Origin of the sequence: Pseudonocardia sp., from assembly GCF_029263155.1 — a bacterium.
In the GTDB taxonomy this organism is placed as follows: Bacteria; Actinomycetota; Actinomycetes; order Mycobacteriales; family Pseudonocardiaceae; genus Pseudonocardia.
Genome location: NZ_JAJCYB010000122.1, coordinates 1 through 55865 on the forward strand (window position 1 = coordinate 1; position 55865 = coordinate 55865).

Below are 55865 nucleotides of genomic sequence, written 5' to 3' on the forward strand. Positions count from 1 at the left end.
ACGACCCGAACGCCCCGTCCCCGGTCACCTGGACCCCCGGCCTGGCGGCGGTCGGCGCGCTGGCGGGGGGCGTCGTGGTGCTGATGGCCCGCCGCCAGCGCAACCCGCCCGTGAGCCCGCCGACCAGGTAGGCCGGGCCCGGCCACCGGTGCGGTGACTCAGGCGGCCACCCGCTGCGCGCCCAGGCCCAGCCGCGCCACCAGCTCGGAGGTGGCCGTGGAGCGGTTGAGCGTGTAGAAGTGCAGCCCGCGCACCCCCTCCTCCAGCAGGCGCGCGCACAGCTCCGTGGTGACGTCCATGCCCGCCGCCCGGAACGCGGCGGGGTCGTCGGCGAAGCGCTCCAGGCGCGCCGCCAGCGCGGGAGGTGTCGGGGCGCCGGAGAGTTCCGGCCCGCGCACCAGGGTGCGCACCGTCGTCAGCGGCATGATCCCGGGCATCAGCGGGACGTCGCAGCCCACGGCCGCGAGCCGGTCGCGCAGCCGCAGGAAGCCCTCCGGCTCGAGGAACAGCTGGGTGATCGCGAAGTCGGCGCCCGCCCGGACCTTCGCCACGAGCCGCGCCACGTCGGCGTCGATGTCGGGCGAGCGCGGGTGGCCGTAGGGGAACGCGGCGACGCCGACGCAGAAGTCCCCCAGCCGCCGGGTGAGCGTGACCAGCTCGTCGGCGTAGTTCAGGCCGTCGGGGTGGGCGATCCAGTCGCCGAGCGGGTCACCGGGAGGGTCGCCGCGCACGGCGAGGACGTTGCGGATGCCCGCCGCCGCGTACGCGCCGATCACCTGTCGCAACTCGGACACCGAGTGCGACACGGCCGTGAGATGGGCCATCGGCACGAGCGTGGTGTCGGTGGCGATCCGGGCCGTGGTGCGGATGGTGCGGTCCCGGCTCGACCCGCCCGCGCCGTAGGTGACGGAGACGAACGCCGGGTCCAGTGGCTCCAGTCGGCGGATCGCCCGCCAGAGCTCGGCCTCGCCCGGCTCGTCCTTCGGGGGGAAGAACTCGACCGAGAACACCGGCCGGTCGCCCTCGATGCGGTCCGTGATCTTCATCGGATGATCTCCATGGGGTCGCTGCGCACGCGGTAGAGGGTACGGGCGTCTCGGTCGACGCGCCGGGTTGCGGTCTCCCGGTTACCCTCGGTCCGTGCCTCCCCGACCGTCACGTCCCCGGACGAGTACCCGGACATGTACGCGGCGGCAGCGGTGACCCGCGCCGACGCAGCCCCCGCGACCAGCCCCGACTCGGCCGCCGAGGACCGGCTGATCGAGTCCGTCGAGCGCGAGCTCGCCGCCTTCCTCGAGCAACGTGGCGTCGACACCGCGGCCATCGACCCCGCGTTCGCGCAGGCCACCACGGCGCTGACGGAGTTCGTGATGGGCGGCGGCAAGCGACTTCGACCCACGTTCGCCTGGTGGGGATGGCGCGGCGCCGGCGGGTCGCCCGACGACCCGCAGGCCCCGGCCGTGCTGCGGGCGATCAGCGCGCTCGAGCTGATCCAGGCCTGCGCGCTCGTCCACGACGACCTGATGGACGCCTCGGCCACCCGCCGCGGACGCCCGACGGTGCACGTCGAGTTCGCCCGCAGGCACGCCGAGGCGGGCTGGCGCGGCCGGCCCGCCCGGTTCGGCGCCGCCGCCGCGATCCTGCTCGGTGACCTCGCACTCGTCTGGGCCGACGACATGCTCCGCGGGTCGGGCCTGTCCGACGCCGCGCTGCGCCGGGCGGCCACACCGTGGCAGGCGATGCGCACCGAGGTGCTCGGCGGGCAGTACCTCGACGTACTGCACCAGGCCACCGGCGACGCGTCGCCGCGGGCCGCGCTGCAGGTCGACCGGTACAAGACCGCCGCCTACACCGTGGAGCGGCCGCTGCACCTGGGCGCCGCGATCGCCGACGCCGGACCGGAGCTGACGACCTGTTACCGCCGCTTCGGCGCGGACCTGGGCATCGCCTTCCAGCTGCGCGACGACCTGCTCGGCGTCTTCGGGGACCCGGCGGTCACCGGCAAGCCCGCCGGCGACGATCTGCGCGAGGGCAAGCGGACACTGCTGCTGGCGCTGGCGCTGGAGCGGGCGGACGAGCAGGGCCGGGAGTCCGCGACGCGGGCCATCGAGGCCGCGCTCGGCGATCCCGACCTCGACGCCGACGGGGTCGACCGGATCCGCGGCCTGCTCGCCGAGCTGGGCGCGGCGCAGGCCGTGGAACAGCGCATCGCGGCGCTGACCGGCTCCGCCCTCGACGCGCTCAGCGCCGCCGACCTCGACGAGCCCGCCGCGGACCGGCTCGCCGACCTCGCCGTCGCGGCCACGAGGCGGCGCAGTTGAGCGAGCCTGCGCGACAGGACCGTCCGCGGGACGGGCGGTGAGCCCGTGGACGGTGCCCGGGCGCACCGAGCACGTCGTGATCGTCGGCGCCGGGTTCTCCGGGCTCGCCGCGGCGCTGCACCTGCTGGGTGCGGGCCGCCGGGTGACCGTGCTGGAGCGCGGCGAGCACCCCGGCGGGCGGGCCGGGCGGCTGGACCTGGAGACCGAGCACGGCACCTACCGCCTCGACACCGGGCCGACGGTGCTCACGATGCCCTCGCTGCTCGACGAGGCGCTCGGGGCCGTCGGCGAGAAGCTCGCCGAACGCCTGGACCTCGTGGAGCTCGACCCCGCCTACCGCACCCACTTCGCCGACGGCTCCACCATCGACGTGCACACCGACGCCGCGGCGATGGAGCAGGAGGTCCGCTCGGTCTGCGGGCCGGACTCGGCCGCGGGCTACCGCCGGATGCGCGAGTGGCTGACCCGGCTGTACCGCACCGAGATCGACACGTTCATCGGAGCCAACTTCGACTCCCCGCTGGACCTGCTGGGCCGCGACCTCGCCCGGCTGGCCGCGCTGGGCGGGTTCGGCCGGCTCGGACCGGCGATCGAGCGGTTCCTGCCCGACGAGCGGCTGCGCCGCATCTTCTCCTTCCAGGCCCTGTACGCGGGTGTGCCCCCGCAGACGGCGCTGGGCGCCTACGGCGTGATCGCCTACATGGACACGATCGCCGGCGTGTACTTCCCCCGGGGCGGGATGCGCGCGGTGGGCCAGGCGCTGGCCGACGCGGCCGTCGCCGCCGGCGCGGAGATCCACTACGGCCGCACGGCCACCGGGCTGGAGCGCAGCGGCAGCCGGGTCACCGCGGTGCGCCACCGGCCCACCGACGACCCGACCGCCGCCGCCGAGCGCGTCACCTCCGACGCCGTCGTCCTCACCCCCGACCTGCCGGTCGTGCACGACCTGGTCGGTCGCGTGCCGCGCCGACCGGTGCCGCTGCGCTACTCCCCCAGCGCCGTCGTGCTGCACCTCGGGCTCGCACGCGCCCGCCCCGAGGCCGCCCACCACACGATCTCCTTCGGGGCGGCGTGGCGCGAGACCTTCCGCGAGATCATCGACGACGGCCGGCCGATGAGCGACCCGTCCCTGCTGATCACCCGCCCGACCGCGACCGACCCCGCGCTCGCCCCTGCCGGGCACGACCAGCTGTTCGTGCTCGCCCCCTGCCCCAACCTCGCGGCCGGACCGATCGACTGGGCGCGCGTCGGGCCGGCCTACCGCGACGAGGTCCTCGGTGTCCTGGAGGCCCGCGGGCATCCCGGGCTGACCGGCATCGCGGGCGACGTCACCGTGTCGCGCCTGGTCACCCCGGCCGACTGGGCCGCGCAGGGCATGGCCGCGGGCACCCCGTTCTCCGCCGCGCACACCTTCGCCCAGACCGGCCCGTTCCGTCCCCGCAACCGGGTGCGCGGGCTGGAGAACGCCGTGCTGGCCGGCTGCGGCACCACGCCGGGCGTCGGGATCCCCCCGGTACTGATCTCCGGCCGGCTCGCTGCGCAGCGGATCACCGGCGCCACGGCCGCGCGGGTCCCGACCGACCCCTGACACGGCCATGGAAACATGGTCGCCGCCATGACCGCCCAGCCCGCCTCTCCCGTCGACCCCGACCCGGAGCCGCAGGCGCCCGCCTCCGGCGGCACGCCGCCGCGACCCGCGTCCGGGGAGGCGCCGCCGCGGCGGTCCCGGCTCGGCGACCCACCGCGCGCCACCCTGCTGATCGGTGTCGCGGCGTCGGTGCTGATGCTGGTGGGCGGGTTCGGCGCGGGCGGCGTACTGGTGCGGGACCCGCTGCTCACGAACTCGCCGCTGGGCTTCTGGCGCTACGGCCACGGTCACGAGATGGCCACCGCCATGGTCTACCTCGGTGTGCTGCTGCTGATCTGGGCGTGGATCCGGCTCGGACGCGACGTCGTCGCACGCCGGGCGGGCGGGCGGGCGGTGCTCACCTGCGCCGCCGCGTGGATCGTGCCGATGCTGTTCACCCCGCCGCTGTTCACCCGCGACGTGTTCAGCTACCTCGCGCAGGGTGCCCTGCCGCTGGCCGGGCTCGACCCGTACGCGGTGGGACCCGAGGCGCTGCCCGGCACCGTCACCGACAACGTCCACCCGCTGTGGCTGGACACCCCCGCCCCGTACGGGCCGCTGTTCATCCTGCTCGCCAAGGCGGTCGCGGCGGTGGCGGGCGACAACGTCATCCTCGGGGTCGTCCTCATGCGGGTCGCGCTGCTGCCCGGCCTCGCCATGTTCGTCTGGGCGCTGCCCGAGCTCACCCGGCGCCTCGGCGGCCGGATCCCCGTCGCCCTCTGGATCGCGGTGGCCAACCCGGTGGTCGTGGTGCACCTGGTCGGCGGGATCCACAACGAGCTGCTGCTCATGGGCCTGCTCGCGACCGGCGCCGTGCTCGTGCTGCGCGGCAGGCACGCCGGCGGGATCGCCGTCGCGACCGCCGCGGTCGCGGTGAAGGCCAGCGCCGGACTCGCCCTGCCCTTCCTGGTGCTGGTGTGGGCAGGGCGGCTCAGCGGCCCGTGGCTCTCGCGCGTCGCCCGGGCGACCGGCGGCGGTCTCGTGGTCTTCGTCGCGGTCTTCGGGGTCATCACCCTGGTCGCGGGGGTCGGACTGGGCTGGGTGTCCTCGGTGGGCGCGGCGGGCGCGATCGTCCACTGGTACTCGGCCTCCACGGCACTCGGCCTGCTCGGGCACGCGGTCGTCGGGCTGCTGGTGACCGATCTCGCGCTCGAGCCGTTCCTCGTCGTCACCCGGGCGCTGGGCATGCTCGCCCTGCTCGTGGTCGCGGTCCACCAGTGGTGGCAGGCCCGACACGGCGGCCCGGACGCGGTCCGGCGGGCCGGCATCGTCCTGCTCGCCGGCGCGGTGCTGGGCCCGACGCTGCTGTCGTGGTACCCGAGCTGGGGCTTCGCCCTGCTCGCCGCGGCGGCCTGGACCACGAGCCGGCTGGGCGCCGTGGCGTTCGGCTCCGTGCTGCTGATGTTCCTCAGCTACCCCGACGGCGACACCGCCCACCGCGACCTGGTGCTGCTCGGTCTGGCCGCCGTCGTGGCGCTGTTCGCGGCACGGGCGCTGTGCCGCGCCCCCCGGAACCCGCCCGCGCGGTCGGCCGCCGCGTCCGTGGCGCGGTGAGCGCCGACATGGCCGTGCCCTCCGGTCCGGGGCAGGCCGAGCAGGGACCCGCCGGGCAGGGACCCACCGGGCAGGGGCCCACCGAGCGGGGACCCACCGGATCCGGCCGCCGCGGGGGCCCGCCGCGGGTGCCGCTGCTGGTCGGGCTCGCCGGCTCGGTCCTCATGGCCGTCGGCGGGTTCGGCGCGGCCGGGGTCCTGCTCCACGACCCGCTGCTCACCAACTCCCCGCTCGGCTTCTGGCGCTACGGCCACGGGCGCGACATCGCGCTCGCCACGATCTACGCCGGCCTGCTGTTGCTGGCGTACGGATGGATGCGCCTGGGCCGCGACGCGCTCGCCGGCCGGGTGGGCGGCCGCGCGGTGCTCGCCGCCGCCGCGGTGTGGACGCTGCCGATGCTGGTGGCGCCGCCGATGTACACGCGCGACCCCTTCTACTACCTGGCCCAGGGCGCGCTGCCGCTCGCCGGGATCGACCCCTACGGCGCGGGCCCGGGCTCCCTGGCCGGGCCGCTGGCGGACAACGTCGCCTCGGTCTGGCTCGACACCCCGGCCCCGTACGGGCCGCTGTTCATGATGATCGCCACGGGGATCACCTGGCTCACCGGCGACTACCTGATCGCCGGCGTGCTGGTGACGCGGCTGGTCCTGCTGCTCGGGCTGGCCCTGGTCGTGTGGGCGCTGCCGGAGCTCACCCGGCGGCTGGGCGGGCGTGTCCCGGTCGCCATGTGGATGGTCGTGGCGAACCCGGTCATGATCGTCCACGTCGTCGGCGGCGCGCACAACGACCTGCTCGTCGCGGGCCTGCTGACCGCCGGTGCCCTGCTCGTGCTGCGCGGGCAGCACGTCGGTGGCGTCGCGCTGGCCACGGCGGCGACCGCGATCAAGATCACTGCCGGCTTCGCGCTGCCGTTCCTGGTGCTCGTGTGGGCGGCCCACCTGACCGGCTCGCGGCCGAGCCGGATCGTGCGTGCGGGTGCGGCCGGACTCGGGGTGTTCGCGGTGGTGTTCGGGGCGTGCTCGTTCCCGGTCGGTGGCCCCCTCGGCTGGCTGCCCGGGCTCGGCGCCCCGGCCACCACCATCCACTGGTACTCGCCGCCGACCGGCGCCGGGCAGCTCGTGCACGCACTCGTGGGGCTGGTCGCGGACGTCCCCGTCGAACCGTTCATCGCCGCCACCCGGCTGCTCGGCGGCGCCGTCCTGCTGGTCGTCACCGGGTGGATGTGGTGGGCGGCCCGCGACGGTGGCCCGGACGCGATCCGCCGCGCCGGGATCGTGCTGCTCGCGGCGGCGTTCCTCGGGCCCACGCTGCAGTCCTGGTACCCGAGCTGGGGGATCGTGCTGGTCGCCGCGGCGGCGTGGAGCGCCCGCGGCATCGCGGTGTTCACCGTCGGATCGCTGTTCCTCATGGTCGTCACCTACCCGGACGGCACCACCGCCCAGCACAACGTCGTCCTGCTCGCCGTCGCCACCGCGTTGTGGGTGCTGGCCGCGGTGTCGCTGCGCCGGGTCGATCCGCTGGGGCTGCGCACCCGGCCCGTCCCGTCGCCCGAGCCGAGGGGGGCCCGTGCCGGTCAGCGGAGCGGCTGAGCTCGACGCGGCCGGCATCCGCGACCCCGGCCTGCGGGCGGCCTACGGTGTCTGCCGCGACCTCAACGCCGCCCACGGCCGCAGCTACTTCCTGGCGACGCGCCTGCTCCCGGTGGAGCGCCGCCCCGCGGTGCACGCCCTCTACGGCTTCGCCCGCTACGCCGACGACATCGTCGACGACCTCGCGGACACGACCCCGGTCCCGGAGCGCGCGGCCCGGCTCGACCGGCTCGCGGCCGACATGGCCGCCGCGCTCGACGGGCACCCGCCCACGCACCCGGTCCTGGCCGCGCTCGCCGACACCGCACACCGCCACGACATCGACCACCGCCACTTCGCCGACTTCATGGCCTCCATGCGGATGGACACCCACGTCACCGCCTACGCGACGTTCGACGACCTCGCGGTGTACGTGCACGGCTCGGCCGCCGTCATCGGGCTGCAGATGCTGCCGGTGCTCGGCACCGTGGTGCCGCGCGCGGAGGCGGAGCCGTCGGCGGCCGCGCTGGGGGTGGCGTTCCAGCTCACGAACTTCCTGCGCGACGTCGGCGAGGACCTCGACCGCGGCCGCGTCTACCTCCCCGCCGACGAGCTCGCCGCGTTCGGCGTGGACCGGGATCTGCTCGACCGGTGCCGGCGCACCCGCCTCCCCGATCCCCGGGTGCGGCGCGCGCTCGCGCACCTGGTGGCCAGGACCCGGGCGACCTACCGACGGGCCGAACCGGGCATCGAGCTGCTGGAACCGGTGTCGCGGGCCTGCGTGCGCTGCGCCTTCGCGCTCTACCAGGGGATCCTCGACGAGATCGAGGCAGCGGACTACGACGTCCTGCACCGCCGCGTGGCGGTGCCGACCCGGCGCCGGCTCGCGGTGGCGCTGCCCGGCATGGCCCGGGCCGTGGCGGTGCGGGCCGCCCGGCGGCGCCGCTAGACCCGCGTGTGCTCACCCGCCGCGGCTCGGGCCCGGCGGCGGGTGAGGGCCAGCACCACCAGCAGGGTCGTGGTGAACCAGACGAAGGTGGCCCCGACGAACTGCTGCCCGGCCGACCACCCCAGCTCCACGCCGTTGTCGCGGGGCAGCCCCCACGTGTGCGGCGCCGTCGTGTAGACGACGGCCATCGCGGCGGCCGCGAGCCACCACCCGGTGGACGCGCTCCGCCACGCGGTGGCCGCGACGACCAGCACCGCCGGGACGACCCACACCCAGTGGTGCGACCACGACGTCGGCGAGGCGAGCAGCGCGAGGGCCGCGGTGGTGACCAGGGCCAGCGGGGCGGGGGCGCGGCGGATCACCGGCACCAGCACGGCGAGCAGCGCGGCGGCCAGCACCAGCCACAGCACCGTGCGCAGCGGGCCGTCGACACCGGCCCGCACGAGCACCACGTAGAAGGTCTGGTTGGTGTAGAAGGGCGCGCCGCTCATGACGGACGTGGGGTTGTCGCGCCAGAACCGCAGCGACGCCTCCGGCAGGATCGCGAACGCGAGCAGCGTGGCCCCGACGCCGGTGGCCGCCGCCACCCCGGCGGCCTTGCGGTCCCCCCGCAGCAGGAAGAACAGCACGAACGCGGCCGGCGTCAGCTTGATCGCCGCGGCGATGCCGATGAGCATCCCCCGCGGCAGCCGGGTGCGCCGCGGCAGGCAGTCGGCGGCCACCAGCGCCATGAGCAGCAGGTTGATCTGGCCGTAGTCGATCGTCGAGTAGACCGGCTCCAGCAGGAACGCGAGCGGGAGGGCCGCCGAGGTGACCGAGACCGCACCCGCGGTGCCACCGGAGGGCCACAGCGCCCGCGCGGTGACGAACAGCGTGACGGCGATCGCCCCGGTGGACAGGGCCAGCAGCGCCGGCCACGCGACCATCCACGGGACGAGCGCGAAGGGCATCAGCAGCAGCGCCGCGAACGGCGGGTACAGGAACGGCAGGGAGATGTCGTTCTTGGTGAGCGGCAGCGTGCCGTAGAGGTCGCCACCACCGAGCAGCGCGTCGACCCCGAACCGGTAGACCTCGAGATCGATGTGCCACCCGCCGACGCGGTCGACGACCAGCCACAGCGCGACCACGAGCGCCGGGATCGTGACCGGCAGCACCAGGAGGGGGCGGCGCAGCACATCGAGCGCACGTGCCCCGAGGCCGCCGGACACGACGTCGGACAACCCGCTGCTCCTCTGGCTCCGGACCGGTGACGACAGCCGCGGCGGCGCGCCCGGGACCGCGGGCCGGGAGCCCGATGGGCCCCGGCGCGATGCTGCTGTCAGGATCGCCGCCATCCTAGCGGGCCGCGCGGGGGCGGCCCCGCTCGCGGCCGGCGCCGCCGGCGTGCCGCTCAGAACGCCATCGCCTGCGCGCGGCGCTTGACCTCGCGGTGGCGGCCGGCGCAGATGGAGGCCATCGGCGTGCCGGGCAGGGAGTCGTCCTCGGTGAACAGCCAGCGCAGGATCTCGGGGTCGGTGTAGCCGCCGTCGCGCAGCACGGTGATCGTGCCGGGCAGCCCCTTCACGACCTCGGCGCGCTCCGCACCGGTGACGAGGAAGTCGGCGGGCACCACGACCTCCCCACCGCGACGCAGCGAGAGGAGCTGCCCGTCACGCACCAGTTGGTGCACCCGGGACACGGGCTGGTTCAGCAGGGTTGCGACCTCGGCGACGGGTAGCGTGACCACGTCGTCGGCCAGAACGGACACCTCACTCACGCTGCGACACGATGCCATACTTCCGGTCGCCCGTCCGCCGCTTCCGCGCCCTCTCCGGGCATCCGGGCCGCCCCCGGTACCGTCACGGTCGTGAACGCCCCGCCCGCCGCGCTGCTCGACGCGCGCTACCGGCTCGGTCCGGTGATCGCGCGCGGCGGCATGTCCACGGTCTACCGGGGCACCGACACGCGGCTGGAGCGGCCCGTGGCGATCAAGGTGATGGACCCCCGGCTGGCCGGGGACCCGGCCTTCCGCACCCGGTTCGAACGCGAGGCCCGGTCGGCGGCGCGGATCGACCACCCGGCGGTCGTCGACGTCCACGACCAGGGCGACGACACCCACGGCGCCGAGCCCGTCCTGTTCCTGGTGATGGAGCTGGTCGAGGGCGGCACCCTGCGGGACGTGATCCGGCTGCGCGGCCAGCTGGGGGTGCCGGGCGCGATCGCCGTGCTGGAGCCGGTCCTCGCCGGGCTCGCCGAGGCCCACCGGCTCGGGCTGGTGCACCGCGACGTCAAGCCCGAGAACGTGCTGATCAGCTACACCGGCGATGTGAAGGTCGCCGACTTCGGGCTGGTCGTCGCCGCCGCCCAGGCCGGCGCCAGCCACGTCGGCACCATCATGGGCACGGTCGCCTACCTCTCCCCCGAGCAGGTGGCCACCGGCGCGGCCGATCCCCGCAGCGACGTCTACGCCGCGGGCGTCCTGCTCTACGAACTGCTCACCGGCACCCCGCCCTACGTGGGCGACACCGCGATCTCCGTGGCGTTCCGGCACGTCAACGACCGGGTACCGGCCCCCTCGCTGATCGCCGGGGACGTGCCCCCCGAGCTCGACGCGCTCGTGCTGCGCGCCACCGACCGCGATCCGGCCCGCCGCCCCGCCGACGCGGGCGCGCTGCTCGCCGAGCTCCGCCAGGTCGCCCACCACCTCGAGGTGCCGCGCGTCCCGGCGCCCGCTCCGCCACCACCGCCGGTGGAGCGGCAGGACACGATCCCGCACCCGCCGCCGATCCCCGGCCCGCGCGGCACCCGGGCGCTGCCCTCCCCGGCGGCGCCGCCGTCCCCGTCCGACGACGACGGTCCCGCCCCGCACGTCCGCGAGCGCCGTCGCAGCAGGCGGATGTTCGGCGCCGGGATCGCGGTGGTGCTCGTCCTCGCCCTGCTGGCGGCCACCGCCGCGTGGTGGCTGGGCACCGGTCGCTGGACCGAGGTACCACCGCTGGTGGGCGTGCAGCAGACGGCGGCCCAGCAGCTGCTCACCGAGGCCGACCTGGTGGTCGGCGGCGTCACCCGGGTCTTCGACGACGCCGCGCCCGCCGGGCAGGTCACCCGCACCGACCCGCCGGGGGGCCGCCTGCTGCGCGGCTCCTCGGTGTCGCTCACCGTCTCCACCGGCCGCCCCACCGTTCCCGCGATCGAGGCCGGGACCGCGATCGCCGACGCCGAGCAGCGGATCCGCGACGCGGGACTCAACCCGGTGCAGAGCACCGCCGCCCGCGAGTTCGACGACACCGTCCCCGAGGGCGCGGTCATCCGCACCGAGCCCGCGGCCGGGGAGGCGGTGGCGATCGGGGCGGCCGTCACCCTCGTGGTCAGCCGCGGGGTGGAGCCACCGCCCGAGCCGCAGGTCGCCACCGTGCCCCTGCTGCTGGGCCGGGAGCTGTCCGAGGCGCGCGAGCTGCTCGAGGGCGCCGGTCTCGGCGTCGAGGTGCGCTCCGCGCTGCCCTTCGGCGTGCGCGAGAACCCGCAGGTGATCGGCCAGAACCCGCAGCCCGGCACCATCGTCGACGCCGGAACGACGGTCGTCCTCGACACGCTGTAGGGCCCCGACCCGCAGGATCCGCGACCGGACGGGGTGGTCAGCCGCGCAGCATCTCCGCCACCAGGAACGCCAGCTCCAGCGACTGCTGGGTGTTCAGGCGCGGGTCGCACGCCGTCTCGTACCGGCCGCCCAGGTCGGCATCCGAGATCTCCTGCGCCCCGCCCAGGCACTCCGTGACGTCCTCGCCGGTGACCTCGACGTGGATGCCGCCCGGGTGGGTGCCCAGGCCGTGGTGCACCTCGAAGAAGCCCTGCACCTCGTCGACGATGCGGTCGAAGTGGCGGGTCTTGTAGCCGGAGGTGGACTCGACGGTGTTGCCGTGCATCGGGTCGCACTGCCAGATGACCTTGTGCCCGGAGGCCTCGACCTTCTCCACGATCGACGGCAGCACGTCGCGGACCTTGCCGTTGCCCATCCGGGAGATCAGCGTGAGCCGGCCCGGGGTGCCGCGCGGGTCGAGCCGCTCGACGTACTCCACGGCCTGCTCGGGCGTGGTGGTCGGGCCGATCTTGAGGCCGATCGGGTTGGACAGCAGCTCGGCGAAGGCGATGTGCGCGCCGTCGAGCTGTCGGGTGCGCTCCCCGATCCACAGGAAGTGCGCCGACAGGTCGTAGAGGCGGGCCTCCCCTCGGGTGTCGTCCAGGCGCAGCAGTGCGCGCTCGTAGTCGAGCAGCAGCGCCTCGTGCGAGGCGTAGAACTCCACGCTGTGCAGGTTGTGGTCCTCGACCCCGCAGGCGTCCATGAACCGGACGGCCCGCTCGATCTCCGCGGCGATCGCCTCGTACCGCTCCCCCGCCGCCGACGTGCGGACGAAGTCCTTGTTCCAGTCGTGCACCGTGGTCAGATCGGCCATGCCGGTGGCGGTCAGCGCGCGCACCAGGTTCATCGCCGCGCTCGCGTTGGCGTAGGCGCGCACCATGCGCGACGGGTCCGCCCGACGCGCCTCGGGATGCGCGACGATCGAGTGCACGATGTCGCCGCGGTAGGACGGCAGGCCCAGCGCGTCCACCGGCGAGCTGCGCGGCTTCGCGTACTGCCCGGCGATCCGGCCGACCTTCACCACCGGCGTGGAGGCGCCGTAGGTCAGCACGATCGCCATCTGCAGCAGCGTGCGGATCGTGGCGCGGATGTGGGGCTCGGTGTTGTCGACGAAGGTCTCCGCGCAGTCCCCGCCCTGGAGCAGGAACGCCTTGCCGTTCGCGACGTCGGCCAGCCGCTGCTGCAGCCGGTCGACCTCGGGGGGCAGGGTCACCGGCGGCACGCTCTCCAGGACCGTGCGGACGTGCGCGACCTCGGCGGCCTCGGGCCAGTCCGGTTGCTGCGCCGCGGGGCGCGCCAGCGCGTCGTCCAGGCGGCCGCGCAGGTCGGCGGGCAGCGGGGGGAGCTCGGGAAGCACTTCGACCGGGGCGTCGACGGTCCAGTTCACGCCGACCAGCCTAAGCCGTCGGCGCGGCGACGCGCCGACCGGGACGGATCCACCCGGACGCCGCGTTTGGCCACCGGATCGCGCCGGTCGGCCGTCACCCGAACGGCCCGATTCCACTGAGGACGGTTGCGGCTACCCCGTCCCATGACAACTCTGCTCTACATCCTGGGCGTCGTGCTCGTCGTCGCCGGCATCGTCGCCATCGTTCGCAAGCAGCTGCTCTGGGGCATCGTGCTCATCGTCGTGGGCCTCATCGTGGGGCCCGGGCTGGGGGTCGCCGGCATCGGCGCGTGACCGGCGGATGGCCGCCCGTCACGAGCGGGCGGCCACCGCCGACTCGATGGCCTCCCAGCGGCGCAGGTTGAGGCGGGCGTCGGCCAGGGCGTCGTGCGCGTCGGACGTGGGGGTGGGCAGCGGCGGACGGCCTGCCTCCTCCCAGCGCTGGCGCAGCTCGCGGGTGAACCGCGGCAACGCCCGGGGCAGCGCCGTCATCGAACCCCACAGCTGGCACAGCGCCACGTGGTCGTAGGCCGCGATCCAGGCCCACAGCTCCACCTCGCCGCCCGGGGCGGTGACGAACTCCAGCAGGTCGGCGCGCAGGCGGCTGCGCGAGCGCCACGCCGGGTCGGCGGGCGAGGGCAGCTTGGGCAGCACGTTGCGACGCACCCAGTCCCCCGCCCGCGATCCGTCGAACTCCGTGGACACCGCGTAGAACTCGCTGCCGTCCTCACCGACCACACCGATCGACACCAGATCGATGGTGGTGCCGTCCTCGATGAACTCGCAGTCGTAGAAGAAGCGCACGTGGCGAGGCTAGTCGCCGGCCCGACGCAGACCCAATCGGCGGCTGTTAACACCGGAGTCACCGGAGCCGATAACCGGTGCAGGGCCCCAGGTGCCAGACCCGCACGTGGCCCGTCGCGGACTTCGGGGGGCCGATGACCGTCCAGGCGTACGAGCCCGCACCGACGCGCGTCCGCGCCGTGCTGGGGCCCCCGGTCGCGGTCGGGATCGTCGTGTTCGCGCTGGGCACGGCCGCGGTCCTGCTCGCCCCGAGGGGCACCGAGGTGGCCGCGTGGTGGCCCGCGGCCGGGGTCGCGGTCGCCGCCGTCGCCCTGAACACCGGGCGCTCGCGGCTGCTGATCCTGCTCACGGTCGCGCTGGCCGGCTTCGCCGCGAACCTCGCGGGCGGTCGGGGACCGGTGACGGCGGCGGCGTTCGCCCTCGCCAACACGGCCGAGGCGGCCGTCGCGGGCGCGCTGCTCACCCGCTCGGGCCCGCCGGTGCTGCGTACGCTGCCCGATCTCGCCCGGTTGTTCGCGGCTGCCGCGGCAGGCGCCGTGCTGGCCGCCGGCATCGCCGCCGGGGCGGTCGGGCTGCAGTCCGGCGGCGTGCCGTGGACGGTGTGGTGGTCGGTCGCCGCCGGACACGGTGCCGCGGTCGTGGTGCTGGTGCCGCTGGTCATGATCGTGCCCGCCCGGCCGGCCACGGTGCGGGCCCCCGAGGCGTTCGCGCTGTGGGCCGGCGTGATCGTCACGACGGTCGCGGTCTTCACCCTCCCGCTGCCGCTGACGTTCGTCCCGGTGGCGGTGCTGGTCGGCACCGGCCTGCGGCTCGGCGTCCGCACCGCGGCGGCGCAGCTCGTCGTGGTCGGCGTGCTGGTCGCGGGGCTCAGCGCGCTCGGATCCGGCCCCTTCGCCCAGGCGGGCCGGCTGCTCGGGCCCGGCACCACCGGGGCACTCGTCGCCGGGTTCCTGGCCGCGTGCGCCCTGGTCGTGCTCGCGCTGGCCGTCTCCGCCTCCCTGCGGGAGCGCGCCACCCGCGCGCTCGCCGACCAGCGGCTGTTCGAGCGGGCCGTGCTCGCCGCGAGCCCGGACGTCATCTTCGTCATCGATGTCCGGACGCGGTCCACCCTGTGGCTGTCCCGGACCCTGACCGAGCTGCTCGGTCACCGGCCCGAGGACGTCGTCGCGCTCGGCGGCGACGTGGCCGACGCGCTGGTGCACCCCGAGGACGTCGACCGGATGCGCGCCGTCGACGCCGCGGCGTGCCTGGTGGGCGACGGCGAGGTCCGCAAGCTGCGCCTGCGGACCCGGCACGGCGACGGCGGCTACCGCTGGATCTCGCGGCGTGTCACGCCGTTCGCCCGCGACACCGACGGGACCGTCACCCAGCTGCTGGGTGTGGCGCGGGACGTGACCGAGAACGTGGCGCTGGAGGAGCGCCTGGCCGCCGCCGCCCTGCACGACCCGCTCACCGGGCTGCCCAACCGCCGGTTGCTCACCGATCGTCTCGCCATCGCGCTGCATCGCAGCGCCCGCGGCCACTCCCCCGTGGCCGTGCTGTTCTGCGACCTCGACGGCTTCAAGCACGTCAACGACACGGCGGGGCACGTGGCGGGGGATGCGGTGCTGCGCGCGACCGCGAAGCGGCTGCGCGCCGTCCTGCGCCCCCAGGACACCGTCGCGCGGGTGGGCGGCGACGAGTTCGTGTGCGTGCTCGACGCGGCCCGGCGTACGGCGCCACCCGATCTCGCCGCCGCCGAGGCCCGCAGGCAGGCGCGGACGGTCGCGTGGCGCATCGTCGCCGCGGTGGCCCAGCCGGTCGATGTCGACGGCACCACCGTGCGCGTGTCGGTGAGCGTGGGGATCACGCTCGCCCGCGCGGGCGACGACCCCGGGTCCGCGCTGCGCGACGCGGACCGCGCGATGTACCGGGCGAAGGGGCGGGGCAAGGGCCGCCACGAGGAGTTCGACGAGCAGGCCCCGTGGCCGGTCGGCACGGTGGCGGGATAGTCGCTCACGGCCGGAGGCCGGTGTCGCGGGCGACGCGGCTCAGCTGGCGCGACTGTCCGGGATCGTCGGGGGGGAGGCGGGCGGGGGCGGCATCACGGCCGGATCACCGCCCGCCTTCGCGGCCTTGGCCGCACGTTCCTTCACCGACGCCGCGTACATGTCGACGTAGGTCTGACCGGACAGCTCCATCAGCGCGTACATGATCTCGTCGGTCATCGACCGCTCGATGAACCGGTCGCCCTCCATCCCGGCGTAGCGGGTGAAGTCCAGCGGCTCCCCCACGACGATCCGCACCTTGCGGGGGCGCCACATCCGCGACCCGATCGGGTTGACCCGGTCGGTGCCGATCATCGCGACCGGCACCACCGGCACCCCGGCCTCCAGGGTCATCCGGGCCACCCCGGTCTTGCCCTTGTAGAGCCGCCCGTCGGGCGAGCGGGTGCCCTCCGGGTAGATGCCGAGCAGCTTGCCGTCACGCAGCACCCGCACGGCGGTGTCCATCGCGTCGCGGGCGGCGGATCCGCCGGAGCGGTCGATCGGGATCTGCCCGACCCCGGTGAAGAAGGCCTTCTTGAGCCGCCCGACCAGGCCGGGCTGGGTGAAGTACTCCGCCTTCGCCGGGAACGTGATCCGGCGCGGCACCACGAGCGGCAGGACGAAGGAGTCGACGACGGCGAGGTGGTTGCTGGCGAGGATCGCTCCACCGGTCTCGGGGATGTTGTCCAGTCCGGTGATCGTGGGGCGGCAGAACAGCCGCAGCAGCGGACCGAGCAGCACGAACTTGGACCACCAGTACAGCACCTTGGCGTGCCCCCTTCACCGCGACGAGGCCAGCCTACGGACGGGCGGCGCGGCACGACAACGGGCCGCGCCGTCCACCGGTTCCGCACGGCGGCGGGGCGTGTCAGGATGGTCCCGACCCGCCGCGCACGCTCCCCGGCGGCGGGTGACGCGGTGAGGAGGTGCGGTGGACCGGGATCCCGACGAGCGACCGCACTCCGGCGAGGGTGTCGACGGCTTCGAGGCGATCGTGTCCGGGCTCCGCGGCGAGGGCGGGCTGCCCGAGTGGCCCGACGACGGCGTCGTGCGCCCCTACGCCCCCGCCCCCGCCCCCGCCGACGACGACCACTTCGTGCCCCCGGAGCCGCCACCCCTGCCGCGCATCGGGCCGCCGGCCGCGGTGGGCCTCGGACTGCTCCTGCTCGGCTTCGTCCTGGTCGCCGCACCGGGATGGGTGGGCGTGTCGGCCTCCTACGGCCTCCCGCTGGGCCTGCTGACCCTCGCCGCCGGACTGGGCTGGCTGGTGCTGCGTCTCTGGCCGTCCCCGCCGGGACCGGGCGACCGCGACGACGGTGCGGTGCTCTGACTCAGGGAGCCACCGCCCCGGGCACGCCGACCGGCGGGGTCCACCGCGCCTCGGCCCGCTGCACCGTCAGCACCACGGCGGCCCCGACGACGCACAGCGCGATCCCGGTCAGCACGGCGAGGTTCCACCCGGCGACCAGTCCGGCGGGTGACCCGGCGAGCGCCGTCACGACCGTCACCCCGAACGCCGCGCCGATGTAGCGGCTGGCGTTGTTGATCCCGCTGCCGGCACCGGCGCTGGCCGGCGGCACGCTCGCCACGGCCTCGCGGGCCAGCGTGGCGTTCATCAGGCCCGTCCCGACCCCCGCGACCATCAGCCCGGCGACGAGCTGCCCCACCGGGGTGGCCGTGGTCAGCACGGCGAGCGGGACGAGGCCCGCCGCGGTCACCAGCATCCCCGTGGCCAGCCGGGCCGCGCCGGAGAACCGCAGGGGGATCCGGCGGGCGAGCAGGGAGGTACCGGCGCTCACGACCGACCAGGCCAGCACGATCACCGCGGCGACGACCGCGGAGTGCTCCAGCCCGCTCTCCAGCACCGTCGACACGAACGACATCAGCGCGATGATCCCGGCCCCGGTCACGAACGCGGCGAACGTGGCCGAGACCAGCGCGGGCCGCCGGAACAGGCCCAGCTCCAGCATCGGCTCGCGCACCCGCGCCTGGTGGGCGAAGAAGGCGACCAGCCCGACCACGGCCCCGGCGAGCAGCACCGGCACCGCGCCGCTCCAGCCCTGCCTGCTCCCGGTGAGCGCCGCCAGCAGGCACCCCGTACCGGCCGCCAGCAGCAGCGCACCCGTGGCGTCGACGCGCCGGCCGCGACCGGACCGGGACTCGACCAGCAGCGCGCCCGCCGCGACGGCCAGCGCCCCGGCCAGCACGGTGAGCGCGACGTAGGCCCAGCGCCAGCTCGCGGCGGCGTCGAGCACCGAGCCGAGCAGCGGCCCGAGCGCCGGTCCGGCGCCCATGCAGGCCCCCCAGACACCGGTGGCGCGGGCCCGGTCCGCCGTCGCGGGGAAGGTGTAGCCGATGATCCCCAGGCCGCAGGAGATCACCGCGGCGGCGCCGACCCCCTGCAGCACGCGGCCCGCGACGAACGTCCAGGCCTCGGGGGCCGCCGCGCAGGCCGCCGAGCCGACCGCGAGCAGTGCGGCCCCGGCGACGAACACCCGGCGGCGCCCGATCTCGTCGCCGACCGCGCCCGAGACGAGCAGCGCGACGGCCAGCCCGAGGCTCATCGAGCTGAGCACCCAGGAGGCGGCCACCGGCGTCGCGCCGAGATGCCGCGTCAGCGACGGCACGATCGACAGCGGCGCGGTGAACGCCGTCATGGCGAGCAGCGTGCCGCCCGCGGTGACGGCGAGGGTGGCTCCCGGCCGCGAGGTGACCGTGCTGTTCATGCGGCGGACCGTAACACGGTGGTTCGGTCATTGAACTGTTGTGACACGATGGCCACATGGTGCTGCCCCGCGACTACACCGGCCAGCGCTGCTCGATGGCTCGGGCACTCGAGGTCGTGGGCGAGCGCTGGTCGCTGCTCGTCGTCCGCGACGCGTTCTTCGGGGTGCGCCGGTTCAGCGACTTCGCCCGCCATCTCGGGATCCCGCGCGCCGTGCTCGCCGAGCGGCTGGCACTGCTGGTCACCGAGGGGGTGCTGGCGCCGGTGCCGGGCCCGGGCCGCCGCTCGGAGTACGCCCTGACCGACAAGGGCCTCGCCCTGTGGCCGGTGCTCCGGGCGCTCGTCGAGTGGGGCGATGCCCACTACGCCCCCGGTGGCCCACCGCGCGTGTTCACCCACGTGGGGTGCGGGGGCGGCGTCGACCCGGCGGGCGGGTGTACGCGCTGCGGTGCGCCGGTGCCGGTGACGGAGACCGTGACCGCGCCCGGGCCGGGGTACGGCGGGCCCGGTCCCGACCCGGTCGGCGCGGCGCTGAGCGAGCCCCGCCCGCTGCTGCGCCCGCTGCCGGGCCACGAGCGGCGCTCGGACACCGCCTAGCGGCAGGCCCCGCGTGCCAGCCGCGCGGCCCCCACCACCGCGGCGGCGTCGCCGAGCTGGGCGGTGCGGATGCGGGCCAGCGGGCGGCGCCCGGCCCCGGTCAGGCACGCGGCGTAGTGCTCGCGGGCGTCGTCGAGGAACAGCGGCGCCGAGCCGGACACGCCGCCGCCGATCACCACGAGCTCCGGGTCGAACACGTCGGCCACCAGCGAGAGCCCCTCACCCAGCCAGTGGGCGAGCTCGGCCACCGCCGCGCAGGCGATCGGGTCGCCGTCCCGGGCGGCGGCGGCGCCCCGCCGGCCGGTGAGCTGGCCGGGGTCGTCCGCGACGAACCGCCGCAGCACCGGGGACCGGCCGGGATCGCGGGCCAGCAGCTCGACGGCCGTGGTGGCCAGTGCGGTGCCGCTGCAGTAGCGCTCCCAGCAGCCGGCCTTGCCGCACGGGCAGGGCCGCCCGCCGGGCACGACCCGCAGATGCCCCAGCTCCGGGGCCACCCCGTGCGCGCCCCGGTACAGCTCGCCGTCGAGCAGCAGCGCCGAGCCGATGCCGGTGCCCAGCGCGAGGAACACCACCGTCGACGGGCCCGCGGCGGCACCGTGGTGCCGCTCGGCCAGCGCGGCGGCGTTGGCGTCGTGCTCGACGACGACCGGCAGCCCGGTGCGCTCGGCGATCCGCTCGGCGACGGGCGCGTCGCGCCATGACAGGTGGGGTGCGAAGCGGACGCCGCGCCGGTCCGGGGTGACGAACCCGGCTAGCGCGAGGCCCGCGGCGGCCACCCGGTGCCGCGCGGCGACCTCACCGATCACGCGGGCGACGGTGGCCTCCAGCGCGGCCTCACCGCGCGGGGTGAGCGCACGGGCGGTGTCGAGGACCGCGCCGTCGGCGTCGACCACCCCCGCCCGGATGCTGGTGCCGCCGACGTCGACACCGACGGTCAGCACCTCGCGGCGCCCGTTCCGGCACCCGGCATCAGCACGACACCGGCCGCTCGATGCGGATGTGCTGGACGCGTCGCGGTGGCCGAGCCGGGTCCGGCCGGGCGGGCGGGGTCGGCGCGGGCGGTGGTGGCCACGCCGCGGGATCGCCCTCGTGCAGCGCGGCCTGGAGCACCGCCAGCAGGCCCGACGCGTGCTCGGCGAGCCGCACGGCCAGCTCCGGACGTTCCCCGCGCAGCAGCGCCACGAGCGCGCAGATCGGGCACACCGCGCAGGCCTCGGCGGACTGCGGCGCGCCCGGCTCGCTCCGGACCCGGTCGAGCACGGGACCGAGCCGGTCGAGCGCGAGTACGGCGACGGCGCGCAGCTCGGTGCCCAGCCCCGCGTGCGTGCCGCAGCCGGGGCCGGTCATCGCCGTCCCCCGCCGGGCCCGGCCGACCGCGCCGGGGTGCCGCACCGGCGGGCCCGGGCCTGCGCGGCGACGCCGGTGACGGGACGGGTCACGGCCCGCCTCATCGGGTCCACACCGCGCGGTCGGGGGTGAACACGATGCACAGGTCGTCCCCGACGAGCCGGGCGCCGGTCACCTCGCAGCGCTGCAGCACCGACGGGAGCGCCACCATGCGCCGCGTGCCGCCCGCGGTGACGGCCAGCTCGTCGCCGACGCGGGACAGGTCCAGCGGTGCGTCGGCCGCCCCGGGCAGGTGCAGGACCAGCTCGAACTCCGACTCGGCCGAGGTGCCGGTGCCCGCGGTGCGCCGCACCTGCAGCAGCGGCGCGCCGTCGGCGCCGGGAGCGGCGGGGTCGGTGTCGCCGTAGAGGCCGTGGGCGATGTCGAGCAGCGCGGGGACGCCGGTGGGCTCGGCGGCGGTGTAGCGCGCCATCCGGATCGGCAGCGCCATGCCGCCGAGGTCGGACAGGACGGCCTGCTGCTCGGTGTGCCGCTCCCGCAGCCAGCGCGCGGCGGGCCCGCGCAGCGATGGCGGCGGCCCGGGCATGATCCGGTTGACCACCAGGTCGTCGACGCGCAGGCCGTGCAGCGCGAGCGCGGTGATGGTGCGGCGGGTCTCCGCGGCCACCACCCGTTCCGGGGTGAGCACCAGCCGGATCGAGGTGCGCGTGTGGTCGCCGAGCATGGTGCGCAGGCCGGTGAGGTCCTCGGCGAGCTCGTCCAGGGCCGTGATCGTGGCCTCCCACGCGGGCAGCGCCTCCTTGCCGCCCGGCGCGAGCCCGGCCAGCATCCCGCGCACGGCCCGGCGGTGGGCGGGGAACAGCCGCTCCAGGTAGCCGGACACCGCCTCGGGCAGGCCGAGCAGGCGCAGCGTCTCCGCGGTGGGCCCGCAGTCGACGACGACGACGTCCCAGCCCCCGGTGTCGGCGGCGCGGCGCACCTCGCCGAGCGCGAGCAGGTCCTCCACCCCCGGCAGCACCGTCAGCTCGTCGGCCACCAGCTCGTCGACACCCGCACCCGCGAGGACGGTGCGCAGGTGGCCCTGCAGCGTGCCCCAGCTCCTGTCGAGCAGCGCGCGGGTGTCGATGTGCTGTGCCGACAGCCGTTCGCCGATCTCCACGGGCTCGCCCCCGAGATCGGCTTCGAGCGCGTCACCGAGGGAGTGGGCGGGGTCGGTGGAGACCACGAGCGCGCTGCGGCCCGACCGCGCCAGGTGGGCGGCCGTCGCGGCGGCGAGGGTGGTCTTGCCGACGCCACCCTTGCCGGTGAACAGGACGACGCGCACGAGCCGCAGGGTATCTGCCTGCTCAGCCGGCGCTCTCGACCCGTCGCTTCAGGCCCTTCAGCGCCGTGTCGATGATCACTTTCTCGGCCTTCCGGCGCAGCATGCCGATCATCGGGATGTTCAGGTCGACGGCCAGCGAGTACGTGACCGTGGTGCCCGCGGCGCCGCCGGTGAGCGTGTACGAGCCGTCCTGCGCCTTCTGCATCTGGCCCTTGACCAGCGTCCAGCGCACCGCGCGGCCGTCGTCGGCCCACGTGTAGTCCAGCGTGTAGGAGTCCTTGATCGGGCCGGCGTCCATGGTGAAGCGGACGCGGGCGGGCGGGCCGCCTGCTCCGGGTTCGAGCACCTCGACGCTCTTCACCTGCTCGGCCCACTCGGGGTAGGACTCGAAGTCGGCGATCACGGCCATCACCTGCTCCGGCGGGGCGGCGATGTCGATCGATGAGGTGGTCGCGGCGGCCATGGGCGAAGGTTACCGAAGGGTCGCTTGCGGGCCCGTCGACGGCACGGCCGGTGTCACCACCGCAGCACGTAGGGCGCGCCGGTGCGCCGGAAGTGTCCGACGTTGACGCATTCGGTGGGCCCGACCCGCACCCGCGCGGCCAGCGGCTGGTGCACGTGACCGAACAGCGCGGCCCGGGGCCGGTGCTCGGCGACGGCCCGCAGCAGTGCGGGGGACCCGGACTCCGCGTGTCGCGACACCACGTCGTAGGCGAGGTCGGGCACGGCGGGGGGCGCGTGGCTGCACAGCACGTCGTAGCCGGTCAGCGCGGCGACGGAGGCCTCGAACTCGGGCAGGCGCAGCAGGTTGGGCCGCCACGGCCCGCCCACCCGCGGCTCGACGCCCGCGGGCAGTGGCACCCCGCCGACGAACCCGAACCGCAGCCCGCCGATCGTCACCACCCGCCCGTCGACCGCGGTGACCGGGTCGCGGACGAACTCCGGCCACAGCTCGGGCAGGTCGACGTTGCCGGGGATGGCGTAGGTCGGGAGCCCCACCGTCTCCAGGGCCCCGAACAGCTGCGCGTACTGCTCGCGCACCGCGTCGGCGACGACCGCGGGCGGGTCCGGGACGTGCGACCAGGCCTCCCGGGCGAACGCCATCAGCTCGCCGGGCCGCCCGTTCGACCGGATGGCGGCGAACCGGGCCCCGACCTCCGCCCCCAGCACCCGTCCGATGATGCCGCGCTCGGGGTGCTGGTAGTCGGCGAACTCGATGAGGTCGCCCAGCACGATCAGGGCGTCGGCGCCGTCCCCGGCCCGCGCGAGCGCCTCGGCGTTGCCGTGCACGTCGGAGACCACGTGCACGCGCATGCGGTCACCATAGTGCGGCCGCCGCGGGCCCCACGGATCACTCCCGCGCGACACCGACGCCGGGCCCCTCCGGTCGTCGTGATCAGCGGTTCCGGGACACGGCCTGCGGATACACAGCTCATGTCCCGGATGTGGCGATCATGCGGGCGGCTCCCCCGGCGCCCGCCCCGCCTCCAGCCGGTCCTTGCAGGCGAACGCGACGGCCTTCGCGGCGCGCTGGCGCCTGCGTGCCTCGGCGGCCCCGCGCCGCGGTGGAGCGGGATCGGGGCGGCCGTCGCGGCCGGGCGGGTCGGCGCGCAGGAAGTAGTGCAGCACCGTGCCGTCCAGCACCGGTTCCAGCCACACCTCCATGCTGCCGACGAGCGCGCCGCGCACGGTCCAGCGCACGCCCTGCGCGCCGCGGTCGGTGTCGATCTCCAACCGCAGGTCGGGCCACCATCTGCGCCACTGCGCGGGCGTCGCGAACTCCGCGGCCACCACGGCGGGAGGCACGGCCAGGAACGTCTCGTCCACCACGTCGACCGACGGCACCGGACCAGCGTCCCCGACGTTCGCGAAACGGGCGAAACCGGATCGACGGGGACCTCCCCTTTCGGGGGACCGGACGGTAGGTTGCGGCGAGCGACAGTCGAGGAGGTCTGGTCACGTGCGCGAGTACAGCGTTCCCGCCACCATCACCGTGGGTGACGAGGAGAATCTCGTCGACGCGGTGTTCGACACCGCGACGAACCACCCCGAGACGGTGTCCTACCGGCGGCGGGGAGAGGACGGCACGTGGTCGGAGGTCTCGGCGACGCAGTTCGCCGCCGAGGTCACCGCAGTGGCGCAGGGGCTGATCGCAGCGGGCGTCGCGGCAGGCGACCGGGTGGCGCTGCTCTCGCGCACCCGCTACGAGTGGACGCTGATCGACTACGCGATCCTGGCCGCGGGCGGGATCACCGTCCCGATCTACGAGACGTCCTCGGCCGAGCAGATCGGCTGGATCCTCTCCGACTCCGGCGCGAAGGTCATCGTCGTCGAGAACGCCAAGCACGTGGCGCTCGTGACCGAGACCGGCGCCGACGTCGCGGTGCACGTGATCGAGCCCGACTCCGGCGACGGCGCGATCGCCGCCCTCACCGCGCAGGGCGCCGACGTGCCCGCCGACGAGGTGCACGCGCGGCGGCGGGCCGTCCGGTCCGACGACCTGGCCACGCTCATCTACACCTCGGGCACCACCGGTCGCCCCAAGGGCTGCGAGCTCACCCACCGCAACCTGCTCACCGAGTGCCGGGCCGCGGGAGAGGCGTTCCCCGAGCTGCTGACCGCGGGCGGCTCGGTGCTGCTGTTCCTGCCGATGGCGCACGTGTTCGGCAAGGTCATCCAGTGCGGCGCCACCTACACGCGCACCACCGTCGGGCACACCGCGAACATCGCGAACCTGGTGCCCGACCTGGGCTCGTTCCAACCCACGTTCCTGCTCGCCGCGCCCCGGGTGTTCGAGAAGGTCTACAACTCGGCGCGCCAGCGGGCCCACGACGACGGCAAGGGCCGGATCTTCGACCTCGCCGCGGACACCGCCATCGCGTGGTCGAAGGCGCATGACGCCGGTGGCCCCGGCATCGCGCTGCGCGCCAAGCACGCCCTGTTCGACAAGCTGGTCTACGGCAAGCTCCGCGCCGTCGTCGGCGGGCAGGTGCGGGCCGCGGTCTCCGGCAGCGCCCCGCTCGGCGCCCGGCTGGGCCACTTCTTCCGCGGTGTCGGCATCCCGATCCTGGAGGGCTACGGCCTCACCGAGACCTCCGCGGGCATCACCGTCAACACGCTGGGGGCCACCCGTATCGGTTCGGTCGGCCGCCCGATGCCCGGCCACGCCGTTCGCATCGCCGACGACGGCGAGATCATGCTCTCCGGACCGATCGTCTTCCGCGGCTACTGGCACAACGAGCAGGCCACGAAGGAGGCGCTCGAGGACGGCTGGTTCCACTCGGGCGACATCGGCGAGCTCGACGACGCCGGCTTCCTCACGATCACCGGGCGCAAGAAGGAGATCATCGTAACGGCGGGGGGCAAGAACGTCGCCCCCGCGGTGCTCGAGGACCGGCTGCGCGCGCACCCGCTGATCAGCCAGTGCATGGTCGTCGGCGACGCCCAGCCGTTCATCGCGGCGCTGGTCACCGTCGACCCCGAGGCCCTGCCCGGCTGGCGCGAGCGCAACGGGAAGCCGGCGGGCGACGGCGCCGCCGACCTCGTGGACGACCCCGACCTGCGCGCCGAGATCGCGGCCGCGGTCGAGGAGGCCAACAAGGCGGTGTCGCGTGCCGAGCAGATCCGGGAGTTCCGGATCCTGCCCGTCGACTTCACCGAGGCCGGCGGCGAGATGACGCCGACGCTGAAGGTCAAGCGCCAGGTCGTGGCCACGATCTACGCCGACGACATCGCGGCGATCTACGCGAAGACCTCGGCGAACGCCTGACCACGTCCCGCTCGCCGCGGCCGGCCGGCTAGCAAGCTAGCCGACACCGGTCCGGCCCGGGCTCGGTCCGTGCAGGAGGCCGGACAGCTGGGCCACCCGGGCCGACCAGCTCCACTGCTCGCGCATCCACGCCCGGCCCGCCGCACCCATGGCGGCGGCGCGGTGCGGGTCGGTGAGCAGCCCGGCCAGAGCCTCGTCGACGGCCCGGGGGTCCCGGCCGTCGACGACGCGGCCGGTGGTGCCGTCGCGCACGGTCTCCGGGGCGCCGCCGGAGGTGCCGACGACGACCGGCAGCCCGCACGCCGCGGCCTCCAGCGCCACGATGCCCAGCCCCTCGATGTCCAGCCCGCCCGCCCGCGTGCGGCACGGGAGAGCGAACACGTCGCCCGCGGCGTAGTACGCGGGCAGGTCGGCGCCGGGCACCGCCCCGGCGAACACCACCGCACCCGGCGCGGCGGGGGCGACGGCCCGGGCAGCGAGGCCCCGGAGCCGCGGCGCGTCCGGGCCGTCGCCGACGATGAGCAGGCGGACCCCGGGCACCCGCTCGCGCAGCCGCGGCACAGCCCGGACGAGCACGTCCTGACCCTTGCGCGGCACCAGCCGGGACACGCACACCACCACGGGGGCCGCCCCGAGCCCGAACCGGTGCCGGACCCGGGCGCGCCCGTCCGGGTCGGGCGCGAAGCGTCGCGTGTCGATCCCGCTCGGCAGGTGCTCCAGTGCGGCGAGGGGGCCGAACGCCGCCGCCACCCGGCCCCGGGTGTGCCGGGAGATCGTCGTGAGGGCGTCCGCGTCGGCACCGATGCGGCGCAGGACGTGCCGGGCACCGGGCAGCATCGACCAGCCCACCTCGTGCCCGTGGGTGCTCGCCACCACCCGCTCGACGCCGGCGTGGCGTCGCAGCCACGGCCCGAGCAGCGCCAGCGGTGCCGAGGCGCCGAACCACACGGTGCGGGCGCGGTGTTCCCGGACGAGCCCGGCCGCCCGGCGGGCGACGGAGGGGCCGGGCAGCATCAGCGACGTCGGGTGCCGGACCACCGGATGCGGGAACGCGGCGTCGAACTCCCGGTCGCCGGGCCAGGCCGGCGCGTACACCACGAGCTCACCCGGGGCCAGCCGCTCGGTGAGGGCGTGCAGGTAGGTCTGGATGCCGCCGGTACGGGGTGGGAAGTCGTTGGTGACCAGCAGCGTGCGCGGCACCGGTCGACGGTAGCCGGGACGGCCCCGTGGCACTCCGAAGGGTCGAACCGTCCGGTGGGAGATCGGGCGGCGGCCGGCGTCTCCGTCCGGCCGCCGCCCATTCCCGGGGAGCGGACGTGGTCTGGGCTACAGGCGGCGGGCGCCCGCGAAGTCCCGCCCGGAGATGGAGGCGTACTTCACGACGTCCCCCGTCTGCGGCGAGTTGATCATGGTGTCGTTGTCGACGGCGATGCCGACGTGGCTGACCGGGCTGTAGAAGAACACCAGGTCCCCGGCGCGGACGTCGTCGCGCGACACGGCCTGGCCGACCCTGGCCTGCTGGCTCGACGAGCGCGGCAGCGTGATGCCGGCCTCGGCGAACGCCCAGGACGTGAGCCCGGAGCAGTCGAAGCTGCCGGGACCCTCCGCGCCCCACTTGTAGGGCATCCCGAGCCGCGTGATCGCGGCGTTGAGCGCCTCGACCCCGGCCCCGCTCCCGGCGACCGGCCCGTCCGGGCCGCCCGCGCCGGGTCCGGCCCGGTCCGCACGCTGCTGCGGGCTGAGCCGCTCCAGCAGGCGCTCGGCCTCGTCGATGCGGATCTCCGCCTCGCGCTTGCGGGCCTCGAGGTCCTGCGCGGCGAGCGCGGCCGCCTCGACGGCCGCCGCGGCGCGGGCCGCGGCCGCGTCGGCCTCACCCTGGGCGGCGTCGGTGTCGTTCACCACGGCCAGCAGCTGGTCGAGCACGATCTCCTGATCGGAGGCCAGCAACTCCAACGCCGACATCTGGTCCAGGAAGTCCTGGGGCGACCCGCTGCCGAGCAGGGCGTTGAACTGGTCGAGGTTGCCGCCCTCGAAGGTGGACATCGCGAACACGTCGATCTGCCGGCGGAACTGCTCCTCCGCGTCCCGGGCGGACTCGACCGCCAGCCGGGCCGGTTCGACGGCGGCCTGCATCTCGGCGGCCTCGGACTCGCGGGCGGTCAGCTCGTCCTTCGCGGCGTGCCACTGCTCGGTGAGCACCTCCGCGTCGCGCTGCACCTGCTCGAGCGCGGCGGCGGCGTCCTCGGCGTTGTCGGCGGGCGGGGCGGGTTGGGCGAGCGCCGGGACGGCTCCGAGGCCGAGGCCGAGCAGCCCGGCCAGCAGCACCGCCACCACCACGGACGGGCCCGAACGACCCACTCGAGGCGAGACCACGCGAACGCTTCTCCTTCGTCTCCCACCCGACTGTCCCGATCGGCGCAACGCGCAGGACCGAACGGACTAACGGGCAGTGACCTTGCGTCGCCAATCGCGGTCGAATGGCTGACGTTGCCGCAAGGCCTCGCGGAGATTACGGAGACCGGCCCGACCCGTAAAGCCACCCGCGCGGCCGGCACGCCGGATCCCTGGCGTCGCGTCCACGGCGTCCCGACCAGCGACAACCGTACGATAACACCGTCATGTCACACAGCGTCACGCTCGTGATGCGCTGCGTCGCCGGGGGCGGCAGCTCGTCGCGGGACGGCGGCCACCAGCCGCAATCTCGGCACGAGGCCTTGATCCGCCAGCACATCGAGCGCGCGGCGCTCCGGTGCGTCGAGCTGCACCGTGGACGCGCCGGGCGGTCCGCCGGGAGCCGGTTCGTCCGGGGCCGACGGGCGCTGCGGCACCCCCGGCACGCCGAGCAGCACCCCGATCACGCACTCCCCGCAGGCGTTCCCGCGGACCTCGCAGCTGTCGCAGTCGACGATCATGTTCTACTCCCGGCGGGCATCGGTGGTCCCATCACCGCGAGACGTTAGGACCGACCCCCGACATTCTCGGGTCGTCGTCGTCGTCGCCGCCGCCGCGGCGGTCGGTCATCCGCGCGCGATCCGGGTCAGCAACGCCGCCGACGGCAGCGTGTACGCGCCGCGTCGCTGCACCGACCGGACCACCGCCACGTCCGAGGTGGCCACCAGGACCGGGCGGCCCTCGGGCTCCGCGGCCACGAGCGAGCGGATCACGTCGTCGGCGATGACGCCCGGGTCGCTGAACAGCACGCGCAGCCCCCGGGAACCGCGGATCGGCGCGGCCACCACGCCGGCGCCGTCGAAGACGACGGTGACCTCGACCCCGGTGCGCGCGGCCAGTGCGGCCAGCTGGCCGACCAGCCGCGTGCGCTGGTCGGCCAGCGTCAGCTCCGGATCGCCGGTCTTGCTGACGTTGTAGCCGTCGACGATCAGGTGGACGGTCGGCACGGCGAGCAGCGCGTCCAGGGCGGCGGGCCCGTCGACCGGGCCGCCGCCCGCCGCGGCCGCGGCCCCGGTGACCAGGTCACCGGGCCGCGGGCCGCCCCCACCGAGCGCGAGCTCGCGCCGCAGCCCCGCCACGGCGCCACCGAGCGTGTCGACGAGCAGCCCGAGGCGCACCTCGTCGGACCGGCGGGCCTCGCGGGCCGCCTGTCGCGCCGCCGCGACCTCGGTGCCCGCCCGGTCTGCGCGCCGCCGCTCGGCCTCCGCCCGCTCGCGCTCCCGGTCGCGCTCGGCGTGCGCGTCGGCGAGATCCGCCGCGGCCGCGCGGCGCTGGTCGGCCAGCTCCTCCTCGGCGGCCGCCCGCCCGTCCAGCGCAGCCCGCAGCGTGGCGCCCTGCTCGGACACCCGGCGGCGCAGCTGCTGGTACTCCGCGTCGCGGTGCTCGACCGCCGTGCGCGCCTGCTCGCGCACCTCGCCGAGCTCGCCGCGCAGCCGCTCCAGCTCGGCGGTCAGCTTGTCCACCCGCGACAGCGCCGCGTCCCGCTCGGCGCGCAGCTCCACGACGTCACCGCGGCGGGCCGCCGCCTCGACCGCCTCGGCGGCCGCCGGGTCCCCGGCGAGGACCGCGGCGGCGGCCACGGTGAGCGGGTCGTCCGCCGTGGGGGTCAGCTCGCCGGGGCGGTGCTCCTCCCACCAGGCGACGACCGCGGCCCGGAACGCCGCCGACGACGCCAGCTCGGCGATCAGCGCGGGCCCCCCGAGCCGGGCACGCTTGGCCGGGGTGAACCGGGCCAGGCGGCGCAGCGGGACCGGCACCTCCTTCTCCGCCATCCCACCGACCGCCGTGGCCGCAGCGTCGGCGAGACGCGAGCGCACCGCGTCGGGCAGCCGGTCCCATTCGACGGCCGGACCCGCGGTCGGGTCGGGGTCGCCCGGGGTGGGGGGCGAGCCGTCGGACGTCGCGGACATCGCACCAGGCTATCGGCGTCGCGGGCGGGCGTACCGGCGGCGCGGTGACCGGATCGCCGGATCGGCCCCACCCCGGGGTACCGCGCCGGCGAGTGGGCGAACTGATGTTCGACCGACCCTGTCGGGGGTCGCCCCTAGCGTGACGCCCGTGACCGCTCCCCCGGCCCAGCTCTCGTTCGACGAGCTGGGCACCCCGCTGCGCGAGGTGACGTTCGTCGTGCTCGACCTGGAGACCACCGGCGGCTCCGCGCAGCGCGACTCGATCACCGAGATCGGGGCGTTCAAGGTGCGCGGCGGCGAGCGGATCGGCGAGCTGTCGACCCTGGTCGACCCGGGCGTCGGCATCCCGCCGGGGATCGTGGCGCTGACCGGCATCACCACCGCCATGGTGCAGAGCGCACCGCCGCTGCCCGCGGTGCTCCCCGCGCTGCTGGAGTTCCTGCGCGGGTCGGTGCTGGTGGCCCACAACGCCCCGTTCGACTCCGGGTTCCTGCGCGCGGCGTGCGAGCGCCACGGGCACGCCTGGCCCCGCCCGCCCGTGCTGTGCACCGCCCGGCTGGCCCGTGCCGTGCTCACCCGCGACGAGGCACCGAGCGTGCGGCTGGGCGCGCTCGCCCGGCACTTCGGCACCGCCACCACGCCCGACCACCGCGCGCCCGCCGACGCGGCCGCCACCGTCGAGGTGCTCCACCACCTGCTGGAGCGCATCGGCAACCTCGGGGTCCAGAGCCTCGAGGAGCTGCTGGCCATGGCCCGCGACTCCGCGCCGCACCGGCCCACCACCGCGCAGCGGCGCAAGCGGGTCCTCGCCCGCGGGGTGCCCTCGGCGCCGGGGGTGTACCTGTTCCGCGGGGCGCGCGACGAGGTGCTCTACGTCGGCACCAGCGGTGACCTGGCCCGCCGGGTCCGCAGCTACTTCACCGCGGGCGAGCGCCGTCGCCGGGTGCGCGACATGGTCACGCTCGCCGAGCGGGTCGAGACCGTCGTCTGCGCCCACGCGCTGGAGGCGTCCGTGCGCGAGCTGCGCCTGATCGCCGCGCACCGGCCGCGCTACAACCGCCGCTCCCGCAACCCGCACCGCGGCTGGTGGGTCGCCACCACGGTCGAGCCGTTCCCCCGGCTCACCGTCGTCACCACGCCGCGCGAGGGGGCGCTGGGCCCGTTCGGCTCCCGGCGCGCCGCGACCACGGCGGCCGAGACCCTGCTCGACGCCGTGCCGCTGCGCGGCTGCACCCTGCGCATCCCTGCCCGGGGCGGCACGGCCGGCCCGTGCGTGCTGCACGGGCTGGGCCGCTGCGGCGCGCCGTGCGCGGGCCTGCAGTCCGTGGACGAGTACGCGCCCGCCGTCCACGCGCTGACGCGGCTGGTGGAGGGGCGCGACGCCACGGCGATCGGGCGGCTCGCCGACGTTGTGGACGCCCTCGCCGCGCGGGAGCGCTTCGAGGACGCCGCCCGCCGCCGGGACCGGCTGGCGGGGCTGATCACCGCGCTGGCCCGCACCCAGCGCCTCGCCGCGCTGGCCGCCGTCGAGGAGCTGGTGGGCGCGCGACCGGACGGCCGGGGCGGCTGGGAGGTGGCGGTGCTGCGCCACGGCCGCCTCGCCGCCGCCGGTGTCGCCCCGCGCGGCACCCCTCCGATGCCGGTCATCGACGCCCTGCGGCTGGGCGCCACCACCGTCCTCACCGGTCCCGGCCCGCTGCACGGCGCACCGCCCGAGGAGGTACGACTGCTGCACCGCTGGCTGGCCACCGGCGGCACCCGCCTCGTGCACGGGCACTGGGCCGAACCCGCCCGGGGAGCCCCGTCCTGGGAGGCGTGGGCCGCCCGCGCCCGGCCGCTGGAGGTGGTGCACGACCGACTATGAGGATGCGGGCCGGCCGGGCCGGGCGACACCGCGGTCGCAGATCCTCCCGCCCGTCGCAGACCAACCGGCCCGTCGCAGGTCCTCCCGTCCGTCGCAGGTCCTCCCGTCCGTCGCAGGGGCTGCACCCGCTGCGACGAGCAGGTGGGTCTGCGACCACCACCGGGCGGTGGCCACACCGGCCGCCGCCGTTCCCCCCGCCCCCGCGCGCCCCGGGCACCGCGCCCGGTCGGGTCCGGGCATGATCGGGCCGCGGCCGAGGGGATACCGTCACGTCTCGTCCGGAGCGCCCGCCGTCCCGCCACCCCACAGGAGTCCCCCGTGATCACCGCGATCGTCCTGGTGCGTACCGCCGCCGACCGCATCCCCGAGACGGCGCAGGCCATCGCCGACCTCGACGGGGTCAGCGAGGTCTACTCCTGCGCCGGCGACGTCGACCTGATCGCCATGGTCCGGGTCGCCGAGCACGACCAGCTCGCCGACGTGATCGCCGGGCGGATGAGCAAGGTCGACGGGGTCGTGCACACCGACACCCACATCGCCTTCCGCTCCTACTCCCGGGCGGACACCGAAGCGACCTTCTCCGCCGGCCTGGACTGAACCGCACCGAGCCCAACGTGCGTCCGGCCCGGTCACACCCGACCGGTGTGGGCGGCGGGCACGGGCCGACGACCGCCTCGGGCCGGCTGCCTACCCTCGTTCGGCCGGCGATGATCGGCGGTTCGGAACACGCAGCGCGCTCGGCCACGTCTCCGGGTTCCCCTCCGTCGATCATGGGTCGCCGGTCCACAGCCACCGGCGCCCACCGTGCCCGCCGGCGCGGGCCCGCGACACAGGGGACCGCGACACACAGGGACCCGCCACCCACCGGGACCCGCCACCCGCACGTGATCGCCGGACCGGGTGCGCGCCCGACCGAACCGCGCCAACCGCGCCGGCTCACGACCGGCCGCGCGGGCCGGGCTCGGTCAGCCGGCCCGCAACCCCGAGGACACCTCGGCCCACCGTGCCAGCAGCCGCTCCCCGGCCCCGGAGTCGATCGCCTCGGCCACCCGGGGCAGCGCGGCGGCCAGGTCGTCGGCCAGCGACGGCCCGGGACCGTCGAACGCCACCATGGCGGCGGCCGCGTTGAGCAGCACCGCGTCGCGGACCGGCCCGCGCTCACCGGCGAGCACGGCGCGGAACACCGCGGCGTTGACGGCCGCGTCCCCGCCGCGCAGGTCCTCGCGGGTGGCCGGGGGCAGGCCGAGAACGGCGGGATCCACCGTCTCCACCCGCACCCGACCGCCTGTGACGACCCGCACCGTCGACGTCCCGGCGGTGGTGAGCTCGTCGAGACCGTCGTCGCCGCGCACGACCAGTGCGGAGGTGCCGCGAGCGGCGAGCACGTCGGCCACCACCGGCAGCATGGTGGGGAACGCGCAGCCGATCAGCGCGGCCGCGGGCTGGGCCGGGTTGTTCAGCGGGCCCAGCACGTTCATCGCCGTGGGCACCCCGAGCTCGCGCCGCGGCCCCGCGGTGTGACGCATCGCCGGGTGGAACACCGGCGCGAAGCAGAACCCGATGCCGGTCTCGGCGACGCAGGCGGCCACCCCGGCGGCGGGCAGGTCGATGGCGATCCCGAGCGCCTCCAGCACGTCGGCCGTGCCGCTGGCCGAGGAGGCCGCGCGGCCGCCGTGCTTGACCACCGGCGCACCCGCCGCGGCCACCACCACGGCGGCCATCGACGAGATGTTGACGGTGTGCGCCTGGTCGCCCCCCGTTCCGACGACGTCCACGGCGCGCACCGGGACCGTGAACCGGCTCGCGTGCGCGAGCATCGTCTCGGAGAGCCCGGTGATCTCGGCCGCCGTCTCCCCCTTCGCCCGCAGCGCCACGAGGAACCCGGCGAGCTGTGCGGGGGTGGCCTCCGCGGAGAGCACACGCTCCATCACCCAGGCGGTCTCCGGTGCGGCGAGGTCCTCGCCGCGGATCAGCCTGCCCAGCAGAGCCGGCCAGGTGATCGGCGCGGGCCCGGGGGCCGGGTCAGCCACGGACGGCGGGGAGATCCGCCTGCGTCCGGCGCAGGACCTCGGCCACGGTCTCGGCGGCGGTCAGCGGGTCGAGCGGGTGCACCAGCACCGCGTCGGCCTGCGACCAGGTGGCGAGCCAGCGGTCGTCGCGGCGGCGGACCGTCACGACGATCGGCGGGCAGTCGACGATCTCGTTCTTCAGCTGGCGGGAGACGCCCATGCCGCCGGTGGGCTGGGCCTCCCCGTCGAGGATCGCGAGGTCGACCGAGCCGGAGTCGGCGGCCACGAGCACCTCGGCGATCCCGCCGCACTCGACGAACGTGATGCGGCCGAGATCGGGCGCGGGCCGCCGTCCGACGGCCATCGTGATGGCCTCGCGGACCTCGGGCCGGTGGCTGAACACCAGCACGGTCAGGGACGCCTTCTGGGCCTCGGGCACGGCGGGGCTGTTCACGACGCGAACTCTAGAGGAGGGCCGTGGCGAGCCCGACACGAACCGCCGGGGTCCCCGACAGGCTGTAGAAGTTGGTCTGGGGTCATAATGCTCGGTGTGACGACAGCGGCTCCCAACATCAGCGCGCGCATCCACTCGCTGAACCGGCCCAACCTGGTCAGCGTCGGCACGATCGTCTGGCTGTCCAGCGAGCTGATGTTCTTCGCCGGGCTGTTCGCGATCTACTTCACCGCGCGCGCCCAGGCACAGGGTGAGTGGCCCCCGCCGCCCACCGAACTCAATGTCCCGTACGCGCTGGCGGTGACGATCGTCCTCGTGGCGTCGTCGTTCACCTGCCAGTTCGGGGTGTTCGCCGCCGAGCGGGGTGACGTGTTCGGCCTGCGCCGGTGGTACCTGCTCACCCTGGTCATGGGGGCGGCGTTCGTGATCGGCCAGGCCTACGAGTACAGCGTGCTCGTGCTCGACCACGACACCACGCTCGCCTCGAGCGCCTACGGCACCGTCTTCTACATGGCCACGGGGTTCCACGCCCTGCACGTGATCGGCGGCCTGGTCGCGTTCGTGTACCTGCTCATCCGGACGAAGCTGAGCAAGTTCACCCCGCAGCAGGCCACCGCCGCGATCGTCGTGTCGTACTACTGGCACTTCGTCGACGTGGTGTGGGTCGGCCTGTTCGCCGTCATCTACTTCATCCGCTGACATGCCACATCCCGAGATGCCAGGCCATGCCGAACGATCCGAAGGCGCGACGATGACCACCACACCGAAGAAGCGCGGCGCGCGGACCAGGTTCCGCCGCCGCATCGCCGGGGCGATGGCCCTCGGCGTCGGCCTCGTCGCGGCGGGCGGGCTCTACACCGCCCTGGCACCTGCGCCGCAGGTCGCGCACGCGCAGGACGACGCCGCGCTGATCGCCCAGGGCCAGGAGCTCTACAACAACGCGTGCATCACCTGCCACGGCGCGAACCTGCAGGGGGTCACCGACCGCGGGCCGAGCCTGATCGGCGTCGGCGACGCCGCCACGTACTTCCAGGTCGCCACGGGGCGCATGCCGCTCGCGCGCCAGGAGGCGCAGGCCATCCGCAAGCCCCCCCGGCCCGAGTTCGACCCCGACACCGAGGTCGGTCGCGCCAACCTCGACGCGCTCGGCGCCTTCATCCAGGCCAACGGCGGCGGCCCGGTCACGCCGGCCGAGGAGGGCACCGCGCTCCGCGGTGAGGACCTCGCACGCGGCGGGGAGCTGTTCCGGCTCAACTGCGCCTCGTGCCACAACTTCACCGGTCGCGGCGGGGCGCTGTCGTCGGGCAAGTTCGCCCCGCACCTCGACGCCGCGTCCGAGACCGAGATCTACACCGCGATGCTCTCCGGACCGCAGAACATGCCCAAGTTCTCCGACCGGCAGCTCACGCCGGAGGAGAAGCGGGACATCATCGCCTACGTCACGTCGGTGTCGGGCGACGTCGCAGGTCCGGGCGGCAACGCGCTGGGCGGCATCGGCCCGACCGCCGAAGGTCTGATCGTGTTCATCGTGGGCCTCACCGGCCTGATCGGCGTCGCCCTGTGGCTGGGAGCCAAGTCATGACCCTCTCGCACTCCGACCAGGCCCACGGGGACGCCCCCCGGCGCCCCACCGCGGCCGAGCTCGACGAGATGACGACCGACGAGCTCGCCACCCTGGCCGCGAACCTCGACGACGTCGAGATCGTGCACAACCAGCCGAAGTTCCCGATCCCGGGTACGCGCGCGGAGAAGCGCGCCGAGCGTGCCGTCGCGCTGTGGTTCGTCATCTCCGCGGTCTCGGGGCTGGCGTTCCTGCTGGCCTTCGTGTTCTGGCCCTACGAGTACGTCCCGCCGACCGATCCCGGCTACGGCGTCTACGTGCTCTACACGCCGGTCATCGGCGGCACCTTCGGCCTCGCCGTGCTGGCGCTGGGCGTCGGCGTGATCGCCTACGTCAAGAAGTTCTTCCCCGACGAGGTGTCGGTCCAGCAGCGCCACGACGGCGCCTCGGACGAGCTGGCCCGCCGCACCGTGACGGCCCAGCTCGTCAAGGCCGGGCAGGACACCACGATCGGCCGCCGCAAGCTGATCACCCGCGCCGCGGGTGGCGCGGCGGGCGTGTTCGGGCTCGGCCTGACCGTCGCCGCGATCGCGCCGCTGGTGCGCGACCCGTGGGAGGGCGGCGACCAGGCCGCGCTGTGGACGACCGGCTGGCGCCCCGTCGACGGGGAGACCGTCTACCTGCGCCGCGACACCGGCAACCCCGAGGAGATCTCCCTGGTCCGTCCCGAGGACCAGGATCCGGGATCGATGGAGACGGTGTTCCCGTTCCGGGAGTCCGAGCGCGGCGACGAGGAGGCACTGCTGCACGCCCTGCGCCGCTCGGACAACCCGGTCATGCTCATCCGCCTGCGGCCGGGCACGCCGGTGGTCCAGCGTGCCGGCCGGGAGGGCTTCAACTACGGCGACTACTGGGCCTACTCCAAGCTCTGCACCCACCTGGGCTGCCCGACCTCGCTCTACGAGGCGCAGAGCCAGCGGATCCTGTGCCCGTGCCACCAGTCGCAGTTCCTGGCCACGGAGTACGCGCGGCCCATCTTCGGTCCGGCCACCAGGTCGTTGCCGCAACTTCGGATTACAGTGAACGAGGAGGGCTACTTCGTCGCCCTCCAGGACATGGACCCCGTCGGACCGGCCTTCTGGGAGCGGAGATCATGAGTTCGATCACCACACCGACCAGCTCCGGCGGCAACGCCGCACTGGCGGGCGCCCTGAACGGCGTCGACGAGCGGTACCACCCCGCAGCGGGGATGCGCAAGCAGTTCAACAAGGTGTTCCCCACCCACTGGTCGTTCATGCTGGGCGAGATCGCGCTGTACTCGTTCATCATCCTGCTGCTGTCGGGCACCTACCTGGCGCTGTTCTTCGACCCCTCGATGGCCGAGGTCACCTACGACGGGTCCTACGACGCGCTGCGCGGGCTGCACATGACCCGGGCCTACGAGTCGACCCTCGACATCTCCTTCGAGGTGCGCGGCGGCCTGTTCGTCCGGCAGGTCCACCACTGGGCGGCCCTGCTGTTCATGGCCGCGATGGTCGCCCACATGCTGCGCACGTTCTTCACCGGGGCGTTCCGCAAGCCCCGCGAGGCCAACTGGGTCATCGGTGTGCTGCTGCTGTTCATCGGCACGTTCGCCGGGTTCACCGGCTACTCGCTGCCCGACGACCTGCTCTCCGGCGTGGGCCTGCGGATCGCCTCGGGCATCACGCTGACGGTCCCGGTGATCGGCACGTGGACCCACTGGGCGCTGTTCGGCGGGGAGTTCCCGGGCACCGAGATCATCCCGCGGCTCTACATCGTGCACGTGCTGCTGATCCCGGGCATCCTGCTCGCCCTCATCGCCGTGCACGTCGGGCTGGTCTGGTACCAGAAGCACACCCAGTTCCCGGGGGCCGGGCGCACCGAGAAGAACGTCGTCGGCGTGCGGATCCTGCCGGCCTTCGCGGCCAAGGGCGGCGCCTTCTTCGCCGTCACCGTCGGCGTCACCGGCCTGATGGGCGGTCTGCTGCAGATCAACCCGGTGTGGAACCTGGGGCCCTACAACCCGTCGCAGATCTCCGCGGGGTCCCAGCCCGACTGGTACATGCTGTTCAGCGAGGGGATGGGCCGCATCTTCCCGCCGTGGGAGATCTACCTGGGCGACTACACGATCCCGGCGGCGTTCTGGGCCACCGCGGCGTTCCTGCCGGTGCTGTTCGTCATCGCGGGGGCCTACCCCTGGATCGAGCGACGCTTCACCAAGGACACCGCGCTGCACAACCTGCTGCAGCGGCCCCGCGACACCCCGGTACGCACCTCGCTGGGCGCGATGGCGGTCACCACCTACGTGTGGCTGGTGCTGTGCAGCATCAACGACTGGATCGCGCTGTTCTTCAACGTCTCGCTCAACGCCACCACCTGGGCGGGCCGGATCGGCCTGCTGATCCTGCCGCCGATCGCGTACTGGGTGACCTACCGGATCTGCCTGGGCCTGCAGAAGGGCGACCGCGCGGTGCTCGAGCACGGCATCGAGACCGGCATCATCAAGCGCCTGCCGCACGGCGAGTTCATCGAGGTGCACCAGCCCCTCGCCGGGGTGGACGCCCACGGGCACCCGATCCCGCTCGCCTACCAGGGTGCCCCGGTGCCCAAGCGGATGAACCAGCTCGGCATGGGCGGGCAGCCGGTGCCCGGCTCGCTGCTCACCCCCGACCCCCGCGAGGAGACCCTCGCACTGGAGAAGGCGCGGCACGACGGTGCCGCCGCCGAGGAGGCGCAGCGACACGGCACGCGGGAGCTGGCCGGCACGCCGAAGGACGTCGAGGACTGATCACCGCCCGTTGACCCGAAAGGGCCACGCCGATGATCGGCGGGGCCCTTTCGCGCGTCCGGGCCGACCCGCTAGAGTGCTACTCATGCGTAACGCAGCCCTCGCCCTCGACGCGGCCGTACGGCCGCGCGTCGGCTGAGCCAGGCTGCCGGCGCGCGTCCCCGCCTCACCCCCGTCACCGAGGCCTGGCTCGGTTCCCCGTCACCCGCGGAACCCCGGAGCCGATCATGACCGTTCTCGACCCTGCCACCCGCCCGTCCTGGGCCCCCCGCACCACCTGGACCCCTCGCGTCGCCCGCCGCCACGAGATCGTCACCACCGGCGGCATGGAGGGCATCCTGCGCGTCGGCGACGCGTTGCGCGCCAGCGGCTACCCGGTCCGGGACTTCACCGCCGACGTGCGCGACGGCGTCCCCTACAGCTCGGTCACCTGCACGGTCTCACTGACCAGCACCGAGTCCGCCACGTTCGCCGAGCGCATGGGCACGCTGCCCGCGGTGATCTCGGTCGAACCCTGCTGAGCACCGGCAAGCCCGCGCTCGCACGCGTTTCGGCCGATCGCACACGCTGCTGCCTGTGCGACCGACCGCAGCGTGTGCGACAGCGGCGGGCTGCACGCACTCAGAGCCATTCCGGGCGGACGTCGAGGGTGGTGCGGTCCAGGCTCTCCAGCAGCACGAACTGCGGGCCGGTGCGGGCCAGCTCGTGGCGCAGGAAGTACGCCGCGGCGGCGCGCTTGCCGTCGAAGAAGTCGCCCGTCCGGTCGCCCACCGCCACCAGCTGCTCCAACCAGATCCACGCCACGACGACGTGCCCGACGGCCTCCAGGTAGACCGAGGAGTTGGCCAGCGTGACGGCGGGGTCGCCCGCGGCCCACAGCGCGGCGGTGACCTCGGCGGTGCGGGAGGCGGCCGCGTCCACCGCGTCGGCCTCGGTGGTGAGACCGACCGCGCGGGCCGTGGTCACGGTGGCCGAGATCGTGTCCAGCAGCAGCCGCAGCCCCGCGCCACCGTCCATCACGACCTTGCGGCCGAGCAGGTCGAGGCCCTGGATGCCGTGGGTGCCCTCGTGGATCGCGTTGAGCCGGTTGTCGCGCCAGAACTGCTCGACGGCGTACTCGCGCGTGTAGCCGTAGCCGCCGTGCACCTGGATCGCGAGGTCGTTGCCGTGCAGGCACCACTGCGACGGCCAGCTCTTGGCGATCGGGGTCAGGACGTCGAGCAGCAGCAGTGCGCGGCCGCGGTCCTCCGCGGTGGCCGCGGTGCGCTGCTCGTCGAGCAGGCGGGCGCAGTAGAGCACCAGCGCCACCGCACCCTCGGCGTAGGCCTTCTGGGCCAGCAGCATCCGGGCGACGTCGGGGTGCTCGACGATCGCCACCGGCTGCCCCTCGCGGCGGCCCTGCACCCGGCTGCGGGCGTAGTCCAGGGCGTGCAGGTAGCCGGTGTAGCCCAGGGCCGCCGCTCCCCCACCGACACCGACGCGCGCCTCGTTCATCATGTGGAACATGTAGGCCAGCCCACGGTGCTCCTCCCCGACCAGGTGGCCGACGGCTCCCGGCTCGTCGCCGGGCCGGTACCTCCCCTCGCCGAAGTTGAGCAGCGTGTTGACGGTGCCGCGATAGCCCATCTTGTGGTTCACACCGGCGAGCACCACATCGTTGCGCCGCCCGTCGGCGAGGATCTTCGGCACCAGGAACAGCGAGATGCCCTTCACCCCCGCCGGGCCGCCGGGGATCTTCGCCAGCACCAGATGCACGATGTTCTCGCTCAGGTCGTGGTCCCCGCCGGAGATCCACATCTTGTTGCCGAACAGGCGGTACGTGCCGTCGCCGCGGGGCTCGGCGCGGGTGGTGATGTCGGCCAGCGACGAACCGGCCTGCGGCTCGGACAGGCACATCGTGCCGAAGAACCGGCCCTCCAGCATCGGGCCCACCCAGGTGTCGATCTGCTCCGGCGAGCCGTGCGCGAGCAGCAGGTTGGCGTTGGCGATCGTGAGGAACGGGTAGGCCGCCGTGCCGACGTTGGCGGCCTGGAACCACAGGAAGCACGCCTGCGCCACGGCCTGCGGCAGTTGCATCCCGCCCACCGACTCGTCCATGGCCGCGCTGAGGATCCCGGTGCCGGCGAACACCTCCAGCGCCTTGGCCACCTCCGGGATCATCTGCACCCGCTCGCCGTCGAACTCCGGCTCGCGGGTGTCGGCGGCCCGGTTGTGCGGGGCGAAGTGCTCGGCGGCCACGCGCTCGGAGAGGTCGAGGACGGCGTCGAAGGTCTCCCGGGAGTGCTCGGCGTAGCGCTCCCGGGAGGTCAGCGCGCCGACGTCGAGCCAGTCGTGGAGCAGGAAGTCGAGGTCACGGCGGGACAGCAGCAGCGAGCGCACGGCCCAGGCTAACCCGTGACCGGCGCGTGAGACCGGCGTTCAGGTGGCCTGCGCACCGTGCGCCGCATCCAACATCTCCGCGAGCTCGGCGACCTTCACCCGCTCCGCGCCGCGCTGCCCGCCGCGGCGGACCTCCTCGGCGTCCAGGCGCAGCCACGCCGTCCAGTCCACCGGACGGATGCCGTGCGCGGTCAGCGCCGACCGCAGGGCCGTCGGTTCCGGGTGGGCGGGCGCCGGGAGCGTCGGCAGGTCCTCCAGCACGGCCTTGACCGTCTCACCTGCGTCGCCCTTGTTCGTCCCGATGACGCCGGTGGGGCCGCGCTTGATCCAGCCGGTGACGTAGGCGCCGGGCACCGGCACGCCCCCGTCGACGACGCGGCCCGCCTCGTTGGGCACGGTGCCGGTGGCCGCGTCGAACGGCAGGCCGGGGATCGGCTCGCCCGCGTAGCCGATCGCGCGCACGACGAGGCCGACGTCGAGGGTCTCCAGGACCCCGGTCCCGCGCACGCGGCCGTCCTCGGTGATCTCGTTGCGCTCGACGACCACCCCGGACACCCGCCCGTCCTCGCCGAGCAGCCGTACCGGGGTGCGCAGGAACCGCAGGTGGACCCGCCGCGGCGCATCGCCCGCGGCGTTCCCGGTCCACTCGGTGAGCATCGCGAGGTTCTGCTTCTGCCGCCGCTCCGCGGGTTCCTCGACGCCCGCAGCGAGCAGGCCGTCGTCGTGCACGAGCACGTCGGCGTGGGCGAGGTCGCCGATCTGGTTCAGCTCGGCCGGCGTGAACCGGACGTGCTGCGGGCCGCGGCGGATCAGCACGTGCACGTCGCGGACGGCGCTGTCGCGCAGCGCGTCGAGCACCGGGCCGGGGACGTCAGTCTCCGCCATCTCGTCGGCGGTCTTGGCCAGCACGCGGGCGACGTCGAGCGCCACGTTCCCGGCCCCGACGACGGCCACGCCGGGGTGGTCCAGCGGCGGGTCCACCTGGGTGAAATCGGGGTGCCCGCAGTACCAGCTCACGAACGCGCCCGAGCCCAGCGAGCCCGCCAGGCCCTCCCCCGGCACGCCGAGCTCGCGGTCCACCGACGACCCCGTGGCGTGCACGATCGCGTGGAAGTGCTCACGCAGCTCGTCGAGACCGATGCCGCCCTCACCCACCCGCACACCGCCCAGGAACTCGACGTGGGCCGGGTCGAACGGGCGCTGCAGCACCCGGATCACCGACTTCATCTTCACGTGGTCGGGCGCCACCCCGTACCGGACGAGCCCGTACGGTGCGGGCAGCCGGTCGAGTACCTCGACGCTCACCGGCTCACCGGACGCCAGCAGGGCCGCCGCGGCGTAGAGCCCCGAGGGCCCGGCGCCGATGACCGCGACCCGGAACTGTCCGTGCTCCATTGCTCGTGCCTCCGAGGTGTCGGATCGGGGGTGGGAGGGGGGTCAGCTTTCCAGTGGCAGGAAGTGCGGCGCCCGCTTCTCCCGGAACGAGGCCACGCCTTCGCGCAGGTCCGGCCCCCCGATGAAGCGGTCGACGTGGAAGTAGGAGCGCTCCAGCGCCTCGCCGAACGGGGCGTCGAGCTCGTCGAGCACCTGCGCCGCGATGACGGCCATCGCCCGTGGCGCGCAGTGCACGGCGAGGTCCGCGGCGTAGGTCTGGGCGGCGGTGAGCACGTCGTCCCGGGGCAGCACGCGGCTGACCAGGCCCAGCTCCCGCGCCTCACGGCCGTCGAAGACCCGGGCCGAGAGCAGCAGGTCGAGGGCGTTCTCGACGCCGACCAACCGCGGCAGGGTCCAGGCGATGCCGTACTCGGCGACGAGTCCGCGGCGGGCGAACGCGGTGGAGAACCGGGCGGTGTCGGCGGCGAAACGGACATGGCAGAACAGCGCCTGCACCAGCCCGACGCCCGCGCACGCTCCGTTGATCGCGGCGATCAGCGGCTTCGGGAACCGCCGCGGCACGTCCACCGACCGGTGCGGCAGCGTCGCGCCCTCCGACCCGAGGCCGCCCAGCCGGGACATGTCGGCGCCGGGGCAGAACGTGGACCCGGCCCCGGTGACGACGACGGCGCGCACCCCCGGGTCGCCTGCCGCCTCGGTGAGCCGCGCGTAGTAGGCGGCCTCGATGTCGTCGGCCCAGCCGTTGCGCCGCTCGGGGCGGTTGAAGGTGAGGGTGCGGACGCCGAAGCCGTCCTGCTCGACGAGCACGGGCTCGGTCATCACGCCTCCACGACGGTCGGGGCGCGCAGCGCGCGGACGGCGGTAAGCCCGCTCCCCGTCTCCGGATGGTCGACCTCCCCGGTGCCGCGCGGCCGCACCTCGGCGGCGCCGTCCTCGATCGTGCCGGCCGCGCGGTCCCCCATGCCCGCACCCTAGCCGCCGCGCCCCCGAACGGACGTAGACCCGATCGGCCGAGTGGTGAGGCGTAGTCGAGGGGCTACTGTCCGACGTCATGTCCGCTTCCGACGGCGCCACGTTCGGCAAGCGCGTGCTCGTCGAGCTCTCCCACGCGATCGAGCGGTTCGCCCTGGCCGCCGACCCGGGCAGCCCACTCGTCGTCATCGCGATGTTCCAGCGCCTGTCCTACTTCCAGCGCGAGTCCGAGGTCTACCGCCAGATCGCCGCGCGCAGCACCGTCACGCTCGTCGCGCTGGTCGAGGACTTCCCGCCGCAGCTGCCGCCGGGGGTCCGGCACGTCCTGCTGCCCGAGGACGACGAGCTGGCCCGGGAGTGGAGCGTCACCGTGCTGGGCCCGGGCGGCGGCGCCACCCTGGTGGCCGTCGACCAGGAGACCGTCGACGAGGGCGCGCACACCCTGGAGGACGGCCGCCGCTTCGTCGGGAACTGGTCGTTCCGCCGCGCCGACGCCTACCGCGAGGTGCTGCGGATGCGGGCACAGCTGCGCCTGCCCGCGGAGACGGTCACGGCGATCGACGAGGTCCTGCACGCCGTGCTCGCGGCGTCGGAGCCCAGGGAGCAGAGGTGGTGGAACGTCCCGCTGGCGTTCCTCGCCGAGCGCGTCGACGTCGCCGTGCGGGAGCGCGCCGGGCTGCAGGCACGCCTGGACGCCTCGACCGCGCACGTCGCCTCGGAGCACCCGGGCGACGCCGCCGAGCGCGACCCCCGCACGGGCCTGTTCACCGCCGCGTTCCTGCAGCGGTGGACGACCGGGCTCGGCGCCGGGCTCCCGGTCGGGCTGGTGCTGCTGCGGGTACCCGGTGTCGCCGACCTGCGCGGCCGGTACGGGCTGCGCGCCGAGCTCGCGGCGCTGCAGGGCGTCACGCGGGCGGTGGCGGAGCTGCTCGACCCCGTCGACCGCCTGGTGCGGCTGGGCCGCGAGGACTTCCTGCTGGTGCTCCCGTCGTGGTCCGAGCAGCGGGTGCTGGCCCTGTGCGACGAGGTGTGCGCGCGGGTGGCCCGGCTCGACCAGCAGTTCCCGTTCGTCGCGCTGCCCGCGGTGGCGGCGGCCACCGTCACCCGGGACCGGCCGCTGCCGATCGAGCGCCTGGTCCGGCAGGTCAACGGCAGCGAGCGGCGGGTCAGCCAGGTCGCCGGGTAGCGCCCACCTCGTCCGGTCCGTACAGCTCGGCGCCGAGACGCTCGGCCTCGGCGTCGACCTCGGCACGGGCGGCCGGCCGCAGTTCGTCGAAGGCCTCCCAGCTCACCCGCCCGTCGGTGTGGCGCCAGGTGCCCGCCACCTGGCCGTCGACGAGGAACGTGGGCACCGACTGGGGCATGCTCGTGGCGAACACCCGCGGTCGGTGGGCCTCGGGCAGGATCCGGGCCCGCCGCGCGTGCACCAGCAGCGTGGCGTCCCACGGGCCGAGGAACCGCACCGGCGCCGGGGTGGCGGCGGGTGGCAGCGGCGCCCGCGGCACGTCGACCAGCAGGCCGCCCGCCTCGTCGCGGAACCGGCGCAGCTCCAGCCGCGCGAGCACCTCGCGCACCTCGGTGAGGTTCCATCCGCAGAACGACCCGATGTCCTTGGCCGACGCCGGCCCGAAACCGCGCAGGTAGCGCGCCGCGAGCAGCTCGCGCCCGGCCTCCTCGGTGACGGGTGCGGCACGCCGCAGCCAGGTGTCGGCGAGGCCGTAGACGTGGGCCCGCGGTCGCTCCCAGGTGCCCGCGGGCGGCACCCGGACCAGGTCGACGAACAGCTGCACCCCCCGCCAGGTGTCGCGCGGGAACCCGTCGGCGGCCAGTGACCGCTGCAGCTCGGCCTGGGTGAGCGGGCCGGCGGCCAGGTACCCGCGGACCGCGTCGACGACGCGCGCCATGTCCAGCCCGGCCGGCGGGACCCACAGCCGACGCCGGGGCCGCCGCACGGCCTCGGTCATCGGCCGGTACTCGGCCGCCGAGACCATGTGGATGGTGCAGCGCATGACCCAGGCCTGCACGACCCGCCCCGCCAGCAGGGCGTCGGTCAGGTCGGCCCGCCGGAACCCGGCCAGCCGCGACCACAGACCCACGTAACCCGAGGGGGCGTACTGCGTCTGGAGCCCGGCCACCCGCTCCACCGCCCGCGCCGGGGTGAGCGGCGAGCGCTCCAGGAGCAGTTGGCGCGCGAGCACGGCCCGGTTGAGCTCCGGGGCGGTCAGGACACGTTCGGCCACGGGGAGCAGTGTGCCCGGCGGGCCGGCACCCGAGTTGCAGCATGGCCACCTTCACGCAACGAGACTGCATGAAGGTGGCCTTGCTGCAACGTCGGCGTGCCGGTCCGCATGACGTCTGTCATCCCGCAGCGCTGACCGGGCGCACTGCCGGGCCGGGGCACGGCGCGGCAGGCTGTGGCCATGACCGACGTGCTGGCGATCCGCGGCGCCCACCACCGCTACGGGGCGCAGACCGCGCTGGACGGGGTGGACCTCACGGTGGCGGCGGGCGAGTGCGTCGCGCTGCTGGGCCCCAACGGCGCGGGCAAGACGACGCTGGTGGGGCTGGCCACGGGGCTGCTCGCGCGGCAGGCGGGCGAGGTGGCCGTGTGCGGCACCGATCCGCGCCGGGCGGCGACCCGGCGGCGGCTGGGCGTCGTCCAGCAGGAGATGGGCTTCCCGCGCACCGAGACGGTCGGGGAGCTGGTGCGGGGTGCGGCGGTCCGGGCCGGGCGGCCCGCGGCGGCCGCGGGTCCCGTGCTGGCCGAGGTCGGGATCTCCGAGCTGCGGCCCCGCCGGGCGGGGAAGCTGTCGGGCGGGCAGCAGCAGCGGGTGGCGCTCGCGATGGCGCTGGTCGGCGACCCCGCGCTGCTGCTGCTCGACGAGCCCACCGTCGGGCTGGACGTCGCCGCCCGCCGCGCGTTCTGGCGCAACCTCGCCCAACGCCGCGACGCGGGCGTCGGCATCGTGCTGACCACGCACATCGTGGAGGAGGCCGCGGCCGTGGCCGATCGGGTCGTGGTCCTGCACCGCGGTCGCGTCGTCGCTTCCGACACCCCGGCCGGGCTCACCGCGCTGCTCACCGACCGCACCATCACCGCCCGCACGGCGCTCGACGACGCCACGCTGCGCGCCCTGCCCGGTGTCGCCTCCGTACGCCGGGACGGCGACCGCGTCCGCCTGGGCACCACCGAGCCCGAGCAGGTCCTGCGCGCCTGGCTCCCCACCGACCACACCGTCGCGGACCTGCGGGTCGAGGGGGCCGGGCTGGAACAGGCCCTGGTCGCGCTGACCGGCGAGCCCACCGTGCACGAGGAGGTTCCGGCGTGAGCACCACCGCGGTGCTGCGCGTCGAGGTCGGCGAGGGCCTGCGCGCGATCCTGCGCGAACCGGCGGCGCTGTTCTTCTCCGTACTGATGCCCGTCGGCTTCTACGCGCTGTTCACCTCCATCTTCGGCCGCGGGCAGGACCCCGGCGCGGGCCTGCCGTTCGCGGCGACCTCACTGGCCACCTACGGCACGTTCGGCGTCGTGTCGGTGATGCTGCTCAACCCCGGCATCGGGGTGGCCGACGACCGCAACCGCGGCTGGCTGCGCGTCAAGATGGTCTCCGCGACGCCGCTGCCGGTCACGCTGGCGGCCCGCGTGCTGGCGGCGCTGCCCTACGCGCTGGGGGTGGTGCTCGCGATCAGCGCCGTGTCGCTGCTGCTCGCCGGACCGGTGCTCGACCTCGACACCTGGCTGCGGCTCGTGGCCGTGCTGCTGGTCGGCGCGCTGCCGTTCGCGCTGTTCGGGGTGGCCGTCGGGTTCGTGGCGACCTCGGGCGCGACGGCGGCGATCCTCAACGCGGTGCTCTTCCCGATGGTGCTCGCGTCGGGGCTGTGGGTGCCGCTGGAGCTGATGCCCGGGTTCATCCGAACGATCGCACCGTTCCTGCCGACGTTCCACCTGGCCCGGCTCGCGGAGGCCCAGCTGACCGGTGCGCCGGCGATCGGGCACCTGGTGGCGGTGCTCGCCACCACCGCCGTCGGCGCCGCCGCGGCCGGGTTCGCCTACCGTAAACTGCGGGTATGAGCCGGGAGCGGCGGTGGCGGGGGGCGTCGCTGTGGTACCTGCTGTTCCTCGGCTACCTGTTCCTGCAACCGGCCTTCGACCCCGATGCCGGGGCGCTGCACTGGGCGGTGGCCGCGGGGTCGGCGGTGCTGTTCCTCGCGTTCACCGTGCGCAACGGGCTGCGGCCGCCGCTGCCCGGCCACTGGAGCCCCGCGCTGATCGCCGCGCTCGGGGTGCTCGTCGTCACCGTCAACTCCGGCGGCACGGTGTTCTTCGTCTACGCCGCGGCGGCGGCCGGGACGCTGCTCACCCGGCGGGCGGCCACGGCCTGGCTGGGCGGCCTCACCGCGCTGGTGGGATTCGCCGCGCTGGTCTCCACCGCGCCGCCGCCGTACCTGCTGCTGAGCATCGCGCCGCCCCTGGTCACGCTCTGGATCGTCGGGCTGGCCTGCATGGACGAGGCCGACCAGCAGCGCGAGGCGGCCGGCCTGCGCGTCGAGAACGCCCGCGTCGAGCACCTGGCCACGCTCACCGAGCGGGAGCGGATCTCCCGCGACCTGCACGACGTGCTCGGCCAGACCCTCACCGGCATCGTCGTGCGCGCCCAGCTCGCCCAGCGCCTCGGCGGCGACGAGGGGGTGGCCGAGATGGCGGTGGTGGAGACGATGGCCCGCGACGCGCTCGCCGAGGTCCGGACCACCGTCTCGGGCTGGCGCCGGCTCTCCGTCGACGACGAGCTGGCCGTCGCCCGTGACGCGCTCGCCGCCGGCGGGGTGGAGCTGGTGATCACCCGTGACGACGGGCTGGTGCTCACGCCGTCCGCGGAGACCGCGCTCGCGCTGGCGCTGCGCGAGGCCGTCACCAACGTCGTGCGCCACGCCCACGCCCGCCGCTGCACGGTGGCGCTGCGCTTCACCGATGGGCAGGTGGAGCTGGAGGTCGCCGACGACGGTGTGGGGGGCGGCGGCCGGGAGGGCAACGGCCTCACCGGCATGCGGGAGCGGATCGCCGCGCTCGGCGGCTCGGTGCAGCGACTGGCCCGGGACGGCACCGCGGTCGTCGTCGCGCTGCCGGCAGCGGTGGCGACGTGAGCGGGGACGCGATCCGGCTGGTCCTCGCCGAGGACCAGGCCATGGTCCTCGGCGCGTTCGCCCGGCTGCTCGCCCTGGAGCCCGACCTCGACGTGGTCGCCACCGCCGCCGACGGCGCGCAGGCGCTGGCCGCGGTGCGCGAGCACGACCCGGACGTGCTGGTCACCGACGTCGAGATGCCCGGCGCCACCGGCCTCGACGTGGCCGCCGAGCTCCGCGGAGGGCGCACCAGGTTCGTCATCGTCACGACGTTCGCGCGCTCGGGCTACCTGCGCCGGGCGATGGACAGCGGCGTCTCCGGCTACGTGCTCAAGGACGCGCCGATCGACCGGCTCGTCGACACGATCCGGCGCGTGCACGCGGGCGAGCGGGTGGTCGACCCGGCCCTGGCCGTGGCGGCGTGGGATGCCGCGGACCCGATGACCGACCGCGAGCGCGACGTCCTGCGCCTGGCTGCCGACGGCCTGCCCAACACCGAGATCGCCGCCACCCTGTTCCTCGCGGAGGGCACGGTGCGCAACTACCTGAGCACGGCGATCACGAAGCTCGGCGTGCGCAACCGCATCGAGGCCGCGCGGGTGGCCCGCGACCGCGGCTGGCTGTAGCCGCCGCCCAGCGGCCCCACCCCGCAACGATCGGCACGTGCGTGCACCCCGGGTGGACGGGCGTGCCGTTCGTTGCGCGAGGTCGACCCGCTCACCGGGGAGCGGTCAGGCCCAGGTGGTCGCGCAGCGTCGGGCCGGTGTACTCCGTGCGGTAGGCGCCCCGGTCCTGCAGCTCCGGCACCACCTTCGCCACGAACTCGTCGAGGCCGCCGGGCACCAGGTGCGGCACCAGGATGAAGCCGTCGGAGGCGCCGGCCTGCACGTAGTCGTCCATCTGCTGCGCCACCTGCTTCGGCGTGCCGACGAACGACTGCCGCGCCGTGGTCTCGATGATCAGCTCCCGGATCGAGAGCCCGCCCTTGGCCCGCGCCAGCTCGCGCCAGCGCCGCGCCACGGCGAGCGGGTCCCTCTCGTGCCGCACCCGCCCGCGGGTGATCTCCGCGCCCGGGTCGGGGTCGATGTCGGGCAGCGGGCCGTCCGGGTCGTAGGCCGACAGGTCGCGGCCCCACACCTGCTCCAGGAACGCGATCGCCGTCTGCGGGCCGACCTGCGCGGTGCGGATCCGGTGGCCGTTCTCCGCGGCCTCGGCGGGGGTGTCGCCGAGGGCGAACGTGGTGGCCGGCAGGATCGCGATCTCGCTCTCCGCGCGGCCGTAGGCCGCCATCCGGCCCTTCAGATCGCGGTAGAACTCCTGCCCGGACTCGAGCGTGCCGTGCCGGGAGAAGATCGCGTCGGCGGTCTTGGCGCCGAACTCGCGCCCGGCGTCGGAGTCCCCGGACTGGATCAGCACCGGGTGCCCCTGCGGCGACGGCGGCAGCCCGAAGCGGCCGACGACGTCGAACTGGTCGCTGTGGTGGTCCACGGGGCGCCCGTCGGAGAGCCAGAGCTCGCGGGTGGCGTCGAGGATCTGCTGGGCCCGGTCGTAGCGCTGCTCGGGCCCCAGGAACCCGCCGCGGCGGAAGTTCTCGCCGGTGAACGCGTCCGACGACGTCACCAGGTTCCACGCCGCGCGCCCGCCGGAGAGGTGGTCGAGACTCGCGAACTGCCGGGCGAGCTCCCACGGCTCGTTGAACGTGGTGTTGATCGTGCCGCCGAGCCCGAGGTGCGTGGTGACGGCGGCGATCGCGTTCAGCACGGTGAGCGTGTCCGGGCGCCCGACGACGTCCAGGTCGTGGATCTTCCCCTGGTGCTCGCGCAGGCGCAGGCCCTCGGCGAGGAACAGGAAGTCGAACAGCCCGCGCTCGGCGGTCCGGGCGAAGTGCACGAACGAGGCGAAGTCGGTCTGGCTGCCCGACTCCGGGTCGCTCCACACGGTGGTGTTGTTGACGCCCGGGAAGTGCGCCGCGAGGTGCATCTGCCTGCTGGTCACCGGTCGACCCCCGCGAAGACGTTGGCCGGGCGGGCGAGCCCGAACCGGTCGCGCAGCGTCGCCGCCGGATCGGGCGGCGTCCGCAGCCCGGCGGCGAGCAGTCGCGGCGCCACCTCGTCGGCGAGCACGCGCAGCCCCGACGGCAGGGCCAGGGGTACGGCCGTGACACCGTCGACGGCACCTTGGGCGAGCACGTCGACCAGTGCGTCGGGCGCGCCCACGATCCGCAGCGTCTGCGGCGGGTGCTCGCCCAGCTCGTCCAGCTCGCGGCGGGCCGCGCTCTCGTCGACGGAGAGGAGGAACTCGACGTCCAGCAGCACGGCCACGGCGTCGGGATCGCGCCCCGCCGCCGACACCGCGTCCCGGACGCGCTCGCGGGCGGCGTGGGCGGCGTTCAGGTCGGGGGCCGCGACGCGCACGACGTCGGCCCGGCGGGCGGCGACGGCGAGCGAGTCCGGCTCCTCCCGGACCACGACCAGCGGGTGCGCCTGCGGGCTGCGCGGGGTGATCGAGGGGCCCTTGACGGAGAAGAACTCGCCGCGGAAGTCGATGTAGTGCAGCCGGTCCCGGTCGACGTAGCGGCCGGTGGCGGCGTCCCGGATGACCGCGTCGTCCTCCCAGGAGTCCCACAGCCGGACCACGACCTCCACCGCCTCGGCGGCTTCGCGCCACAGGTCGGCGGGCGGGGCGGCGGGCTTGCGCCCGAACTGCGCGGCCTCGGCCCCGGTGCGGGACACGGCGGGCTCCCAGCCCGCGCGTCCGGCCGAGACGATGTCGAGCGTGGCGATCGCCTTGGAGATGTGGAACGGCTCGGTGTGCGTGGTGGTCACGGTGGGCACGAACCCGACAGCGGGTACGGCGGGCGCCACCCGCGCCGCCACCGCCACCGCGTCGAGCAGGTGATCGGGTCCGAAGGAGTCGGGCAGGGCGACGAAGTCGGCACCGGCCTGCGCGGCGAGCTGGGCCATCGCGATGTGGTGCGCCGGGGTGAGCAGGGCCTCCCGGGGGACGCCCGCGTGCCGCCACGCCTGCGGGTGCCGGCCGAAGCCGGACACCTCCACCGCCAGATGTGCCGTCCGCATCGTGCCTCCTCGCATCCGGGTGTCCTCCCGTCCGGCAACGGGTGCCCGCCGAGGTGCATTCCCCGGCCGAGCCCGGCAGCCCGCACACAGGCCGGCGGGTCCGCACACAGGCCACACCATGTGTGCGGACCCCGGAACCTGTGTGCGAGCCGTAGGGCACTGTGTCAGCGGCCGTGCAGCGCGCTGCCCTCCGTCCCGGGCAGCGAGTAGCCGCGGTCGGCGTAGGGGAAACCGTCGAGCTCCGTGGTCTCCGGACGCTGCTGGTAGTAGGAGCGGATCTCGCGGATGCGGCCGTCGGTGGCGAAGGTGAACCACTCCGCCCCGCGGGTGGCCACCCGCTCGGGGGCGCCGTCCGGGCGCCAGAACATCGTCCACTCGATCACCGCCTCCCCCGCACCGACCAGGGCGTGGTCCACGACCCAGCGGGCCGCGATCATCCCGGCGACCTTGCGCCAGTACCGCGCGAGGTGGTCCGCGCCGTGGACCGGCGCCGACCCGACGTTCGGCGCGAGGAACCAGTGCACCACCGCCGGATCGAGCGTGGTGAGCATCAGGTCGACATCGCCCGCCGAGCAGCCGTCGTAGTAGCGGATGATCGTGTCCAGCGCGGTTCCCGCGCGTGCGGGCTCGTTCGTCGCCGCCGGTCCGCCCGCAAGCTCGCTCATGGCCGCAGTCTGCCGGACCCGTATCCTGGACCGCATGGCCGCTGGGAAGCCCGACAAGGCAGCGAAGAAGGCAGCACGGCAGCAGAAGCGTGCTGCGGCGAAGGCACGGCGCGGCCAGATCTGGCAGGCGTTCACGATGCAGCGCAAGGAGGACAAGGCGCTCATCCCGTGGATGCTCGGCGCCTTCCTCGGCGCCGTCGCGCTCGCCGTCGGCATCGGGGCGATCTTCGGCATCTGGCTGATCCTGCTCCCCATCGGCATCGCCGTCGGCGCGCTCGCGGCGATCAGCATCTTCGGCCGCCGGGTGCAGCGCAACGTCTACAGCAAGGCCGACGGGCAGCCCGGCGCCGCGGGCTGGGCGCTGGACAACCTCCGCGGCCAGTGGCGGGTCACCCAGGCCGTCGCCGGCACCACCCACCTCGACGCCGTGCACCGGGTGATCGGCCGCCCCGGCATCGTCTTCGTCGCCGAGGGCGCCCCGCACCGGGTCAAGGGCCTGCTGGCACAGGAGAAGAAGCGCACCGCACGCGTGGCGGGCACCACCCCGATCTACGACGTCGTCGTCGGCAACGAGGAGGGGCAGGTGCCGCTCAAGCGCCTGCAGCGCCACCTCATGAAGCTGCCGCGCAACATCTCCCCGGCCCAGATGGAATCGCTGGAGGCCCGCCTGTCCGCCCTCGGGTCCCGCGCGGCCGCGATGCCGAAGGGCCCCATGCCGGCCGGCGCGAAGCTGCGCAGCGTGCAGCGCACGGCCCGCCGCCGCTGACGGCCCGGCCCCGCAACCAACGGCACTTCCGTCCACTTTTGGTGGACGGGGGTGCCGTTCGTCGCGTCCGCGCCGGACAGGCGCGCGAACGCCCCGATCGGCATCAGCCCGTCCATACGGGGACACTCAGGACGGCGCGGTTGTCCCCGGGCGCCGTGGTGCCCGGGTCGGTCAGGTAGACCTCGGTGTGCGGTCCGGCCGGGCGCAGTCCACGCCCGGCGACGTGGGCGTACAGCGCGGCCAGCGACGGCTTCTCGTCGGCGTAGGGGCCCCGGTGCACGAGCTGGGCCACCCGCTGCTCCGGGTGCGCGCGCAGCTCGACCGGGGCGCCGAACCGGGCGGCCGCGGTGCTCACGGCGTCGGCGGTGCGGCCGGGCGGGGCCGGCACGGCGAGGGTCCAGTGCCAGCCGCCGGGGGCGTCGAGGTCGAACCGCAGGGCGTCCCCGTCCTGGGCGTAGGTGCCCTCCAGCGGCACGTCGTCGGTGGCCCCGAGGGCGGCGCGGACCGCGAACAGGGCCCGCACGGCGGCGGTGAACGCCGGATCCTCGGGGGCGCCGCGGCCGTCGACGACGAGCAGGGCGCGGGCGGGCACGGTGGCGAGTGAGATGTCCATGGCCAGCAGGTTCCGATCTCCCGCACGGGGAGGGTCAAGCCGGTGTGCGCTCCGCTCACGCCCGGGTGCGGACGACGACGGTGGAGGTGGCGCGGTCGTGCCAGCCGCGGCCGTCGGGGTCGCGGACCAGCGGCGGCACGACGACCGCGATCAGCGCCGTGCGCAGCACCGCGCGCGGCACCCCCACGACCGCCGCCCCGCCCAGCGACGCGACGCGGATGCCCACGGCCGTCATCCCGGCGCTCGCGCCGAACACCGCGACCGGCGCGGCCGTCAGCAGGAACCAGATGCCGAGCACGGTGAACGGCGCCGACGCGACCTCCGGGCCGGTGAACAGGGTGGCGATGAGGTAGCCCAGCAACCAGTCGACGGTCAGCGCGGCGAGCCTGCGCCCGAACCCGGCCACGGAGCTGACACCATCGGCGGGCAACCCCAGCCGCTCCCCGGGGTAGGCACCCGCCGCAGGGTGTGACGAGCTCGATCCGGGAAGCCAGGTGTCGATCCAGCGGGCCATGTGACCAGCCTATGCGGCACGGGACCCGCCACATCCCGGGTGACCCCGTTAACCTCTGCGAAACGAGCGAGTGACCGACGGGCAACACCGCCGTCCTAGCGTCGCCCGCAACTACGGTCGTTCGAAGGAGACATCGAGGGTGTTCAGCAACTCCGAAGAGGTCCTGAAGTTCATCAGTGACGAGAAGGTCGCGTACGTCGACATCCGCTTCTGCGACCTTCCCGGCGTGATGCAGCACCTCACCGTCCCCGCCACCACAGCCGCCGACATCCTGGAGGACGGCGCCGCGTTCGACGGCTCCTCGGTCCGCGGCTTCCAGGCGATCAACGAGTCCGACATGGCCCTGTTCCCGGACCCGGCCACCGCGCGCATCGACCCGTTCCGCAAGCACAAGACGCTCAACATCAACTTCTTCGTCCACGACCCGGTCACCGGCGAGCCCTACAGCCGCGACCCCCGCAACGTCGCCCGCAAGGCCGAGCAGTACCTGGCGGCGTCCGGCGTGGCCGACACCGCGTTCATGGCTCCCGAGGCCGAGTTCTACGTGTTCGACTCGATCCGCTTCGGCTCCGACCCGCACCAGACCTACCACCACATCGACTCGGCCGAGGGCTGGTGGAACACCGGCCGCGAGGAGGCCGGCGGCAACCTCGGCTACAAGGTCAACTACAAGGGTGGGTACTTCCCCGTGCCGCCGGTGGACCACTACGCCGACCTGCGCGGCGACATCGTCGCCCACATGATCAACAGCGGCTTCGAGGTGGAGCGCGAGCACCACGAGGTCGGCACCGCGGGCCAGGCGGAGATCAACTACAAGTTCAACACGCTGCTGCACGCGGCCGACGACATCATGCTGTTCAAGTACCTGGTGAAGAACACCGCATGGCACGCCGGCAAGACCGCCACCTTCATGCCCAAGCCGCTGTTCGGCGACAACGGTTCGGGCATGCACGTGCACCAGTCGCTGTGGAAGGACGGCTCGCCGCTGTTCCACGACGAGGCCGGCTACGGCGGGCTCTCCGACACCGCGCGCTACTACATCGGCGGCCTGCTGCACCACGCCCCGAGCCTGCTGGCGTTCACCAACCCCACGGTGAACTCCTACCACCGCCTGGTGCCCGGCTTCGAGGCCCCGGTCAACCTGGTCTACTCGGCGCGCAACCGCTCGGCCTGCATCCGCATCCCGCTCTCGGGCAACAACCCGAAGGCCAAGCGCATCGAGTTCCGCTGCCCCGACTCGTCGGGCAACCCCTACCTCGCGTTCTCGGCGATGCTGATGGCCGGCCTGGACGGGATCAAGAACAAGATCGAGCCGGCGGCGCCGATCGACAAGGACCTCTACGAGCTCCCGCCCGAGGAGGCCAAGGACATCGCGCAGGTGCCCTCGAGCCTGCCCGCGGTCATGGACCGGCTGGAGGCCGACCACGAGTACCTGCTCGAGGGCGGCGTGTTCACCCCGGACCTGATCGAGACCTGGATCGCCTACAAGCGGGAGAACGAGATCGACCCACTGCGGCTGCGCCCGCACCCGTACGAGTTCGCGCTGTACTACGACGTCTGATCCCAGCGGGTTCGTGACCTGCTGAGCAGCCCCGGAAACGGTGGTTGACCTGCGCAGATGCCTTCCGGCGTCGGCCGGCGTCAACCACCGTTCCTCGTTCCACCCTGGTCGAGGTCAACGGCGGGGACC

At 74.8% G+C, this 55865-nt stretch carries 54 protein-coding genes; 25 read left to right on the forward strand and 29 right to left on the reverse strand.

The annotated features are described in order from the left end of the window. Positions 1-158 precede the first annotated feature (158 nt). Entirely contained in the window at positions 159-1046 is an 888-nt protein-coding gene (locus Q1K26_RS26120; RefSeq protein ID WP_300018625.1) for a methylenetetrahydrofolate reductase, read from the reverse strand. Positions 1047-1181: 135 nt separating this feature from the next. On the opposite strand from Q1K26_RS26120, the gene Q1K26_RS26125 reads away from it, so the two are divergent. Genes Q1K26_RS26125 through Q1K26_RS26145 form a run of 5 tightly spaced genes read left to right on the forward strand, consistent with a single transcriptional unit; the run spans position 1182 to position 8019 of the window. Beyond that, positions 1182-2321 (forward strand): polyprenyl synthetase family protein, encoded by a 1140-nt coding sequence (locus Q1K26_RS26125; protein ID WP_300018628.1) that lies wholly within the window; start codon positions 1182-1184, stop codon positions 2319-2321. A 37-nt stretch (positions 2322-2358) separates the two neighbouring features. Beyond that, positions 2359-3909 (forward strand): phytoene desaturase family protein, encoded by a 1551-nt coding sequence (crtI, locus tag Q1K26_RS26130; protein ID WP_300018631.1) that lies wholly within the window; start codon positions 2359-2361, stop codon positions 3907-3909. A 27-nt stretch (positions 3910-3936) separates the two neighbouring features. Then, the gene (mptB, locus tag Q1K26_RS26135; protein ID WP_300018634.1) at positions 3937-5502 is read left to right on the forward strand and encodes a polyprenol phosphomannose-dependent alpha 1,6 mannosyltransferase MptB; all 1566 of its coding nucleotides are present in this window, start codon (positions 3937-3939) and stop codon (positions 5500-5502) included. Beyond that, on the forward strand, positions 5499-7091 hold the full coding sequence (mptB, locus tag Q1K26_RS26140; RefSeq protein WP_300018637.1) for a polyprenol phosphomannose-dependent alpha 1,6 mannosyltransferase MptB: 1593 nt from the start codon (positions 5499-5501) through the stop codon (positions 7089-7091). Before mptB (Q1K26_RS26135) ends, mptB (Q1K26_RS26140) begins: the two co-directional genes overlap by 4 nt. Next, complete coding sequence (locus Q1K26_RS26145) at positions 7069-8019, forward strand: phytoene/squalene synthase family protein (RefSeq protein ID WP_300018640.1); 951 nt, start codon at positions 7069-7071, stop codon at positions 8017-8019. Before mptB (Q1K26_RS26140) ends, Q1K26_RS26145 begins: the two co-directional genes overlap by 23 nt. Here the strand turns inward: Q1K26_RS26145 and Q1K26_RS26150 are convergent. Both Q1K26_RS26150 and Q1K26_RS26155 read right to left on the reverse strand, forming a co-directional pair. Beyond that, positions 8016-9239, reverse strand: coding sequence for a glycosyltransferase family 87 protein (locus tag Q1K26_RS26150; protein WP_300018643.1), 1224 nt, complete (start codon positions 9237-9239; stop codon positions 8016-8018). The genes Q1K26_RS26145 and Q1K26_RS26150 overlap by 4 nt on opposite strands. A gap of 170 nt (positions 9240-9409) precedes the next feature. Further along, positions 9410-9793, reverse strand: a complete 384-nt coding sequence (locus Q1K26_RS26155; RefSeq protein ID WP_300018646.1) for an Rv2175c family DNA-binding protein — start codon at positions 9791-9793, stop codon at positions 9410-9412. A 72-nt stretch (positions 9794-9865) separates the two neighbouring features. Here Q1K26_RS26155 and pknB point away from each other — a divergent pair, with 72 nt between their 5' ends. Beyond that, a complete protein-coding gene (pknB, locus tag Q1K26_RS26160) occupies positions 9866-11596 on the forward strand; it encodes a Stk1 family PASTA domain-containing Ser/Thr kinase (protein WP_300018649.1) in 1731 nt (576 codons plus the stop codon). 37 nt (positions 11597-11633) lie between these two features. On the opposite strand, the gene Q1K26_RS26165 is transcribed toward pknB, so the two are convergent. Next, positions 11634-13022 carry a class II 3-deoxy-7-phosphoheptulonate synthase gene (locus Q1K26_RS26165; RefSeq protein WP_300018652.1) on the reverse strand — a complete coding sequence of 463 codons (1389 nt, stop codon included), beginning with the start codon at positions 13020-13022 and terminating at the stop codon, positions 11634-11636. Between the two features lie 144 nt (positions 13023-13166). Between Q1K26_RS26165 and Q1K26_RS26170 the strand changes: the two genes are divergently transcribed. Then, positions 13167-13316 (forward strand): GPGG-motif small membrane protein, encoded by a 150-nt coding sequence (locus Q1K26_RS26170; protein WP_300018655.1) that lies wholly within the window; start codon positions 13167-13169, stop codon positions 13314-13316. Between the two features lie 18 nt (positions 13317-13334). Here Q1K26_RS26170 and Q1K26_RS26175 read toward each other — a convergent pair whose 3' ends face one another. Then, positions 13335-13826 carry a polyadenylate-specific 3'-exoribonuclease AS gene (locus tag Q1K26_RS26175; RefSeq protein ID WP_300018658.1) on the reverse strand — a complete coding sequence of 164 codons (492 nt, stop codon included), beginning with the start codon at positions 13824-13826 and terminating at the stop codon, positions 13335-13337. Between the two features lie 134 nt (positions 13827-13960). On the opposite strand from Q1K26_RS26175, the gene Q1K26_RS26180 reads away from it, so the two are divergent. Continuing rightward, on the forward strand, positions 13961-15817 hold the full coding sequence (locus tag Q1K26_RS26180) for a diguanylate cyclase (protein ID WP_300018661.1): 1857 nt from the start codon (positions 13961-13963) through the stop codon (positions 15815-15817). 39 nt (positions 15818-15856) lie between these two features. Here the strand turns inward: Q1K26_RS26180 and Q1K26_RS26185 are convergent, their stop codons facing one another. Further along, on the reverse strand, positions 15857-16618 hold the full coding sequence (locus tag Q1K26_RS26185; protein WP_300018664.1) for a lysophospholipid acyltransferase family protein: 762 nt from the start codon (positions 16616-16618) through the stop codon (positions 15857-15859). 166 nt (positions 16619-16784) lie between these two features. Between Q1K26_RS26185 and Q1K26_RS26190 the strand changes: the two genes are divergently transcribed. After that, positions 16785-17183 (forward strand): hypothetical protein, encoded by a 399-nt coding sequence (locus Q1K26_RS26190; protein WP_300018667.1) that lies wholly within the window; start codon positions 16785-16787, stop codon positions 17181-17183. Position 17184: 1 nt separating this feature from the next. Here Q1K26_RS26190 and Q1K26_RS26195 read toward each other — a convergent pair whose 3' ends face one another. Beyond that, the gene (locus Q1K26_RS26195; RefSeq protein WP_300018670.1) at positions 17185-18579 is read right to left on the reverse strand and encodes an MFS transporter; all 1395 of its coding nucleotides are present in this window, start codon (positions 18577-18579) and stop codon (positions 17185-17187) included. A gap of 56 nt (positions 18580-18635) precedes the next feature. Between Q1K26_RS26195 and Q1K26_RS26200 the strand changes: the two genes are divergently transcribed. Further along, entirely contained in the window at positions 18636-19175 is a 540-nt protein-coding gene (locus Q1K26_RS26200) for a helix-turn-helix domain-containing protein (protein WP_300018673.1), read from the forward strand. Here Q1K26_RS26200 and Q1K26_RS26205 read toward each other — a convergent pair. The 6 genes from Q1K26_RS26205 to Q1K26_RS26230 all read right to left on the reverse strand — a co-directional run bounded on the left by Q1K26_RS26205 (position 19172) and on the right by Q1K26_RS26230 (position 23691). Beyond that, positions 19172-20116: an ROK family protein gene (locus Q1K26_RS26205; protein ID WP_300018676.1), complete on the reverse strand. Its 945-nt coding sequence runs from the start codon at positions 20114-20116 to the stop codon at positions 19172-19174. The two genes, Q1K26_RS26200 and Q1K26_RS26205, sit on opposite strands and share 4 nt — an antisense overlap. A 28-nt stretch (positions 20117-20144) precedes the next feature. Then, positions 20145-20522 carry a hypothetical protein gene (locus Q1K26_RS26210; RefSeq protein WP_300018678.1) on the reverse strand — a complete coding sequence of 126 codons (378 nt, stop codon included), beginning with the start codon at positions 20520-20522 and terminating at the stop codon, positions 20145-20147. 100 nt (positions 20523-20622) lie between these two features. After that, a complete protein-coding gene (locus tag Q1K26_RS26215; RefSeq protein WP_300018681.1) occupies positions 20623-21846 on the reverse strand; it encodes an ArsA family ATPase in 1224 nt (407 codons plus the stop codon). 22 nt (positions 21847-21868) lie between these two features. Beyond that, positions 21869-22309: an SRPBCC family protein gene (locus tag Q1K26_RS26220; RefSeq protein ID WP_300018684.1), complete on the reverse strand. Its 441-nt coding sequence runs from the start codon at positions 22307-22309 to the stop codon at positions 21869-21871. A gap of 53 nt (positions 22310-22362) precedes the next feature. Then, positions 22363-23160 carry a metallophosphoesterase gene (locus Q1K26_RS26225; protein WP_300018687.1) on the reverse strand — a complete coding sequence of 266 codons (798 nt, stop codon included), beginning with the start codon at positions 23158-23160 and terminating at the stop codon, positions 22363-22365. 138 nt (positions 23161-23298) lie between these two features. Further along, positions 23299-23691, reverse strand: coding sequence for a polyketide cyclase / dehydrase and lipid transport (locus tag Q1K26_RS26230; RefSeq protein ID WP_300018690.1), 393 nt, complete (start codon positions 23689-23691; stop codon positions 23299-23301). Between the two features lie 115 nt (positions 23692-23806). Between Q1K26_RS26230 and Q1K26_RS26235 the strand changes: the two genes are divergently transcribed. Next, positions 23807-25615 (forward strand): long-chain fatty acid--CoA ligase, encoded by a 1809-nt coding sequence (locus Q1K26_RS26235; RefSeq protein ID WP_300018693.1) that lies wholly within the window; start codon positions 23807-23809, stop codon positions 25613-25615. Positions 25616-25651: 36 nt separating this feature from the next. Here Q1K26_RS26235 and Q1K26_RS26240 read toward each other — a convergent pair whose 3' ends face one another. The 4 genes from Q1K26_RS26240 to Q1K26_RS26255 all read right to left on the reverse strand — a co-directional run bounded on the left by Q1K26_RS26240 (position 25652) and on the right by Q1K26_RS26255 (position 29976). Beyond that, positions 25652-26815 (reverse strand): glycosyltransferase family 4 protein, encoded by a 1164-nt coding sequence (locus tag Q1K26_RS26240; protein ID WP_300018696.1) that lies wholly within the window; start codon positions 26813-26815, stop codon positions 25652-25654. Between the two features lie 126 nt (positions 26816-26941). After that, positions 26942-27988, reverse strand: coding sequence for an NlpC/P60 family protein (locus tag Q1K26_RS26245; RefSeq protein WP_300018699.1), 1047 nt, complete (start codon positions 27986-27988; stop codon positions 26942-26944). Positions 27989-28236: 248 nt separating this feature from the next. Beyond that, positions 28237-28527 carry a hypothetical protein gene (locus Q1K26_RS26250; protein ID WP_300018702.1) on the reverse strand — a complete coding sequence of 97 codons (291 nt, stop codon included), beginning with the start codon at positions 28525-28527 and terminating at the stop codon, positions 28237-28239. Between the two features lie 105 nt (positions 28528-28632). After that, positions 28633-29976: an NYN domain-containing protein gene (locus Q1K26_RS26255; RefSeq protein WP_300018705.1), complete on the reverse strand. Its 1344-nt coding sequence runs from the start codon at positions 29974-29976 to the stop codon at positions 28633-28635. 148 nt (positions 29977-30124) lie between these two features. Between Q1K26_RS26255 and Q1K26_RS26260 the strand changes: the two genes are divergently transcribed. Both Q1K26_RS26260 and Q1K26_RS26265 read left to right on the forward strand, forming a co-directional pair. After that, on the forward strand, positions 30125-31840 hold the full coding sequence (locus Q1K26_RS26260; protein WP_300018708.1) for a DEDD exonuclease domain-containing protein: 1716 nt from the start codon (positions 30125-30127) through the stop codon (positions 31838-31840). 318 nt (positions 31841-32158) lie between these two features. After that, positions 32159-32437: an Lrp/AsnC ligand binding domain-containing protein gene (locus Q1K26_RS26265; protein ID WP_300018711.1), complete on the forward strand. Its 279-nt coding sequence runs from the start codon at positions 32159-32161 to the stop codon at positions 32435-32437. A gap of 368 nt (positions 32438-32805) precedes the next feature. Here the strand turns inward: Q1K26_RS26265 and trpD are convergent, their stop codons facing one another. Then, positions 32806-33870, reverse strand: coding sequence for an anthranilate phosphoribosyltransferase (trpD, locus tag Q1K26_RS26270; protein WP_300018714.1), 1065 nt, complete (start codon positions 33868-33870; stop codon positions 32806-32808). Further along, positions 33863-34303: a hypothetical protein gene (locus Q1K26_RS26275; protein ID WP_300018717.1), complete on the reverse strand. Its 441-nt coding sequence runs from the start codon at positions 34301-34303 to the stop codon at positions 33863-33865. The genes trpD and Q1K26_RS26275 overlap by 8 nt, the downstream gene beginning before the upstream one ends. An 87-nt stretch (positions 34304-34390) precedes the next feature. On the opposite strand from Q1K26_RS26275, the gene Q1K26_RS26280 reads away from it, so the two are divergent. The 5 genes from Q1K26_RS26280 to Q1K26_RS26300 all read left to right on the forward strand — a co-directional run bounded on the left by Q1K26_RS26280 (position 34391) and on the right by Q1K26_RS26300 (position 39194). Next, on the forward strand, positions 34391-35002 hold the full coding sequence (locus Q1K26_RS26280; RefSeq protein ID WP_300018720.1) for a heme-copper oxidase subunit III: 612 nt from the start codon (positions 34391-34393) through the stop codon (positions 35000-35002). Between the two features lie 52 nt (positions 35003-35054). Beyond that, the gene (locus Q1K26_RS26285; protein ID WP_300018723.1) at positions 35055-35885 is read left to right on the forward strand and encodes a c-type cytochrome; all 831 of its coding nucleotides are present in this window, start codon (positions 35055-35057) and stop codon (positions 35883-35885) included. Continuing rightward, a complete protein-coding gene (locus Q1K26_RS26290; protein ID WP_300018726.1) occupies positions 35882-37021 on the forward strand; it encodes a ubiquinol-cytochrome c reductase iron-sulfur subunit in 1140 nt (379 codons plus the stop codon). Before Q1K26_RS26285 ends, Q1K26_RS26290 begins: the two co-directional genes overlap by 4 nt. Next, complete coding sequence (locus Q1K26_RS26295; RefSeq protein WP_300018729.1) at positions 37018-38673, forward strand: ubiquinol-cytochrome c reductase cytochrome b subunit; 1656 nt, start codon at positions 37018-37020, stop codon at positions 38671-38673. Before Q1K26_RS26290 ends, Q1K26_RS26295 begins: the two co-directional genes overlap by 4 nt. Before the next feature lie 227 nt (positions 38674-38900). Next, positions 38901-39194 carry a hypothetical protein gene (locus tag Q1K26_RS26300; RefSeq protein ID WP_300018732.1) on the forward strand — a complete coding sequence of 98 codons (294 nt, stop codon included), beginning with the start codon at positions 38901-38903 and terminating at the stop codon, positions 39192-39194. Between the two features lie 100 nt (positions 39195-39294). On the opposite strand, the gene Q1K26_RS26305 is transcribed toward Q1K26_RS26300, so the two are convergent. From Q1K26_RS26305 to Q1K26_RS26320, 4 genes are read right to left on the reverse strand one after another with little or no spacing between them, the layout of a single operon-like run. Next, positions 39295-41052 carry an acyl-CoA dehydrogenase gene (locus tag Q1K26_RS26305; protein WP_300018735.1) on the reverse strand — a complete coding sequence of 586 codons (1758 nt, stop codon included), beginning with the start codon at positions 41050-41052 and terminating at the stop codon, positions 39295-39297. Between the two features lie 39 nt (positions 41053-41091). After that, positions 41092-42447 carry an FAD-dependent oxidoreductase gene (locus Q1K26_RS26310; RefSeq protein ID WP_300018738.1) on the reverse strand — a complete coding sequence of 452 codons (1356 nt, stop codon included), beginning with the start codon at positions 42445-42447 and terminating at the stop codon, positions 41092-41094. A 42-nt stretch (positions 42448-42489) separates the two neighbouring features. After that, entirely contained in the window at positions 42490-43266 is a 777-nt protein-coding gene (locus Q1K26_RS26315; RefSeq protein WP_300018741.1) for an enoyl-CoA hydratase-related protein, read from the reverse strand. Beyond that, entirely contained in the window at positions 43266-43409 is a 144-nt protein-coding gene (locus Q1K26_RS26320) for a hypothetical protein (protein ID WP_300018744.1), read from the reverse strand. The genes Q1K26_RS26315 and Q1K26_RS26320 overlap by 1 nt, the downstream gene beginning before the upstream one ends. Positions 43410-43498: 89 nt before the next feature. Between Q1K26_RS26320 and Q1K26_RS26325 the strand changes: the two genes are divergently transcribed. Beyond that, the gene (locus Q1K26_RS26325; protein WP_300018747.1) at positions 43499-44605 is read left to right on the forward strand and encodes a DICT sensory domain-containing protein; all 1107 of its coding nucleotides are present in this window, start codon (positions 43499-43501) and stop codon (positions 44603-44605) included. Here Q1K26_RS26325 and Q1K26_RS26330 read toward each other — a convergent pair. Next, positions 44586-45659: a winged helix DNA-binding domain-containing protein gene (locus tag Q1K26_RS26330; RefSeq protein ID WP_300018750.1), complete on the reverse strand. Its 1074-nt coding sequence runs from the start codon at positions 45657-45659 to the stop codon at positions 44586-44588. The two genes, Q1K26_RS26325 and Q1K26_RS26330, sit on opposite strands and share 20 nt — an antisense overlap. 180 nt (positions 45660-45839) lie before the next feature. Here Q1K26_RS26330 and Q1K26_RS26335 point away from each other — a divergent pair, with 180 nt between their 5' ends. From Q1K26_RS26335 to Q1K26_RS26350, 4 genes are read left to right on the forward strand one after another with little or no spacing between them, the layout of a single operon-like run. Further along, complete coding sequence (locus Q1K26_RS26335; RefSeq protein ID WP_300018753.1) at positions 45840-46748, forward strand: ABC transporter ATP-binding protein; 909 nt, start codon at positions 45840-45842, stop codon at positions 46746-46748. Then, positions 46745-47491, forward strand: a complete 747-nt coding sequence (locus Q1K26_RS26340) for an ABC transporter permease (protein ID WP_300018756.1) — start codon at positions 46745-46747, stop codon at positions 47489-47491. Before Q1K26_RS26335 ends, Q1K26_RS26340 begins: the two co-directional genes overlap by 4 nt. Then, on the forward strand, positions 47488-48561 hold the full coding sequence (locus Q1K26_RS26345; protein WP_300018759.1) for a histidine kinase: 1074 nt from the start codon (positions 47488-47490) through the stop codon (positions 48559-48561). Before Q1K26_RS26340 ends, Q1K26_RS26345 begins: the two co-directional genes overlap by 4 nt. Continuing rightward, positions 48558-49166: a response regulator transcription factor gene (locus Q1K26_RS26350; protein WP_300018762.1), complete on the forward strand. Its 609-nt coding sequence runs from the start codon at positions 48558-48560 to the stop codon at positions 49164-49166. Before Q1K26_RS26345 ends, Q1K26_RS26350 begins: the two co-directional genes overlap by 4 nt. 91 nt (positions 49167-49257) lie before the next feature. On the opposite strand, the gene Q1K26_RS26355 is transcribed toward Q1K26_RS26350, so the two are convergent. From Q1K26_RS26355 to Q1K26_RS26365, 3 genes are all read right to left on the reverse strand, one after another. Further along, complete coding sequence (locus Q1K26_RS26355; RefSeq protein ID WP_300018907.1) at positions 49258-50520, reverse strand: LLM class flavin-dependent oxidoreductase; 1263 nt, start codon at positions 50518-50520, stop codon at positions 49258-49260. Positions 50521-50531: 11 nt separating this feature from the next. Continuing rightward, positions 50532-51617: an LLM class flavin-dependent oxidoreductase gene (locus tag Q1K26_RS26360; protein WP_300018765.1), complete on the reverse strand. Its 1086-nt coding sequence runs from the start codon at positions 51615-51617 to the stop codon at positions 50532-50534. Between the two features lie 164 nt (positions 51618-51781). After that, positions 51782-52282, reverse strand: coding sequence for a nuclear transport factor 2 family protein (locus tag Q1K26_RS26365; RefSeq protein ID WP_300018768.1), 501 nt, complete (start codon positions 52280-52282; stop codon positions 51782-51784). A 34-nt stretch (positions 52283-52316) separates the two neighbouring features. On the opposite strand from Q1K26_RS26365, the gene Q1K26_RS26370 reads away from it, so the two are divergent. Beyond that, entirely contained in the window at positions 52317-53048 is a 732-nt protein-coding gene (locus Q1K26_RS26370) for a DUF4191 domain-containing protein (RefSeq protein ID WP_300018771.1), read from the forward strand. 103 nt (positions 53049-53151) lie between these two features. On the opposite strand, the gene Q1K26_RS26375 is transcribed toward Q1K26_RS26370, so the two are convergent. Continuing rightward, positions 53152-53661, reverse strand: a complete 510-nt coding sequence (locus Q1K26_RS26375) for a GyrI-like domain-containing protein (protein ID WP_300018774.1) — start codon at positions 53659-53661, stop codon at positions 53152-53154. Positions 53662-53716: 55 nt separating this feature from the next. Further along, complete coding sequence (locus tag Q1K26_RS26380; RefSeq protein WP_300018777.1) at positions 53717-54175, reverse strand: RDD family protein; 459 nt, start codon at positions 54173-54175, stop codon at positions 53717-53719. Positions 54176-54314: 139 nt separating this feature from the next. Here Q1K26_RS26380 and glnA point away from each other — a divergent pair, with 139 nt between their 5' ends. Continuing rightward, positions 54315-55736, forward strand: coding sequence for a type I glutamate--ammonia ligase (gene glnA, locus Q1K26_RS26385; RefSeq protein ID WP_300018780.1), 1422 nt, complete (start codon positions 54315-54317; stop codon positions 55734-55736). Positions 55737-55865: the final 129 nt, after the last annotated feature.

What these genes read in the sequence shown, in the direction of transcription:
- Q1K26_RS26200 (WP_300018673.1), top strand. Translation starts at nt 18,636, where the DNA reads ATGGTGCTGCCCCGCGACTACACCGGCCAGCGCTGCTCGATGGCTCGG.
- Q1K26_RS26375 (WP_300018774.1), bottom strand. Translation starts at nt 53,661, where the DNA reads ATGGACATCTCACTCGCCACCGTGCCCGCCCGCGCCCTGCTCGTCGTC.
- Q1K26_RS26355 (WP_300018907.1), bottom strand. Translation starts at nt 50,520, where the DNA reads ATGCACCTCGCGGCGCACTTCCCGGGCGTCAACAACACCACCGTGTGG.
- Q1K26_RS26295 (WP_300018729.1), top strand. Translation starts at nt 37,018, where the DNA reads ATGAGTTCGATCACCACACCGACCAGCTCCGGCGGCAACGCCGCACTG.
- Q1K26_RS26220 (WP_300018684.1), bottom strand. Translation starts at nt 22,309, where the DNA reads ATGGCCGCCGCGACCACCTCATCGATCGACATCGCCGCCCCGCCGGAG.
- Q1K26_RS26325 (WP_300018747.1), top strand. Translation starts at nt 43,499, where the DNA reads ATGTCCGCTTCCGACGGCGCCACGTTCGGCAAGCGCGTGCTCGTCGAG.
- Q1K26_RS26360 (WP_300018765.1), bottom strand. Translation starts at nt 51,617, where the DNA reads ATGCGGACGGCACATCTGGCGGTGGAGGTGTCCGGCTTCGGCCGGCAC.
- Q1K26_RS26195 (WP_300018670.1), bottom strand. Translation starts at nt 18,579, where the DNA reads ATGAACAGCACGGTCACCTCGCGGCCGGGAGCCACCCTCGCCGTCACC.
- Q1K26_RS26365 (WP_300018768.1), bottom strand. Translation starts at nt 52,282, where the DNA reads ATGAGCGAGCTTGCGGGCGGACCGGCGGCGACGAACGAGCCCGCACGC.
- Q1K26_RS26335 (WP_300018753.1), top strand. Translation starts at nt 45,840, where the DNA reads ATGACCGACGTGCTGGCGATCCGCGGCGCCCACCACCGCTACGGGGCG.
- Q1K26_RS26290 (WP_300018726.1), top strand. Translation starts at nt 35,882, where the DNA reads ATGACCCTCTCGCACTCCGACCAGGCCCACGGGGACGCCCCCCGGCGC.
- Q1K26_RS26315 (WP_300018741.1), bottom strand. Translation starts at nt 43,266, where the DNA reads ATGACCGAGCCCGTGCTCGTCGAGCAGGACGGCTTCGGCGTCCGCACC.
- Q1K26_RS26255 (WP_300018705.1), bottom strand. Translation starts at nt 29,976, where the DNA reads ATGTCCGCGACGTCCGACGGCTCGCCCCCCACCCCGGGCGACCCCGAC.
- Q1K26_RS26170 (WP_300018655.1), top strand. Translation starts at nt 13,167, where the DNA reads ATGACAACTCTGCTCTACATCCTGGGCGTCGTGCTCGTCGTCGCCGGC.
- Q1K26_RS26225 (WP_300018687.1), bottom strand. Translation starts at nt 23,160, where the DNA reads ATGCGCGTGCACGTGGTCTCCGACGTGCACGGCAACGCCGAGGCGCTC.
- Q1K26_RS26250 (WP_300018702.1), bottom strand. Translation starts at nt 28,527, where the DNA reads ATGATCGTCGACTGCGACAGCTGCGAGGTCCGCGGGAACGCCTGCGGG.
- Q1K26_RS26345 (WP_300018759.1), top strand. Translation starts at nt 47,488, where the DNA reads ATGAGCCGGGAGCGGCGGTGGCGGGGGGCGTCGCTGTGGTACCTGCTG.
- Q1K26_RS26155 (WP_300018646.1), bottom strand. Translation starts at nt 9,793, where the DNA reads ATGGCATCGTGTCGCAGCGTGAGTGAGGTGTCCGTTCTGGCCGACGAC.
- Q1K26_RS26210 (WP_300018678.1), bottom strand. Translation starts at nt 20,522, where the DNA reads ATGACCGGCCCCGGCTGCGGCACGCACGCGGGGCTGGGCACCGAGCTG.
- Q1K26_RS26280 (WP_300018720.1), top strand. Translation starts at nt 34,391, where the DNA reads ATGCTCGGTGTGACGACAGCGGCTCCCAACATCAGCGCGCGCATCCAC.
- Q1K26_RS26120 (WP_300018625.1), bottom strand. Translation starts at nt 1,046, where the DNA reads ATGAAGATCACGGACCGCATCGAGGGCGACCGGCCGGTGTTCTCGGTC.
- Q1K26_RS26310 (WP_300018738.1), bottom strand. Translation starts at nt 42,447, where the DNA reads ATGGAGCACGGACAGTTCCGGGTCGCGGTCATCGGCGCCGGGCCCTCG.
- Q1K26_RS26180 (WP_300018661.1), top strand. Translation starts at nt 13,961, where the DNA reads ATGACCGTCCAGGCGTACGAGCCCGCACCGACGCGCGTCCGCGCCGTG.
- Q1K26_RS26320 (WP_300018744.1), bottom strand. Translation starts at nt 43,409, where the DNA reads ATGGGGGACCGCGCGGCCGGCACGATCGAGGACGGCGCCGCCGAGGTG.
- mptB (WP_300018634.1), top strand. Translation starts at nt 3,937, where the DNA reads ATGACCGCCCAGCCCGCCTCTCCCGTCGACCCCGACCCGGAGCCGCAG.
- Q1K26_RS26285 (WP_300018723.1), top strand. Translation starts at nt 35,055, where the DNA reads ATGACCACCACACCGAAGAAGCGCGGCGCGCGGACCAGGTTCCGCCGC.
- Q1K26_RS26300 (WP_300018732.1), top strand. Translation starts at nt 38,901, where the DNA reads ATGACCGTTCTCGACCCTGCCACCCGCCCGTCCTGGGCCCCCCGCACC.
- Q1K26_RS26125 (WP_300018628.1), top strand. Translation starts at nt 1,182, where the DNA reads ATGTACGCGGCGGCAGCGGTGACCCGCGCCGACGCAGCCCCCGCGACC.
- Q1K26_RS26370 (WP_300018771.1), top strand. Translation starts at nt 52,317, where the DNA reads ATGGCCGCTGGGAAGCCCGACAAGGCAGCGAAGAAGGCAGCACGGCAG.
- Q1K26_RS26380 (WP_300018777.1), bottom strand. Translation starts at nt 54,175, where the DNA reads ATGGCCCGCTGGATCGACACCTGGCTTCCCGGATCGAGCTCGTCACAC.